At 55.4% G+C, this 57,671-nt stretch carries 49 protein-coding genes (2 of these 49 running past the window's edge); 25 read left to right on the top strand and 24 right to left on the bottom strand.

Going from position 1 to position 57,671, the window contains the following annotated elements; genetic code table 11:
* The 5 genes from ACOSDM_RS10925 to ACOSDM_RS10945 form a co-directional block, all read left to right on the top strand.
* Positions 1-555 carry the 3' portion of a branched-chain amino acid ABC transporter permease gene (locus tag ACOSDM_RS10925; protein WP_420724549.1) on the top strand. 423 nt of this gene lie to the left of the window's left edge, so 555 of the gene's 978 nt are visible here — the last part of the coding sequence; its start codon lies off the left edge, out of view; the stop codon is at positions 553-555.
* Positions 552-1,298 (top strand): ABC transporter ATP-binding protein, encoded by a 747-nt coding sequence (locus tag ACOSDM_RS10930; protein WP_420724550.1) that lies wholly within the window; start codon positions 552-554, stop codon positions 1,296-1,298. The genes ACOSDM_RS10925 and ACOSDM_RS10930 overlap by 4 nt, the downstream gene beginning before the upstream one ends.
* Positions 1,299-1,300: 2 nt before the next feature.
* Complete coding sequence (locus tag ACOSDM_RS10935; protein ID WP_420724551.1) at positions 1,301-2,002, top strand: ABC transporter ATP-binding protein; 702 nt, start codon at positions 1,301-1,303, stop codon at positions 2,000-2,002.
* 187 nt (positions 2,003-2,189) lie between these two features.
* A complete protein-coding gene (locus ACOSDM_RS10940) occupies positions 2,190-3,170 on the top strand; it encodes a TAXI family TRAP transporter solute-binding subunit (RefSeq protein ID WP_420724552.1) in 981 nt (326 codons plus the stop codon).
* A gap of 81 nt (positions 3,171-3,251) precedes the next feature.
* Positions 3,252-5,021, top strand: coding sequence for a TRAP transporter permease (locus tag ACOSDM_RS10945; RefSeq protein ID WP_420724553.1), 1,770 nt, complete (start codon positions 3,252-3,254; stop codon positions 5,019-5,021).
* A gap of 10 nt (positions 5,022-5,031) precedes the next feature.
* Here the strand turns inward: ACOSDM_RS10945 and ACOSDM_RS10950 are convergent, their stop codons facing one another.
* On the bottom strand, positions 5,032-6,162 hold the full coding sequence (locus ACOSDM_RS10950) for a DUF2336 domain-containing protein (protein WP_420724554.1): 1,131 nt from the start codon (positions 6,160-6,162) through the stop codon (positions 5,032-5,034).
* 209 nt (positions 6,163-6,371) lie between these two features.
* Between ACOSDM_RS10950 and ACOSDM_RS10955 the strand changes: the two genes are divergently transcribed.
* Positions 6,372-6,818, top strand: a complete 447-nt coding sequence (locus ACOSDM_RS10955; RefSeq protein WP_420724555.1) for a rhodanese-like domain-containing protein — start codon at positions 6,372-6,374, stop codon at positions 6,816-6,818.
* Here the strand turns inward: ACOSDM_RS10955 and ACOSDM_RS10960 are convergent.
* The gene (locus ACOSDM_RS10960; protein WP_420724556.1) at positions 6,815-7,747 is read right to left on the bottom strand and encodes a histone deacetylase family protein; all 933 of its coding nucleotides are present in this window, start codon (positions 7,745-7,747) and stop codon (positions 6,815-6,817) included. The two genes, ACOSDM_RS10955 and ACOSDM_RS10960, sit on opposite strands and share 4 nt — an antisense overlap.
* A gap of 215 nt (positions 7,748-7,962) precedes the next feature.
* On the opposite strand from ACOSDM_RS10960, the gene ACOSDM_RS10965 reads away from it, so the two are divergent.
* A complete protein-coding gene (locus tag ACOSDM_RS10965; protein ID WP_420724557.1) occupies positions 7,963-8,211 on the top strand; it encodes an exodeoxyribonuclease VII small subunit in 249 nt (82 codons plus the stop codon).
* A gap of 54 nt (positions 8,212-8,265) precedes the next feature.
* Positions 8,266-9,153, top strand: a complete 888-nt coding sequence (locus tag ACOSDM_RS10970; protein WP_420724558.1) for a polyprenyl synthetase family protein — start codon at positions 8,266-8,268, stop codon at positions 9,151-9,153.
* Positions 9,154-9,173: 20 nt separating this feature from the next.
* Here ACOSDM_RS10970 and ACOSDM_RS10975 read toward each other — a convergent pair whose 3' ends face one another.
* From ACOSDM_RS10975 to putA, 4 genes are all read right to left on the bottom strand, one after another.
* Positions 9,174-10,874 carry an ABC transporter permease gene (locus ACOSDM_RS10975; RefSeq protein ID WP_420724559.1) on the bottom strand — a complete coding sequence of 567 codons (1,701 nt, stop codon included), beginning with the start codon at positions 10,872-10,874 and terminating at the stop codon, positions 9,174-9,176.
* Positions 10,875-10,902: 28 nt separating this feature from the next.
* Positions 10,903-11,955, bottom strand: a complete 1,053-nt coding sequence (locus tag ACOSDM_RS10980) for a Fe(3+) ABC transporter substrate-binding protein (RefSeq protein WP_420724560.1) — start codon at positions 11,953-11,955, stop codon at positions 10,903-10,905.
* A gap of 180 nt (positions 11,956-12,135) precedes the next feature.
* The gene (locus ACOSDM_RS10985) at positions 12,136-13,239 is read right to left on the bottom strand and encodes a di-heme oxidoredictase family protein (protein ID WP_420724561.1); all 1,104 of its coding nucleotides are present in this window, start codon (positions 13,237-13,239) and stop codon (positions 12,136-12,138) included.
* A gap of 153 nt (positions 13,240-13,392) precedes the next feature.
* On the bottom strand, positions 13,393-16,560 hold the full coding sequence (putA, locus tag ACOSDM_RS10990) for a bifunctional proline dehydrogenase/L-glutamate gamma-semialdehyde dehydrogenase PutA (RefSeq protein ID WP_420724562.1): 3,168 nt from the start codon (positions 16,558-16,560) through the stop codon (positions 13,393-13,395).
* A 126-nt stretch (positions 16,561-16,686) separates the two neighbouring features.
* Between putA and ACOSDM_RS10995 the strand changes: the two genes are divergently transcribed.
* A complete protein-coding gene (locus ACOSDM_RS10995) occupies positions 16,687-17,160 on the top strand; it encodes an Lrp/AsnC ligand binding domain-containing protein (protein WP_420724563.1) in 474 nt (157 codons plus the stop codon).
* Here the strand turns inward: ACOSDM_RS10995 and ACOSDM_RS11000 are convergent.
* Together ACOSDM_RS11000 and ACOSDM_RS11005 are read right to left on the bottom strand one after the other, a co-directional pair.
* Positions 17,157-17,978 (bottom strand): FTR1 family iron permease, encoded by an 822-nt coding sequence (locus ACOSDM_RS11000; RefSeq protein ID WP_420724564.1) that lies wholly within the window; start codon positions 17,976-17,978, stop codon positions 17,157-17,159. The two genes, ACOSDM_RS10995 and ACOSDM_RS11000, sit on opposite strands and share 4 nt — an antisense overlap.
* Positions 17,979-17,998: 20 nt before the next feature.
* A complete protein-coding gene (locus ACOSDM_RS11005; protein WP_420724565.1) occupies positions 17,999-18,355 on the bottom strand; it encodes a cupredoxin domain-containing protein in 357 nt (118 codons plus the stop codon).
* A 302-nt stretch (positions 18,356-18,657) separates the two neighbouring features.
* Between ACOSDM_RS11005 and asnB the strand changes: the two genes are divergently transcribed.
* The 6 genes from asnB to ACOSDM_RS11035 are packed head-to-tail and all read left to right on the top strand — an operon-like array spanning position 18,658 to position 23,884.
* The gene (asnB, locus tag ACOSDM_RS11010) at positions 18,658-20,568 is read left to right on the top strand and encodes an asparagine synthase (glutamine-hydrolyzing) (RefSeq protein WP_420724566.1); all 1,911 of its coding nucleotides are present in this window, start codon (positions 18,658-18,660) and stop codon (positions 20,566-20,568) included.
* Complete coding sequence (locus ACOSDM_RS11015) at positions 20,565-21,737, top strand: glycosyltransferase family 4 protein (protein WP_420724567.1); 1,173 nt, start codon at positions 20,565-20,567, stop codon at positions 21,735-21,737. The genes asnB and ACOSDM_RS11015 overlap by 4 nt, the downstream gene beginning before the upstream one ends.
* The gene (locus ACOSDM_RS11020; RefSeq protein WP_420724568.1) at positions 21,727-22,503 is read left to right on the top strand and encodes an SDR family oxidoreductase; all 777 of its coding nucleotides are present in this window, start codon (positions 21,727-21,729) and stop codon (positions 22,501-22,503) included. The genes ACOSDM_RS11015 and ACOSDM_RS11020 overlap by 11 nt, the downstream gene beginning before the upstream one ends.
* A 12-nt stretch (positions 22,504-22,515) precedes the next feature.
* Positions 22,516-22,869, top strand: coding sequence for a cupin domain-containing protein (locus ACOSDM_RS11025; RefSeq protein WP_420724569.1), 354 nt, complete (start codon positions 22,516-22,518; stop codon positions 22,867-22,869).
* The gene (locus ACOSDM_RS11030) at positions 22,866-23,345 is read left to right on the top strand and encodes a GFA family protein (protein ID WP_420724570.1); all 480 of its coding nucleotides are present in this window, start codon (positions 22,866-22,868) and stop codon (positions 23,343-23,345) included. Before ACOSDM_RS11025 ends, ACOSDM_RS11030 begins: the two co-directional genes overlap by 4 nt.
* A complete protein-coding gene (locus tag ACOSDM_RS11035; RefSeq protein WP_420724571.1) occupies positions 23,342-23,884 on the top strand; it encodes a hypothetical protein in 543 nt (180 codons plus the stop codon). Before ACOSDM_RS11030 ends, ACOSDM_RS11035 begins: the two co-directional genes overlap by 4 nt.
* On the opposite strand, the gene ACOSDM_RS11040 is transcribed toward ACOSDM_RS11035, so the two are convergent.
* Positions 23,852-24,793 (bottom strand): AEC family transporter, encoded by a 942-nt coding sequence (locus tag ACOSDM_RS11040; RefSeq protein ID WP_420724572.1) that lies wholly within the window; start codon positions 24,791-24,793, stop codon positions 23,852-23,854. The genes ACOSDM_RS11035 and ACOSDM_RS11040 overlap by 33 nt on opposite strands.
* Before the next feature lie 75 nt (positions 24,794-24,868).
* Entirely contained in the window at positions 24,869-25,291 is a 423-nt protein-coding gene (locus tag ACOSDM_RS11045) for a carboxymuconolactone decarboxylase family protein (protein ID WP_420724573.1), read from the bottom strand.
* 127 nt (positions 25,292-25,418) lie between these two features.
* Here ACOSDM_RS11045 and ACOSDM_RS11050 point away from each other — a divergent pair, with 127 nt between their 5' ends.
* The 8 genes from ACOSDM_RS11050 (at position 25,419) to ACOSDM_RS11085 (ending at position 33,336) form a co-directional block, all read left to right on the top strand.
* The gene (locus ACOSDM_RS11050) at positions 25,419-26,588 is read left to right on the top strand and encodes a hypothetical protein (RefSeq protein ID WP_420724574.1); all 1,170 of its coding nucleotides are present in this window, start codon (positions 25,419-25,421) and stop codon (positions 26,586-26,588) included.
* A 44-nt stretch (positions 26,589-26,632) separates the two neighbouring features.
* The gene (locus ACOSDM_RS11055; RefSeq protein ID WP_420724575.1) at positions 26,633-27,310 is read left to right on the top strand and encodes an orotate phosphoribosyltransferase; all 678 of its coding nucleotides are present in this window, start codon (positions 26,633-26,635) and stop codon (positions 27,308-27,310) included.
* Positions 27,311-27,329: 19 nt separating this feature from the next.
* On the top strand, positions 27,330-28,997 hold the full coding sequence (locus ACOSDM_RS11060; protein WP_420724576.1) for a peptide ABC transporter substrate-binding protein: 1,668 nt from the start codon (positions 27,330-27,332) through the stop codon (positions 28,995-28,997).
* Positions 28,998-29,016: 19 nt separating this feature from the next.
* Positions 29,017-29,985, top strand: coding sequence for an ABC transporter permease (locus ACOSDM_RS11065; protein WP_420724577.1), 969 nt, complete (start codon positions 29,017-29,019; stop codon positions 29,983-29,985).
* Positions 29,982-30,884, top strand: a complete 903-nt coding sequence (locus ACOSDM_RS11070; RefSeq protein ID WP_420724578.1) for an ABC transporter permease — start codon at positions 29,982-29,984, stop codon at positions 30,882-30,884. Before ACOSDM_RS11065 ends, ACOSDM_RS11070 begins: the two co-directional genes overlap by 4 nt.
* A 179-nt stretch (positions 30,885-31,063) precedes the next feature.
* Positions 31,064-31,543, top strand: coding sequence for a hypothetical protein (locus ACOSDM_RS11075; protein WP_420724579.1), 480 nt, complete (start codon positions 31,064-31,066; stop codon positions 31,541-31,543).
* Positions 31,544-31,664: 121 nt separating this feature from the next.
* Positions 31,665-32,036, top strand: a complete 372-nt coding sequence (locus tag ACOSDM_RS11080; RefSeq protein ID WP_420724580.1) for a DUF423 domain-containing protein — start codon at positions 31,665-31,667, stop codon at positions 32,034-32,036.
* 88 nt (positions 32,037-32,124) lie between these two features.
* Entirely contained in the window at positions 32,125-33,336 is a 1,212-nt protein-coding gene (locus ACOSDM_RS11085) for a hypothetical protein (RefSeq protein WP_420724581.1), read from the top strand.
* A gap of 35 nt (positions 33,337-33,371) precedes the next feature.
* Here ACOSDM_RS11085 and ACOSDM_RS11090 read toward each other — a convergent pair whose 3' ends face one another.
* The 3 genes from ACOSDM_RS11090 to ACOSDM_RS11100 all read right to left on the bottom strand — a co-directional run bounded on the left by ACOSDM_RS11090 (position 33,372) and on the right by ACOSDM_RS11100 (position 37,749).
* Positions 33,372-33,803, bottom strand: a complete 432-nt coding sequence (locus ACOSDM_RS11090; RefSeq protein ID WP_420724582.1) for a universal stress protein — start codon at positions 33,801-33,803, stop codon at positions 33,372-33,374.
* 17 nt (positions 33,804-33,820) lie between these two features.
* Positions 33,821-36,658, bottom strand: coding sequence for a TRAP transporter permease (locus ACOSDM_RS11095; protein ID WP_420724583.1), 2,838 nt, complete (start codon positions 36,656-36,658; stop codon positions 33,821-33,823).
* A 125-nt stretch (positions 36,659-36,783) separates the two neighbouring features.
* Complete coding sequence (locus ACOSDM_RS11100) at positions 36,784-37,749, bottom strand: TAXI family TRAP transporter solute-binding subunit (protein WP_420724584.1); 966 nt, start codon at positions 37,747-37,749, stop codon at positions 36,784-36,786.
* A 140-nt stretch (positions 37,750-37,889) separates the two neighbouring features.
* Here ACOSDM_RS11100 and ACOSDM_RS11105 point away from each other — a divergent pair, with 140 nt between their 5' ends.
* Positions 37,890-38,216: a hypothetical protein gene (locus ACOSDM_RS11105; protein WP_420724585.1), complete on the top strand. Its 327-nt coding sequence runs from the start codon at positions 37,890-37,892 to the stop codon at positions 38,214-38,216.
* On the opposite strand, the gene ACOSDM_RS11110 is transcribed toward ACOSDM_RS11105, so the two are convergent.
* The 7 genes from ACOSDM_RS11110 to ACOSDM_RS11140 are packed head-to-tail and all read right to left on the bottom strand — an operon-like array spanning position 38,200 to position 45,449.
* Complete coding sequence (locus ACOSDM_RS11110; RefSeq protein WP_420724586.1) at positions 38,200-39,204, bottom strand: TAXI family TRAP transporter solute-binding subunit; 1,005 nt, start codon at positions 39,202-39,204, stop codon at positions 38,200-38,202. The genes ACOSDM_RS11105 and ACOSDM_RS11110 overlap by 17 nt on opposite strands.
* A gap of 8 nt (positions 39,205-39,212) precedes the next feature.
* Positions 39,213-40,055, bottom strand: a complete 843-nt coding sequence (locus ACOSDM_RS11115) for a 3-keto-5-aminohexanoate cleavage protein (RefSeq protein ID WP_420724587.1) — start codon at positions 40,053-40,055, stop codon at positions 39,213-39,215.
* Positions 40,056-40,058: 3 nt separating this feature from the next.
* A complete protein-coding gene (locus ACOSDM_RS11120) occupies positions 40,059-41,396 on the bottom strand; it encodes an aspartate aminotransferase family protein (RefSeq protein ID WP_420724588.1) in 1,338 nt (445 codons plus the stop codon).
* Between the two features lie 27 nt (positions 41,397-41,423).
* Complete coding sequence (locus ACOSDM_RS11125) at positions 41,424-42,146, bottom strand: ABC-type transport auxiliary lipoprotein family protein (protein ID WP_420724589.1); 723 nt, start codon at positions 42,144-42,146, stop codon at positions 41,424-41,426.
* On the bottom strand, positions 42,143-43,501 hold the full coding sequence (locus ACOSDM_RS11130) for an MlaD family protein (RefSeq protein ID WP_420724590.1): 1,359 nt from the start codon (positions 43,499-43,501) through the stop codon (positions 42,143-42,145). The genes ACOSDM_RS11125 and ACOSDM_RS11130 overlap by 4 nt, the downstream gene beginning before the upstream one ends.
* Positions 43,502-43,516: 15 nt before the next feature.
* Positions 43,517-44,317: an ABC transporter ATP-binding protein gene (locus ACOSDM_RS11135; RefSeq protein WP_420724591.1), complete on the bottom strand. Its 801-nt coding sequence runs from the start codon at positions 44,315-44,317 to the stop codon at positions 43,517-43,519.
* 1 nt (position 44,318) lies between these two features.
* Positions 44,319-45,449 carry an ABC transporter permease gene (locus ACOSDM_RS11140; RefSeq protein WP_420724592.1) on the bottom strand — a complete coding sequence of 377 codons (1,131 nt, stop codon included), beginning with the start codon at positions 45,447-45,449 and terminating at the stop codon, positions 44,319-44,321.
* Between the two features lie 86 nt (positions 45,450-45,535).
* Between ACOSDM_RS11140 and ACOSDM_RS11145 the strand changes: the two genes are divergently transcribed.
* Complete coding sequence (locus tag ACOSDM_RS11145) at positions 45,536-46,051, top strand: adenine phosphoribosyltransferase (protein WP_420724593.1); 516 nt, start codon at positions 45,536-45,538, stop codon at positions 46,049-46,051.
* 43 nt (positions 46,052-46,094) lie between these two features.
* Here ACOSDM_RS11145 and ACOSDM_RS11150 read toward each other — a convergent pair whose 3' ends face one another.
* The 4 genes from ACOSDM_RS11150 to ACOSDM_RS11165 form a co-directional block, all read right to left on the bottom strand.
* The gene (locus ACOSDM_RS11150; protein WP_420724594.1) at positions 46,095-47,303 is read right to left on the bottom strand and encodes an amidase; all 1,209 of its coding nucleotides are present in this window, start codon (positions 47,301-47,303) and stop codon (positions 46,095-46,097) included.
* Positions 47,303-48,619, bottom strand: coding sequence for an HlyD family type I secretion periplasmic adaptor subunit (locus tag ACOSDM_RS11155; protein ID WP_420724595.1), 1,317 nt, complete (start codon positions 48,617-48,619; stop codon positions 47,303-47,305). Before ACOSDM_RS11155 ends, ACOSDM_RS11150 begins: the two co-directional genes overlap by 1 nt.
* Positions 48,620-48,673: 54 nt before the next feature.
* The gene (locus ACOSDM_RS11160; RefSeq protein WP_420724596.1) at positions 48,674-51,319 is read right to left on the bottom strand and encodes a type I secretion system permease/ATPase; all 2,646 of its coding nucleotides are present in this window, start codon (positions 51,317-51,319) and stop codon (positions 48,674-48,676) included.
* 201 nt (positions 51,320-51,520) lie between these two features.
* Positions 51,521-57,671, bottom strand: partial view of an Ig-like domain-containing protein gene (locus ACOSDM_RS11165; protein WP_420724597.1) — the 3' portion only. 4,943 nt of this gene lie beyond the right edge of the window; only the last 6,151 of its 11,094 coding nucleotides appear in the window; its start codon lies off the right edge, out of view; its stop codon occupies positions 51,521-51,523.

Genomic DNA, 57,671 nt, shown 5'->3' on the forward strand with positions numbered 1-57,671 from the left:
GGGGATGACGGTTTGACGATTTGGTACGACAGTGAATTCGCCAGTGGAATCGATATCGATGATCCAACCATCTTTTATTACATCTGTTTCGTTTCCTTCCTGGCAGTGATGTACCTATATCACCGCATTGTTGGGTCCCGCTTTGGACGGGTCATTCGGGGCGCGAAATCCAATGAAAAGCGGATGCAGGCTTTAGGATACAACACCTATAACTATCGCCTGGTTGCCTATGTGATTTCTGGAGCGATCTGCGGTTATGCCGGGGCCCTGATGGGGAACTACACCAATTTCATCAGCCCGGATATGATGGGCTGGACCCGGTCGGGTGAATTGATTTTCATGGTCGTTCTGGGGGGAACCGCAACAGCATTCGGTCCGATCTTTGGCGTGCTTTCCTTCCTGGTGTTGGAAGAGATGATTCCCGATCTGATGGATATGGTACACAACGGCGCTGGATTCTATTGGCACCTGCCATTTGGCTTGATTCTGCTGTGTGTCGTCCTGTTCGTGCGGGGTGGAATTTCTGGATTTTTGGATCGGTTGGGCAAACGATGACTGTACTTTTAGAAGTCCGTGGGCTGTACAAGACCTTCGGCGGCGTCACCGCCACAAAGAACGTATCCCTGGATGTGATCGAGGGGGAAGTCCATGCCATTATCGGGCCCAATGGCGCGGGCAAGACAACCCTGATCTCTCAGCTATGCGGAGAACAATTCCCGGATGCGGGCAAGGTCCACTTTAATGGTCGCGATATCACCAAGGCATCTGGTCCGGCCCGCGCGAAAATGGGCATCGCACGCTCCTTCCAGATCACGACCGTATTTCAGGACATGACCCTGCTGGAGAATGTCGCCTTGGCGGCACAGGCCCATGATGGGCATTCCTTCCGGTTCTGGCGTAACGCCAATAGTGAGCCGGAAATCAACCGTCAGGCCATGGAGCGGCTAAAAGAGGTTGGCCTGGACGCGAAGGCGATGGTGCTGTCGCGTGAAGTCTCCCACGGCGAACACCGCCAGTTGGAAATCGCGATGGCCCTGGCGACAGCGCCTAAAATGCTGTTGCTGGACGAGCCCATGGCCGGGATGGGATCCGAGGAAAGCCAGCGCATGATTGAGATTCTGCAGCGTTTCCGGGGTCAAAAAACCATGCTTTTGGTGGAACATGATATGGATGCGGTATTTGCCCTGGCGGATCGGATTTCGGTGTTGGTATATGGCGAAATCATCGCCACAGATACACCAGACGCCATCCGCGATAATGATGCCGTGAAACGCGCTTATCTGGGTGAGGAGGCCTGATCATGCTGACTGTATCGGGCTTAAAAACATTTTACGGCAACAGCCAGGCTTTGTTTGGTATGACCCTGGAAGTGCGCGCCGGAGAAGTCGCCACTCTGATGGGCCGCAATGGCATGGGCAAAACGACAACTGTTCATTCCATCATGGGCATCATTCAATCCCGGGAAGGCGACATTCAGTATGAAGGTCAGTCCATTCGTGGCCTGTCATCCTATGCCGTTGCGCGTCGTGGAATTGGATTGGTTCCTGAGGGACGTCAGATTTTCCCAAACCTGACCGCGCATGAAAACCTTGTCGCCACAGCCGCCAATTGGGGTAATCAGAAGACCCCCTGGACTGCTGATCGTATCTATGACCTTTTCCCAGGCCTTGCCGCACGCCGCAGCAGTATGGGAAACCTGCTGTCAGGTGGGGAACAGCAAATGCTTGCCGTCGGTCGGGCGCTGATGACAAATCCAAATCTACTGATCCTGGATGAAGCCACAGAAGGCCTTGCGCCCCTAATCCGAAATGAGATTTGGAAAAGCCTGGAAGCATTGAAGGGCGAAGGCCTGTCAATTCTTGTGATTGACAAGAATGTCAAAGACCTGGCCCGCATTGGCGATCGTCATCACATCGTGGAAAAGGGCCGTGTCGTCTGGACCGGCAACAGCCAGGAGTTATTGGCGGACGAAGAACTGATGCATCGCTATCTGGGCGTTTAAAGCACTTCGTTATCTTACGATGCACGGTTTTGTATCCTTGCCCCACAGGCGTAAATGTAGGTTTATTCGCATCGATTCTGTCCGTACCACCTCACTCTTGCTTGATCCTGAATGGGCCGTGGGGTAGTGATACTGCGAAGGTCGCGCGGGCAACGGCGACCACCCTATAGGATGCTAGGAAACACCCATGACCTTATCACTGAAACATATTAAAAAGCTGGCCGCCATTGGCGCGATGGCGGTTCTTCCCGTTTTGGCAGCGGCCCCTGCGGCCCAGGCCGAAACCCGCGTGACCTATAAGTCCGCAAGTTCCAGTTCGTCCTATTATCAAATGGCCGTGCAATTGGCCGAGGCGATGAAGGCGGGCACCGATGGCGGCATCATTGTTACGGTTGAAGAAAGCCAGGGCTCTGTCCAAAACGTGATGGAAGTGATCGGGCGCACCGGTAATTATGTCTTCACCACGCCCCCGGCCCTTGTTGGCCTGGCGCAGGGCGGCAAGGCGATGTTTGAAGGCAAACAGAGCCCGCGTTTTGATGAAATCCGCGCGCTGTTCCCAATCCCCTCTCTGACCATGCATTTTGTCATGAATGCAGACAGTGGCGTCACCGATTTCGCCAGCCTGGATGGCAAGACGCTGCTGATTGGCAAAGGCAGTTTTGGTGCAAAAGAAGGGGCAAAGTATCTGGAATTGTTTGGCCTGGACGGTAAAGTGACCCTGGCGGATGTGGAGCTTTCCAATGCCGTGTCGGCCCTTAAAAATGGTCAGATCGATGGCTTTGTCACCGCAGGCTCTTACCCTGCCCCCAATGTGATTGAGGCCGCTGCCAGCACCAAAGTTACCATCCTGTCACTCAGCGATGATCAGATCACCCAGACCAAACGTCTGAAGGTGACCATCCCGGCGGGGACCTATGCCGATCAGACCACCGATATCACGACGACCGGCCTGCCCGTGGTTGCCTATACGACAACAGACATGGATGAAGACACCGCCTATCAATTGACCAAGACCTATTGGGAAGGCAAATCCAAGCTGGGGGCAGATGCCGCCTGGTGGAATGGTGTTTCCCCGGAAATGCTGTCGAATGTCACCGGCAAACTGCATCCAGGCGCCTTGAAATATTACATGGAAGTCGGCTTCCCTGTGACCGACGCACAGATGTAAAACACTTCAGATCAATTAAGAAGTGGGACAGCCCCGGTGGGAAACCGGGGCTGTCTTGTTTACTATATCAGAGGTTGGGAAATGCTGACGGCAGGCGCATCACGATGGATCTGGATTGCACTCGGGGCGACATCCATCACATTTCATTTGTGGCTGATTTTTTCAGGACTGGTGCCCAACCTTCTGTCCCGCCCCTTGCATATGGCGCTGGCCCTGCCCTGGGCGATGATCTTTATCGCCCGCAACAGTATTGAGCGGATCTCCGGCGCTGTTCTGGGCAGCCTGGGCCTTGCCGCCTGTTTGTGGATCGCCTGGAACCATGCCCCCCTGTCGGACCAATACGGATTCTTGGATGGCACATTCCAGGTCGGGATCGCGGTCATCCTGTTGGTCACAGTGCTGGAAATGGCCCGGCGCGCCATTGGCTGGCCGCTGCCTTTGGTCGCTTCCACAACCCTGCTGTATGGACTCTTCGGACAATACATTCCTGGTGAATTCGGCCATCCGGGAACGCCGTTGAACAGCTTTCTGGGCACGCTGACGATTGCTGAAGGCGGCATTTGGGGCAGCTTGACCGGGGTTTCAGTCTCCATCGTCGCCATTTTCGTCATATTCGGGTCCGTCCTGAATGCGGGAGAGGCCGGGCAAGGCTTCATGAATGTCGCTGCAGCCGTCGCAGGGCGTCTGCGTGGGGGCGCGGCCAAGGTATCAGTTCTGTCTTCCGCGCTGTTTGGATCCATCTCTGGCTCAGCCAGTGCGAATGTTGCATCGACAGGGGCGATTACGCTGCCCGCCATGACGCGGTTGGGGTATCCCAGATCGCTGGCAGGCGCAGTGGAGGCTGTGGCCTCCTCTGGCGGTCAGATCATGCCGCCCTTAATGGGGGCCGGGGCCTTTGTCATGGTGGAATTGACCGGAACCCCCTATACCGAAATCATGGCAGCCGCCCTGTTGCCAGCCTTTCTGTATTTTGCGGCATGCTGGGTCGGCATAGATGCCTTTTCCATGCGCTATAAACTGGAAGGGCTGCCGAAAGATCAACAGCCCGGCCTGCGCCCTGTGCTAATTACAGCAGCCTTCTTCATGGTGCCGTTTTCCGTACTGCTGTGGTTTATGTTCTATACCGGTTTCACACCACAATACGCCGCTTGTCTGGCAATTCTGGCCGGGGCCGTCCTGTTGCTATTGGATGCGAAACTGACCTTCAACGGACCGCGCACCCTGGATCGGATTATCAGTGTCTGTCTGAACGCGGGTCAGCAAATAGCCACCATCGCCTCAATTATCCTGTGCGCCTCCATCATCATCGGGGTGTTGGGCATTACCGGGCTGGGCGTCAAGATCACATCCCTAATCCTGTCAGGGTCAGGCGGGATGCTATGGCCGGCACTGTTGCTGACAGCGGCAGCATGCCTTGTTCTGGGAATGGAGGTTCCGACAACCGCAGCCTATGTCATTTGTATCTCCGTCGCAGGGCCCGCCTTAACAGAATTGGGATTACAGCCGCTACAGGCCCACCTGTTCGTCTTCTGGTTTGCGCTTTTAAGCACCATAACCCCGCCTGTCTGTGGCGCAGTGTTCATCGCAGCAGGCATGGTTGGTGAAAATTGGCTGAAAGTCGCTGGCAAGGCGATGGCGCTTGGTATCGGATTGTATCTGATCCCATTGGGCATGATCGCCAATCCGGATTTGATCCATCTCTCAACCGTTCCAATTCATGCCGTGCTGGCAGCGGCGAAAGTGGGGGTCGGTCTGGGCTGTATTTCCTTTGGGATCATCGCCCCGATACGATGGATGATACGCATCGCCCTTGTCCTGGGCGGCGCATTGGTCCTGTTCTATCCGCTATAGGAAATATCCGTCAGGCTGCTTTTGAGGCCTGACCCAATCGATTGAGCTTGGTCAGCAGATAGTCCACGGTGTCTGCACCAAACTCATCGATGATTTCTTCATGCTCTGTCAGCACCCGCTCCAGCAAGCGTCGCATACGATGCTGGGGGTCTTCATCACTCTGTTCCATCTCTGCCTTAACGACCATATCCAGGGCCGTTCGGTAAGCAGGCAACAGGGCGACAGGCATTCCCGCCTTCTGATACAAGGACCGCAAGCCAAGCTCTCCCTCGTCATGGATCAGGATGCGGGCATTGTTGATCGGCACCCCGGACAGGACAGACAGGGACTGTTCAAAGAAATCCAAATCACCGACACACAGGGCCCGCAAGACGATGGAGGGGGTCAACCGCCGGTTTTCCTTCAATTGGCGAACCAGTTCTTCTGCGCTGCCAGAAGAACCGGCCCTGTTTAGAGTAAGCGTCGCGCGCTCCCGGCTTTGCAAAATAAGGTCGGTGGCCATTTCATCAGACAGTTCATGATGCTGAACCAGATAGTCCTTCAAATGATCCGCCACCCGGGCAACCAGCTTTTCCGCAATGCCGACAGGCAGAGTCGGGCGCTGAACCAGCGGCTCCTGAATTCGGGGCACATCGCCATATTTATCGACAACCTTGTTCAGCGATGTCTCGCTGATCTCCGCCCCGGTATTGGATACAAGGGCGACGACAGAGTCCTCATCCCCATGAGTGACAATCGCATCCGATACCTGCCTGGACACCGCTGGACGCTCCGCCACCGCCTTGGTTCTGGATGCATTCTGGCTGCGTACGATCTCAACCAGATCGGCGTCCGTCAGAGCATTTGAATACTGTAGCATTGGCAAGGCGACCTCGTCAGAGAGGTCAGACGCCAATGTTTTCGCCAGGTCGTTTGACAGGCCAGGCACATCCTTCAGATTGGAAGACAGTGCAGCCCGGACCTGCATTTCAACGTCCTTCACCATTAAACTGAAGATATCTTCCGCGATCGACCGTTCCTTATCCGTCAACCCGCCCTCACCAAATTGTCGCGCGATCTTATGGGCGGCACTGGCGCGATTTTCCCCCGATGGGTCGGCCAGCAGCTTTTGCACATCTGAACCGGTCAGTTTTTCCGCCATTGATATACATCCCCTCCCCCAGATCAGGGCGTTAAATACTCATGCTTACATAGCATTTTCGTAGAATACGCAGCAATCCGCACAGCGCCAAGCATCACGATACCAGACAGCCCTCACAAGACGTCACACAGGATTTACCAGCCGCTGGATTGTCGCAACATCCGCATGACGCTATGAATGATCCATCTGCTGTATCAGGAGTGTTCGGAATGCCAAAATTCATCGCCGGATCGGTCATCGCCCTACTTTGCCTAATGCTGCACGTTTCCACCGGTCTGGCTGAAACAACCATCATTGATGCCCCCACCGCCCATCAGATGCAGCAGGATGGATCTGTAACCCTGATCGATATCCGCCGCCCGTCAGAATGGCGCGATACGGGCATCGCCCAAGGGGCCAGAACCATCACCATGCATGACCCCGAAGGACAAACCGGGTTTCTGACGGCCATGATCGCGGGGGTTAACGGCGACAAGACGGCACCAATCGCCCTGATCTGTGCCTCGGGTGTTCGATCCACCTGGGCCAGCGCCTTTCTGACCCAGAATGGCTTCACCCATGTGATGAATGTGAAGGAAGGCATGTTGGGGCGCGGGTCCCTGCGCGGCTGGATGAAACAGAACCTGCCGCTGGACCCCGCCCCCGCTGAAAATTAAGCCATCAATACCCGCACATGGGCGGCCGCAGACCGCCCCAGCGCGTCCAGATCATACCCCCCTTCCAGGGCGGAAACGACGCGGCCTTCTGAATGCTTATCGGCGATTTTGATCAATTCCTGCGTGACCCAGACAAAATCATCCTCGTCCAGATTCTCCTGGGCCAGGGGATCATCACGATGCGCATCAAACCCAGCGGAAATCATCAACAGTTCCGGCCCAAACGCATCCAGTCTGGGCAACACGACATCCTGAAATGCCTTCCGGAATTCCTGTGAGCCGCCCATCGGCGGCAATGCAACATTCACGATATTGTCCGCAATACCTGTTTCCGACGGCCGACCAGTGCCCGGATACAGCGGCATCTGATGGGTTGAGCCATAGAAGAACATAGGCTCATTTTCAAACATCGCCTGGGTGCCATTGCCATGATGCACATCAAAATCAATCACAGCGACACGTTGTAGATGGTAGACATCCCGCGCATGGGCGGCCCCGATTGCGATATTATTGAACAGGCAAAAGCCCATGGTCTGGTCAGGTTCCGCGTGATGACCAGGCGGGCGTACGGCACAAAAGGCGTGCTTTGCCTCCCCCTTCATAACTGCATCCACAGCAGCAACCACGCCACCAACAGCACGGAATGCAGCTTCCCGGGACCCGGCACTGACTGCGGTGTCCGCATCAATCTGCACACGGCCTTCGGTGGGAAAAGCCGCTATCAGCCCATCAACATAGGCAGGGGGATGCATCAGCAGGATACGGTCGCGGGTCGTTTCCGGCGCTTCCCTGCGTTCCAATTCCTGAAAATCAGGTCCTTCCAGAGCCGACAGTACGGCAGCCAGACGCGCGGGCTGCTCTGGATGCCCTTCCCCCATATCATGACCGGCACAGGCCGGATGGGTGAAAAGCAGTGTTTTCGTCGCCATGGATGTCTCCCTAACCCAGATCGTTTGGTATCCTTAGGCGATAAACCATTCATAAGGGCACTTCAAGGCGATGCCAGTTTCAGATAGGGGTTTTTGCAACATTGCGCCGGATTTTATGGTAATGGGTTGGGCGATGGTTGCGCCAATGGGTCGGCGCACCCTACACTGACCGCAAGATTGGTTCGATCAAACTTGCAAATAGATTTAGGTGGTGCATGACGACGACGGCGAAATCAACGATAGATGACCTGAGTTTTGAACAGGCCATGGCAGAATTGGAATCCATCGTACGTGGCCTGGAATCCGGCGATATTGAGCTAGAGGCCAGTATTGAGGCCTATGAACGGGGTGCCGCGTTAAAGAAGCATTGCGAAAAGAAGCTTGCGGGCGCAAAGGCACGCATCGAGAAGATTACCGTCGGATCCAATGGGACGATCAAGGCGGAGTCTGCGGAAATAGATTAACAATATTGCCGAAATCACGCCGACCCTCTTTCACATATTAAGGAATTTGATCGAATGACCGATCTCGCGCGGGCCATGAGCGACTTCGCAGGACATCTTGAAGATGTTCTCAACAAGCTACTGCCCCTGGACAATGCCCCTGAGCGCGACCTGCTGGAGGCCATGCGCTATGCCACATTGGATGGGGGTAAGCGCGTCCGCCCCTTTCTGGTGAACGAAACCGCAGGCTTGTTCGGGGTATCAGAAAACTCGGCCCTGCGGGTGGGTGCAGCGCTGGAAATGGTGCATTGCTATTCCCTGGTGCATGATGATTTGCCAGCCATGGATGATGATGCGCTGCGCCGGGGCAAGCCAACCGTCCACAAACGCTTTAACGAGGCAACGGCGATTCTGGCCGGAGATGCCTTGCTGACCCGCGCCTTCAACATATTGGCGTCGGACTCCACTCATTCAAACCCTGCGGTTCGCTGTGAACTGGTGCTGGAATTGTCCCTGGCCGCCGGGGCCCATGGCATGGTCGGAGGCCAGATGATCGATTTGAAGGCCGAAAGTGCGGATCTGGATATCGGCGCGATCACACGGCTGCAACGCCTGAAAACCGGTCGTCTGATTGATTTTGGCTGTCAGGCCGGGGCCATTCTGGGCCGTGCGCCCACCTCTGCCAGGGAAGCATTGCGCGGCTATACCCACGATATGGGCCTGGCCTTCCAAATTGCCGATGACCTGTTGGATATCACAGGCGATGCCGCCACTGTCGGCAAAGCGGTTGGCAAGGATGCGACAAAGGGTAAGGCGACCTTCGTCTCTGTATTGGGTGTGGAGCGGGCACGGGATCAGGCCAATCATCTGGCAGATCAGGCCATCAATCACCTTAAGCTGTTTGACAGCAAAGCCGATCACCTGCGCGCCCTGGCCCGCTTTGTCGTTGAACGCAAACACTGAAAGCGATGCTTACACCATCCTTACCCGTTCGCATGGCCCGGGCGGGCGCTGCGGATCGCGCGGGACAGCAGGACGACCGGGATAATGCCTGCAATCACGATGGTAATCGCCCCCAGAGATGCCCGTTCAAATTGCTCGTCAGAGGCATACTGAAAGACAAAGGTCGCCAGCGTATCGAAATTAAACGGCGGTCGCAGGATCAGTGTGGCGGGAAGTTCTTTCATACAATCCACAAACACCAGGATCGCCCCAGCCAAAATCCCGCCGCGGATCATTGGCAGATGAATTCGACGTAGGGTTTCCAGTGGCCCCTTGCCCAGGGTGCGCGCCGCATCATCCATATGGGGCGTCACCTTTTCCAGGGCCGAATCCACAGCGCCAAAGCCAATCGCCATGAAGCGCGCGACATAGGCAAAGACCACGGCAAATGCGGTGCCAAACAATATCGGTCCCATCGGAACCCCAAAAGTCTGTTCAATGAACCGGCCGACCACTGCATCGAAAGAGGTGAAGGGTACGATGACCCCTACCGCCAACACTGCGCCAGGCACAGCATATCCGACCGATGCCAGGCGGGTTAGCATGCGCAGGAGCTTTCCGCCGCTTAGACGCACGCCATAGGCCATGAAAAGGCCGATCACCACAGCACAGACCGCCGCCGTGCCAGACAGAATCAGGGAATTGCTGGTGAAGGCGAAATATTCCGGGGTCAATTGCTGGTCCAGCCGCCGCAGCGCATTGACCGCCAGGACAATAAACGGAACCGCAAAGCCAAAGATCAAAGGTGCCCCGCACACCGTCATCGCCGCCACACGCCGCCAGCCACGCAATTCAAAACCCGGCAGCGCCTGTATCTTGGAACTGGTTTGACCATAGCGTTGGCGATGGCGCGATGATCGCTCCAGCCATAGCAGCCCGACCACAAACAGCAACATCACCAGGGCAATTTGGGCCGCACCACCAGTATTGCCCATGACCCGCCAGACCTCAAACACGCCAGCGGTCAACGTATGAACCCCAAAGAAATCGATCGTCCCGAAATCGTTCAGGGTTTCCATCATGGCCAGGGATACACCAATCACCAGTGCCGGGCGCGCCATAGGCAGCGCCACCGTCCAGAAACAGCGCCAGGGTGTTCGACCCAGAGTTCGCGCAGCCTCTAAGGCACAGACGGATTGTTGTAGAAATGCCGCCCGCGCCATCATGTAAACATAGGGGTATAGCACCAGGCTAAGGACAATAATCGCGCCGCCATGGCTGCGGATTTCTGGAAACCAGTAATCGCTTTTAACCTGCCATCCGAACAGATCGCGCAGCGCGCCTTGCACAGGGCCGCCATATTCCAGAATGTCGGTATAAACGAAGGCGACCAGATAGGCAGGCACGGCCAGGGGTAATAACAATGCCCATTCAAACATGCGGCGGCCCGGGAAACGACAGACAGTCACCAGCCAGGCAGTTGAAACCCCACCAGTAATCGTACCAATCCCAACGCCGACCATCAGGATCAGGGTATTGCTGATATAAGTAGGAAGGCTGGTTCGAACAATATCGAACCAGCCTTCATCTTTTGGAAACAAGGCAAGCCAGACGATTGATGCAAGGGGAATGATCACGATCAGGGCAGCCCCCACAGCGCCCGTCGTCCAAATCCAGGATCTATCCTTCTGCATCAGCGACCGGGTCACCGGCCCGGTCGCATCCGATGTGGTTACCGCCATGCCTTACCTTGTTTCACGCACCAACCCTTTATTCATTATAGCCAACTTCTGCGACCAATTGCAGTGCATCCCGCAGATTGGCGGCAATCTGATCCAAGGTCAGGCTGTCTGGGGTCAAATCCCCAATCCCAGCCAACGCATCGGAGGGTTTCACATTGGGATTAACCGGATATTCAAAATTCACATCCGCATAAATCCTCTGTGCAGCCTCGCCCGTCAAGTATTCCATCAGCAAAACGGCATTTTCATGGTTTGGCGCATGAGGAGCCATGACCATGGCAGACACATTCACATGCGTGCCACCGCCGTCAAACTTCGGGAATACCGGATTGACCGCTTCGGCCCAGCCACGCTGTTCGTCATTATCCAGCATCTTGAAGAAGTAGTAGGAGTTACCGACAGCGATATCACATTCACCCTCGGACACGGCCTTGACCTGGGCACGATCATTGCCCTGCGGCTTGCGTGCCAGATTGGCCTTCACACCTTCCAGCCATGTCTTGGTTTCTGCTTTGCCCTTATGGGCAATCATGGCTGCAATCATCTGCACATTGTATGGGTGGGTACCGCTGCGAGTGCAGACCTTGCCCTTCCACTTCGGATCCGCCAAACCTTCATAAGTCACCAGATCACCCTCTTTCATACGCTCTTTGGAGGTATAAAACAGGCGTGCGCGCAGGGTCAGCGCAAACCAGCGATTATCCGCCGCACGAAACTGTTCTGGAACACGTGCTGCGAGCGTTTCGCTGTCAACCGGTTGGGTCAGCCCTTCATCAACCAGACGCGCTGTATTACCAAAGCTGGATGTCAGCACAACATCCGCAGGACTGTTTGGGCCCTCTTGCGCCAGACGCTCAATCAAGCCGTCATCAGCAAACAGAACATTGACTTTAACGCCTGTTTCTTTGGTGAATTCGTCCAGAATCGGTTCGATCAAATAGGCTTGGCGCATGGAGTAGATATTTACTTCTCCCTCTGCGGCCTGTGCGACTGGCATTGCCATGCTCATGCCCAGTACCAGGCCGACCAGACCAACCTTTCGGGTCACATGTTGACGAAGAGTATCCAATCCAAATGTCATTGAAGGCATTCCTTTCCCTAGCGTTGTGTCACACCCAAGCTTGCTCGGGTCACGACTGGGACGCATCCTCTCAGTTGCTGGGCGCCAAACTGAGATTGCGTCGCATATTCATATGCGGCTTATAAAGATTATCATAATATTCTGCAAGTCATTCTTAATATCATCTTTGTGAATTTGATACTAAAGGCCCTTCAAGAATTCCAGCAGATGGTTCCGGTCTTCCTGTGACAGGGCCCTGAAATCATTTCTGGATTTCAGGGCTTCCCCGCCATGCCACAGGATTGCTTCTTCGGGCCCCCGCGCGCGACCATCATGCAATAAGGGGGCTGCTCGATCCTTTGCCAGAGTTTCTGCCAATCCCCACAGAGGCGGCGTCCGCCATTCAAAGCTTTTCGCATCCCCTTCTGGCAGCCCGTCATCCAGGCCTGGCCCCATATCATGCAGGGATAAATCGGTATAAGCGCGCACGGGGATTGGACCAGCACGCGACGGTAATTCAGGAATATGGCAGGCCGCGCACCCTACAAGGTGGAACAAGTACTCCCCTTTCGTGTCTTTCACATCGGTGCTGTCAGGCGGCGGCAGCAGCTTTGTGAACAGGGTCAGTTCCGCCAAGGATATGCCGGATATCTCCCCAGATCCGCCCCCACAATCCGTCTGCCCTTTTGGACAGATCGGCATTTGATGGAAAACATTGGTGATCCCCATATCCTGTGCCAGGGCTGCGGCGTTCTGCATAACGATTGTGGGTTCGGACGCCTTCCAGCCGAATCGTCCGGTGCTATCCTTGGGTAAAATCATCGGTTCCAACAATCCTATCCCCCGAATAGGTTGCGCAATGCGGATGGACCAATGTGCCAAAGCGCCCGGATCAGGCTGAATATCCAATGATGGCTTTCTAAGCTCATAGGCCTGACCGTCTGGATATTTACCTGGCTGTATCTCCCAGTTTAAAGATAGCTTCGCCTCAGGGTCCACGCCGGGGACGGCGCGATCCTGAATCTGGGTTCCGAATAAGGGATGCGGCGTGACACCCCCCACCGCATCCACAACGCCGATCCGAACCAATGCAGTCAGAAAGTTGTCACCCGGCCCATCAGGCGGAAAACCGCGCCCCCCCGCGCTATGGCAGGACGCACAGGATATCCGATTGTACAAGGGGCCCAGGCCGACCAAATCATCAGGCCCCTGTGTGCCCGAGGGTCGGAAATGACCATTGAAGATCAGGCGTCCACGCTCATACGCCGCGCGGGTATCTTCAGATAATCCTGCCGGGGGGGCCATTGGATCCGCTGGTATAGCCCCCCCGGAAGGGGAGTCATTTGCAGGCAAAAGGGACTGCGCCACGGCAGTCCCAGTTCCCAGACACAGCAAAACCGCAACAACCAAAGCCCTGAACACGAATCCCGCCCATCCATTTTACACAAATCGACTGGCTCAGGCCTCCAAGGTCATCAAGGACGCATTGCCACCGGCCGCCGTGGTATCAACAGACACCGTGCGTTCGCAAGCAAAACGATGCAAGTATCTTGGGCCCCCTGCCTTGGGTCCTGTTCCGCTTAAACCTTCACCCCCGAATGGCTGAACCCCTACAATAGCGCCAATCTGATTGCGATTCACATAAGCATTGCCAACTTTCAAACGTTTAAGGACCCGACCGATCGTCTCGTCAATCCGGCTGTGAATGGCGCAGGTCAGGCCAAAGCCTGTGCCATTGATTGCATCCACCACAGCATCCAACTGCGACGCCTTATAGCGCACGATATGCAAAATGGGGCCAAAATGCTCTTGTTCCAGCATCTCTATTCCTGGAATTTCAAAGGCAATCGGGGCGACGAATGTGCCCTTGTCACACTGTGTTCCCATCGGCGTTTCACCAACCTTCTTCGCCTTTTTGGATTTACTCAATTCGGCGATATGGGCATTCAGATTAGACCGCGCTTCTGCATCAATCACAGGGCCCAGATCGGTAGACAGCCAGGCAGGGTCGCCCACCCGTAATTCCTTCATGGCCCCGGCGATCATGGCGATCTGCTTATCGGCCACATCTTCCTGAATATACAAGACCCGCAGGGCCGAACACCGCTGGCCAGCACTTTGGAAGGACGAGATAACGACATCGCGCGTCACTTGCTCCGGCAGCGCGGAACTGTCGACGATCATCGCATTCTGCCCACCGGTTTCCGCAATCAGCGGAATGATCGGGCCATCTCGTTCTGCCAGCGTCCGATTGATCAGCCGAGCTGTCGCCGTAGACCCAGTGAAAGCAACTCCGCCCAAACGCAGATCGGACAATATGGCATTCCCAATCGTCGGCCCATCACCGGGCAGCAGATGCAACGCATCAACAGGAACCCCCGCCGCATGCAAAAGCTTTACAGCCTCATAGGCGATCAACGGCGTCTGTTCTGCCGGTTTGGCCAGCACCGCATTTCCTGCTGCCAAGGCCGCAGATACCTGACCGGTGAAGATTGCCAGCGGGAAGTTCCAGGGAGAGATACACAGAAAGACACCACGACCGTGCAGCGAAATCTCGTCAATCTCTCCGGTTGGTCCAGGCAGGGCCTCTGGCTGAGCAAACTCCATGCGGGAGCGCACCGCATAATAGCGCAGGAAGTCGACCGCCTCGCGCAGCTCTGCAATCGCATCATTCAGGGTTTTACCCGCCTCGCGCATGACAATCGCCATCAGTCGGGAGCCATGCTGCTCATACAAATCAGCGGCCTTTTCCAGGACATCTGCCCGCGCACCTGCAGGTGTGTCGTCCCATAATGTTTGTGCCCGCAACGCCCGTTCAAACGCATCGCGCGCTATATCGGCTGTGGTATCAATCACTTCTCCGATGCGCTGGCTGCTGTCAGCGGGATTATAGACCGCGTGAGCTTTCCCTTTCACCGGAACCCCGCCTACCAGGGGCGCGGCAGACCAGGGTTCCCGCTCTGCCAGGGACATCCCGTCGCGCAGGTTCATCAGGGTTGGAATATCGGTGATATCAAAGCCTTGAGAATTGCGACGACCGGGCCCAAAGAGGTTTTCAGGCATTGGAATTTGTGCATGGCGCACGGGACTTAACCGTTCCGCCTCCCGCAAGGGGTCGGCAACAATTTCTGCAATCGGCATCTGCTCATCGACAATGCGATTGACGAAGCTGGTATTCGCCCCGTTTTCCAAAAGGCGACGCACCAGATAGGCCAGCAGGTCTTCATGACTGCCTACCGGCGCATAAATGCGTACTGGATAGCCCCCCTTGCCTGCCTTGCTGACCACCTGATCATACAGGGCATCGCCCATGCCATGCAGGCGCTGATATTCAAAATCACTGCGGTTCCCCGCCATTTCCGCGATGGCCGACAGCGTATGGGCATTATGGGTCGCAAAGCAGGGATAAAAGGCTTCCTGTTCGGTCAGCAACAACCGGGCGCAGGCAAGATAGGACACGTCGGTGGATACCTTGCGGGTGAAGACCGGATAATCGCTCATCCCCAATTCCTGGGCGCGTTTGACTTCCGTATCCCAATAGGCCCCTTTGACAAGGCGTACCATCATACGGCGCTTCCCTTTTTTGGCGACAGAGGCCAGCCATTTGATAAAAGGATAGGCGCGCTTCTGATAGGCCTGAACGGCAAGCCCCAGACCATTCCAACCCGCCAGGGACGGGTCTGTTGCCGCCGCCTCAATCGCTTCCATCGACAGGTCCAGACGATCACATTCTTCCGCGTCGATACACAGGCCGATATCATATTCCTTCGCCTTGCGACACAGCTCCAGCAAACGGGGGATCAATTCATCCAGGGTGCGGTCTTCCTGACCGAATTCATAGCGCGGATGCAACGCTGACAGCTTTACGGAAATGCCCGGTGCCTCAATGACACCTCGCCCTTTCGCGGCCTTGCCGATTTTCTCAATCGCCGTGCTATAGGCCTTAAAATAGCGGTCGGCATCTGCCATCGTGCGGGCCGCCTCACCCAGCATGTCATAGGAATAGCGATAGCCTTTGCTTTCATTTCCCTTGGCACGATCCAGGGCTTCTTCAATCTTACGGCCCATCACGAATTGCCGTCCCATGACGCGCATCGCTTGATTGACTGCCTTGCGGATGACGGGTTCACCCGACCGCTGGACCAATTTGCGCATTGTACCGCGCCAGTCCTGTTCCGCCGTTTTGCCATCATCCCCAACAATGCGCCCGGTCAGCATCAGGGCCCAGGTTGACGCATTCACGAACCAGCTTTCAGAATGACCCAGATGGGATTCCCAATTCGCGCCCCCGATCTTATCCTTGATCAGGGCATCAGCGGTTTCATCATCGGGGATGCGCAACAGGGCTTCGGCCATGCACATCAAAACAACGCCTTCCCGGGACGACAGTTCATATTCATGCATGAAGGCGTCAATGCCAGATGACTTAACCCGGTCCTTGCGCACTTCGACAACCAATTGGCGCGCGCGCTCTTCGATCCGATCACGGGCGGCAGCTTCCAGTCTCGCCTGACCCAAACGCTCCGTCAGACAAGCCTCCTCATCCATGCGATAGGCGTCTCGCACCGCTTGGCGCAGAGCGCCGTGAGAAAGATACCGGTCGGCTTGTTTGTCGGTCAGCAGCATGTTCGGCTCCCTTAATCGAATGGAGCCGAAACAGTAAAACAAACCCAGCCAAATGTGCTTCTGTTTTAGGGGTTTTAACGATATATCTTATAGCCAAACCCAGATTTCATAGTGAAAGATTCTGCAATGACAGAGACAACGCGCAGCCTTGATAAAATTGATCGCAATATCTTGCGGCAGTTACAGGCCAATGGGCGGCTGAGCAATGTTGATCTGGCCCGATTGGTGAACCTGTCCCCCACGCCGTGCCTGGAGCGGGTGCGGCGGCTGGAAAAAAGCGGATACATCACCGGATATGCAGCACGCCTGTCCCCGTCAAAACTGGAGGCTGGCCTGACCGTATTCGTTCAGGTCACGCTGGACCGCACGACCAGTGACATATTTGAACATTTCAAACACGCCGTACAGCAAGAACCAGGTATTGCAGAATGTCACATGGTCGCCGGTGGCTTTGATTATCTATTGAAGGTTCGCACCAGGGATATGGAGAGCTTTCGTCACTTTCTGGGCGACGTGATCAACCCCCTGCCCGGCGTGATTTCCACCGCAACCTATGTCGCAATGGAAACCGTAAAGGAAGGCGATGCGGTTCCGGTTTAACCTGAAACCGGCTTCTTCTGTTGGCTGTTCGATACCAGCCGCGTTGCCCCGGTGATCAGCCCGATCGTGCCGATATAGACGATAAGATGCAGCACGGTCGGGCGTTCAATATACCCGATCAGCGTATGCAGTATTTTCCCCAGAATACTGCTCTCACTCAGCAGGAATGAACTGTCCCACAGGGTCGGACCCAGGGTGACAAAACCAGCTGCAGCCAGAAAATTCATCACCTGCGCCGCCATGCCAGCGGCCAGCAGAATAATCATCCAGTTCGTGACACTGAATATCTTGCCAGTCGGGATCCGCAGCAGGCCCAGATACAGGACTGCACCAACAGCAACGCCCAGCGCCAATCCAGCCGACCCGCCCAGGATTGCGGGCCGAAAACCCCCATCAGATGCCGCCAGACCATACAGGAACAGCACGACTTCGGACCCTTCCCGCAAAACCGCCAACCCCACAACAAGCGCCAGCGCATAGAGCGGTCGCCCGCCGCTGCGCACAGTATCCCCAACAGAGCGCAATTCAGTGACCATCTGGCGGCCATGGGTCGACATCCAGATCGTGTGCCAGGCCAGCATGGCAACCGCCAGCAACAGAACACAGGCATTAAAGATTTCCTGACCATAGCCATTCAACGTGTCGGAAATCACCCCCGCGAATTGAGCGACGATTGCAGCCCCAACCACCCCTGCGGCAATGCCTGCACTGACCCAACGCCCCACACCGGGCAGGCCACGGGTCGATGACAGAACAATGCTGATGACCAGGGCCGCTTCCAGAACTTCCCGAAAGACGATGATCAGGGCTGCTATCATGTCATATCTCCAACATGCTGTTATTTAACGACGATTACACCATTCGCCTGGTCGGCATGGAATTCCCCGATAAAGGCGTATTCACCTGCTTCCAGGCCGTTGATGCGAATCTTCCCGTCGGTATGACCGGCAATGACCTTTTCGATATGCAAGGCCATGCTTTCAAACTCTTCGGGCAAAGGGTCCCTGTTGGATACTTCCAGAACGAAAGTCTCACCGGCTGCGACCTCAATGCGGTCGGGTGTGAATTTATGATCCTGGATCTCCACCTTGATAATCCGCGCGTCATCAGCCAAGGCGTCGGTTGATCCACTGGCGACGGAGAAAATGGAGCCCAGAACCAGCGTTGCGGCAATCAGGCCTGATTGAATTTTCATTTGCTAGAATCCTTTGTTTTTCTTGCGAGGGGTCAGTTCCAAAAGCCAACGCCTCGCTGCCCATGATCGTGACAAGCATGAAACTGCGAATTATTCGCAGAAAATTCGTAGCGCTGACCAATATTTCTGTAAAGGACGGCACCGTTAGCGTGCTGAAAAATACATTCAGAATCCCATTTCAATACATTGTTTTAAAACAATAATATTGTGTTCATGACATAAAGTCGCATCTGAAATTTTAGTCGCTCGCCCAGCATCGCTCTGGACGTGACGAATGCTGCGCAGCGCTCTATCTTGCCCTTATGTGCGGTATATCTGGTCTGATTGATCTTAGGAACGAAACCTCCCATGCCCGACTGTCCGAAAGCGGACAGGCGATGGCTCAGGCTATGTGGCATCGCGGGCCGGATATGGGCGAGGTCTGGGCCGATGCGGATGCCGGTATTGCCATGGCCTTTCGCCGATTGGCGATCATCGATCTCTCCCCTTTAGGGGCACAGCCCATGCGGTCCTCTGATGGTCGCTATGTCATGACCTATAATGGGGAGATTTATAACTATCGCGACCTGGCAAAGGACCTGGCAGGCCGCAGCTATAAATTTCGCGGCGCGTCGGACAGTGAGGTTATTCTGGAACTGTTCGCCCGGGACGGCATCGCCGCCACGCTGCCCCGCATGGTCGGCATGTTCGCCATTGCCTTATGGGATACGCAAACCCGGAAATTGGTATTGGTGCGGGATCGACTGGGCATAAAGCCGCTGTATTTCGGACGCCAAGGAAACCATGTCTATTGGGCATCTGAATTAAAGGCGATGCGCGCGACATCAACGTTTGCAGCAAAACTGTCGCCCATCGCCCTGGATGGCTATCTGAAGGGCAATGTTGTTCCTGCCCCGGCATGCATTTATCAGGATCTGGAAATGCTGTCGCCCGGCCATTATGCCGAAATAGATACTGCGGGAGAGATTTCACGGCACTGCTATTGGTCCATGGCGCAGTTTGCCAATCAACCCATCGCAACCCTGTCTGAAGAAGAGGTCATAGACCAGACCGAGTCTCTGATCGCCGATGCTGTGAAGCTGCGCATGGTGGCCGATGTTCCACTGGGGGCCTTGTTGTCCGGTGGGGTGGATTCATCGACCGTGGTCGCCCTGATGCAGCAAGCATCAGACAGACCGATCAAGACCTTCACAATCGGGTTCGGGGCCTCTGACTATGACGAGGCGCATCACGCCGCCGCGGTCGCCCGGCATCTGGGCACCGATCACACCAGCCTGGACCTGTCGCCACAGGATGCCCTGGATCTGATCCCCAATCTGCCGGACTGGTATGATGAGCCCTTTGCGGATTCATCTGCCCTGCCCACCTATCTGGTCAGCAAACTGGCGCGCGATCAGGTGACTGTGGCCCTGAGCGGCGATGGCGGGGACGAAGTTTTCTTTGGCTATAACCGTCATAAAGCCCTGGGCCAGATTGAACGCAGGATCAGTGCCGTCCCAGCACCAATGCGCCGCATGGGGGCCGCGGCCCTGGCGGCACCGGGGCCTGCAATATGGGATACTTTGGCCCAGTTTATGCCGGAATCGAAGCGCCCGCGCATGCTTGGCACCAAAGTTCAAAAACTGTTGCGGGCGCTTGCCGCAGGCACCCCTGATGCACGCTATCTGGATCTGGTGACCCATTGGCCCGAAGATCTGACAGGCCTGAACATTCCAGGTCAATTACCCGATGGTCCGGTACTGGACCCCTCAGCCCGCGCTGCCTATGCCGATACGCTTGGCTATCTACCCAATGACATCCTAACCAAGGTCGATCGTGCCAGCATGGCCGTCAGCCTGGAAGCCCGTGTACCCCTGTTGGATCACCGGTTGGTCGAATTTGCCTGGACCCTGCCCACGGAACTGAAAATCCGCAACGGAATCAGCAAATGGCCACTGCGGCAGGTTCTGTATCGCCATGTGCCCCAGACTTTAGTGGATCGTCCAAAAAGCGGCTTTGCCATTCCATTGGGCGATTGGTTGCGCGGCCCGCTGCGCGATTGGGCTGAAACCTTGCTATCACAGGACCGTCTGAAATCCCGGGGCTGGATTGATCCCGCACCTGTGCGCCAGGCCTGGAAGGACCATCTGAACGGGCGCGGGGCACGGGCGGAAGCCCTATGGGGCATTTGCATGCTGGAGGCCTGGGCAGAGCGTTGGATGGGCAAGCCATGACACGGGCGGCATCGTTGGACCTGAGTGGTAAAACGATCCTGTATCTGGTGACGGAAGACTGGTATTTCTGGTCTCATCGCCTGCCCTTCGCCCGGGCGGCACGGGATGCCGGGGCGAAAGTCATTGTCGCCTGTCGCATGGCCGATCATCGCGACCGCATCATTGAAGAGGGATTTGTCGCCCGCGACATTCCTTTTGACCGGTCAGGCCTGAACCCTGTCCGGGACCTGAAGACCTTCCGCGCAATAACACGTCTGTATCGCCAGGAGCAGCCGGATCTGGTGCATCATGTAGCGATGAAACCGGTCCTGTATGGCGGGTTGGCGGCAGCGAAAACAGGAACCCCGGCCGTTGTAAATGCCATGGCGGGGCTGGGATTCCTTTTTATCGCCACGGGCTGGAAAATCACCCTGTTAAGACCAGTCGTTGAGCGGGCTTTTGGTTGGCTGAATAACCGCCGGAACACCCATCTGATCGTGCAAAATTCGGATGATGCCGCCCTGTTTGAAAATCGCATGCATGTGAAGCCTGCACGGATCGTGGTGATTCGAGGCTCTGGTGTGGACATCGATCGGTTTTACCCGATGCCAGAACCGCCAGGAACGCCCGTCGCTGTTTGTGTCAGCCGGATGCTGTGGGACAAGGGGATCGGCGAATTGGTGGAGGCCGCGCGTCTTCTGAAACAGCGAGGGGTCGACATCACAATCCGGCTGGTCGGCCCAACCGATGCCAATCCAGCCAGCATCCCGGTCGCCACCCTAAAGGCCTGGCAAGACGAACGTGTGGTCGAAATCGCAGGTCCTTCATCAGATATACCCGGCACGTATGGCTCTGCCCATATCGCGGTGCTGCCATCCTATCGCGAGGGCTTACCTAAATCACTGCTGGAAGGGGCAGCCTGTGCACGCCCGGTGATCGCGACCGATGTGCCGGGCTGTCGGGAAATTTGTCGGGACGGGGAAACCGGTTTGCGGATCCCCCTGAAATCCGTGGAACCCCTGGCCAACGCTCTACAAAAATTGGCTGAAAACCCAGCGTTGCGCCGCCAATTGGGTAAAGGGGCAAGGCTGGCTGTGGAAAAGGACTTTGCCGAAGGTATCATCGTTGCCGAAACGATGGCACTGTACAAAAAAGCCCTTGATCCGGGAGGATACCAGAATGACACATGAATTGACAGGAAAGCGCATTCTTATCACCGCCGGCGCAGCGGGAATCGGGCGCATTATGGCCGAAAAGATGAATGCGGCGGGCGCGAGAGTCTTTGTTTGCGATATTGATCAGACGGCTTTAGCAGACCTGTCCACTACACACCCTGATATCGGTCAGATGCAGGCGGATATCTCAGATCGCGCGGCTGTCGAGGCTTTCTTTGAACAGGGATTGGCCGCTTTGGGCGGCCTGGATGTCCTGGTCAACAATGCCGGCATTGCAGGGCCGACCGGCCCGGTTGAAGATATCAATCCTGATGATTTTGAAAGAACGCTGGCGGTCAACATCACCGGACAGTTTTTATGCACCCGGCTGGCGGTGCCCCATCTAAAAGCAGCGGGCGGTGGAGCAATCATCAATCTCTCCTCCGCAGCGGGGAAATTCGCCTTCCCCCTGCGCACGCCCTATTCCGCGTCCAAATGGGCGGTCGTCGGGTTTACAAAGTCGCTGGCGGCAGAGTTGGGCCCCTTCAACATTCGGGTCAATGCCATCCTGCCCGGCGCCGTGGAAGGCCCCAGGATTGAACGGGTGATCGCCGCCAAAGCCGATGCGCGCGGCGTCCCTTTTGAAGAGATGTTGGCCAATTACACCAATCTGGCCTCAATGGGGCGATTGATCCCGCCGGAAGATATTGCCGCCATGGCTTTGTTCCTTGCATCCGATGACTGTGGAACCTTGTCTGGACAAGCGCTGAGCATCGATGGCGACACGCAAATGCTGAAATAAGGAGTCTGACGGATGACTGACACAAGGCCATGGGAAAATCAATTTTCCGTCGCGCGCATTGATATTGTTGAGGAAACACCAACCCTGCGCGTTCTGGAAATGACATTGCAGGCGGGGGAGAAGGTTCCCTGGCATTGGCATACCAACGTCCATGATCGATTTTACTGTCTTGCCGGATCGGTTGAAATTGAATGTCGCGCCCCGAAAGCGATGCACCACCTGAAATCCGGTGACAGTTGCGCCGTCGCTCCCAAGGTCGCCCATGAGGTTCGCAATATTGGCAGCGATACAGTCCGAATGATGTTGGTCCAGGGCGTTGGCCCCTATGACTATCATCCCGTTGGAATTGAGGAGAAAGAAGCATGAGGCTGGAGGGAAGCTGTCATTGCGGGTCTGTCCGGTTTTCCCTGGAAAGCGCACATCCCTATCCCTTTAACCGCTGTTACTGTTCAATCTGTCGCAAGACTCAGGGGGGCGGTGGCTATACGATCAATCTGGGGGGCGATTATGCCAGCCTGTCGATTGAGGGAGAAGAGCATCTGAGCGTCTATCATGCCAGGGATACGCGCGCACCTGACGGCATCAGCCCGCTGGGCCGCCATTTCTGTAAGCTTTGCGGGTCCTGCCTGTGGTGCTATGACAGCCGCTGGCCTGAACTTGTGCATCCCTTTGCATCGGCAATAAATACCGCCCTTCCCGTGCCGCCAGAACATGTAAATCTAATGACGGCGTATAAGGCCCCCTGGTGCGAGATTGAAGCCGGTCCACAAGATAAGACGTTTGACGAATATCCGAACGAATCCCTGGCCCAATGGCATCAGCGGTTGGGTCTGACCCGATGACGCGTCTGCTGTTCCTGTTGTTTCTGATAGGAACACACCTGTTCGGGACCGGATCGGTCCGGGCGCAAGACACGGAGTACAGCCTTCGCGGTCTTTCCCTGGGTATGACGCGGAATGCCGCCCTGAAAGCCTTGTCGCAATATCGGTTCTTTTGCGAACCCTCCATACAGGAAGGGTATCACCGCTATCATGGAACCCTGTGTCGGTATCGGGAATACCATTTCGGCATCTTCTTTTCCGTTCGACCGGATGATGACACCCTGTATCGCATTGAAGTAGAGGATAAATACCCTGATGGTTTTGATCTGGAAAAGGTTGATTCGGACCTGATCACGCGCTTTGGAACACCGGACGTGTCAAAGCGCAATGCGATGTTTTCCGGCTCTTACCTGCGGCAATGGGGGGACTTTCTGACAGTTCGCCTGGAAGATTACGAACAGGACGCCATTCGCCTGGTCCTGGCCGACCCAAAGGTCACACAGGACGTGTTACGCGCCTGGTATGATTTAAAAAGTCAGTCCAAAGACGTGTCCCAATAGCGTGATCGCGATGGGAAGGGAAACGAAAGACACCAGGGTCTGCACCGTCACAATCGATGCGGCCAGCGGGGCGTCCCCCCCCATTTGGCGGGCCAGGGTGAAGGAGGATGCCGCCGTTGGGACACAGGCAAAAATCAGCGGGATCATTGCCATATTTCCTTCCAATCCAACCATCAGCACCAAGCCAAAGACGACCGCCGGGAAGACGATGAACTTTCCAGCCATAGACAGATAGGTCGATAACAGACCTGCCCGCATCTCAGAAAAATGCAGATTGGCCCCAATGCATAACAGCATGATCGGCAAGGCCGCTGCCCCCAGAATTCCGGCCGTCTGATGCAATACCGGAATCTCCCCGACGCCCAACAGGTTCAGTGACATCCCGATCACAATGGAAACCAGCAGCGGGTTGCGGGTCAGATCCCGCAGGATCGCTGCGGGCAGGCTGCGCCCCGGTGTTTTTGGCAACATGCCGACCATGGATGTCACAACAACGATGTTTGTCACCGGTATCAGGACCGCTGTTACCATTGCCGCTAAGGCCAGACCATCAGCGCCGAACAGACGCTCTGCTACGGCCAGTGCAATAAAGGTATTATGGCGCGCGGCCCCCTGCAAAACCGACGTGCCGCTAGGGGCGGAAATCTTGAACACTTTGATTGTGATCAGGCTGTATAGAACCGCTGCAAAAAATCCCCCCAGAATGACGATGGCGTAATTCCCGATCACCGCCCCTGACAGAGTTAAGCTCGATGTCGTTTTGAACAGCAGGACCGGGAACAAGACCCAATAGACCAGCTTGTCATTAATATTCCAGAAATCGACAGACGGAATGCCAATCCGGCGCAGGATATTGCCCAGCACGATCAACAGGAAAATCGGCGCAATCGTTAAGACAATTTCCAGCACAGCCAATCCTTTCAGCGATATTTGGGCGCACTATAGAACGCAAACCCGCAAAGAAAACCATTCCGTTACAATCTTTTACGTCTCGCCATTCTCGCTGGCTGCCATGTCAAATGCGGCATCGACCGGGACCTGCAAACCATTGACCAGATGATTGGTTCGCGCCGCCAGCCCAATCACACGCAACAGATCCGCATGTTCTGATGACGTCATCCCCTTCGCCTTTGCCGCAGCGGTATGGGAATGGATGCAATACTGACAGGCATTGGCGACAGAAACCGCGATATAGATCATTTCCTTGGTTTTTTGATCCAGGGCCGACGGGGCGATCATCGTGTCACGCACGCTGTGCCAGACATCCTCCAGCAGGGCCGGGTCGAAGGCCAGATAGAGCCAGAAGTTATTGATAAAATCACTGCCGCGCACCGCCCTTATATCGTCAAACACCGCCTTGACGCGGGGATCTGTCTCAGTGGCTGCAAGGGGTTGGACCGTGGACATGTTGCAAATCCTTTCAAAAGTGTGACAAGGGACAATAAAACCGCACTGCCGCCTAACTCTTTCCAAAATGGGTTAGACAAGGCTACAACAGTGGAACCTGTTATACACCATCAATGGATTGTGCCGCATGGCAGTACCCCCCGACTCTCCCGATACGACCGTTACGGCGCAACCTGTCGCAGCAGGTCAGAAAAAAGCCAGGCGCAAAAAAGCGACGGCAAAAAAGTCCGTTGCGAAGAAAAGCAGCCCCGTCAAACCCGCGGCAAAGGGGCCATCGGCACAAAAAGCAGGCGCGACCAGTACCGCAACCACCAGCGATGATCCCATCCCCGCCAGCCTGCAACATATGCCCGTCAGCCTGTTCAGCGCAGGGCTGGGCCTGGCAGGGTTTGCCATTGCCTGGCGCGAAACAGGAATAGCCTATGGAATAGGTCCCATTCCCGGTATCATTTTCATTGGAATCGCGATTGGTATATTTCTGATTTTGTTGGGCCTGTATGGCCTGAAAACAGTCCGGCATCGTCAGGCCGTGCTGGACGAGTTAAATCACCCGATCCAGGGAAATTTATTCGCCACGGCAACCATGACAATGATGATACTGTCTTCCAGTCTTATCGGTCTGTCCCATGGCTTGGCGACCCTGATCTGGGGCGTTGCCGCAATCGCCAATATGGCGATCACGGTTCGTGTCGTCACTAAATGGATATCACGGGATAATCATATCTCGCACGCAACGCCCATATGGTTCATCCCGGTTGTTGGCAATCTGGTGACCCCGATTGTGGGGGCGCCATTGGGCTATACGGATATCAGTTGGATGGTCTTTGCCGTGGGGCTGTTATTCTGGATCATCCTGTTCACGGTCGTCTTTTATCGATTGTTGTTTGAACGCGCGATGGAAAAACCGCTGCGACCGACGCTGACAATCCTGCTGGCACCACCATCGCTGTGCTTTACTGCCTATGCCGTATTGAACGGGGGGCATATTGATGGCACGGCCCAGATGTTCTTCGGCATTGCCGTTTTCATGCTGTTGATCTTGATCCCACAGGTCAAAGCGATGCTGCAAATGCCGTTTGGATTAAGCGCCTGGTCCTGCACCTTCCCAATGGCCGCCTTCAGTGTCGCGGCCATTCTATATGCGGATGCGATTGACAGTGGTTTTGCGCATGGACTGGCGATTGCGGCGATCCTGATCACGACGCTGATCATTGCCATCGTCGGAACCAAGACCATCGGATACATTTTGGCCGGAAAAGTATTTCGCCCAGTTGAGACGCCCCTGCCGACACCCTAATGTGTCACATTCATTATTAGAGCCTTGAAAAGGACCCATTGCGTATGACCACCACCGCTTCAACCCCGATCTCTCGCGTTGCCGCCCGGATTTTGATTGAAACCCAATCTGTGCTGTTCAAGCCGGACGACCCTTTCACCCTGACCAGTGGCCGAAAAAGTCCGGTCTATGTGGATTGCCGTCGGCTGATCGCCTTTCCGCGCGCGCGCCGTCGCCTGATGAAAATGGGGGCCGCCACGATTGAGGAAAAGGTCGGTTTTGAAAGCCTGGACGTGGTTGCAGGGGGGGAGACCGCCGGTATTCCCTTCGCGGCCTGGATCTCAGACCACCTGATGCTGCCGATGTGTTATATCCGTAAAAAACCCAAAGGCTTTGGGCGCAATGCCCGCATCGAAGGGGCCCTGGCAGAAGGGCAACGGGTAATCCTGGTTGAGGACATGGCGACCGATGGCGGCTCTAAACTGTCCTTCGTCGACGGTATACGTGACGCGGGCGCGGTGTGTCACCACACATTTGTGATCTTCCATTACGGCATTTTCCCGGAAGGGGAGAAAGCCCTGGCCGACCATGGCGTCGCGCTGCATTCCCTGGCAACGTGGTGGGATGTTCTGGAATGCGCCAAGGAAGATGGCTATTTCAAAGCAGGCCAAGCGGACCAGGTGGAAGCGTTTCTGCATGATCCGATCGGATGGTCAAAAGCCATGGGTGGTTCGGAAGAATAGGAATGGGAGGACGGTCTGAATGATCCGCCTGATCCAAGTTGTCATTCTGGCGCTCGTCGGTGTGTCTTCCCTGACCTTCGAAGCGCAGGCGATTAGCAAGGAACGGCTGACCATCGGGATCAGTCAGTATCCCTCTACCCTGCATCCGGCCTTCGATTCCATGCTGGCAAAAACCTATGTCATTGCCATGGCACGACGCCCGATCACGGCCTATGACCCGGATTGGAAGCGGGTCTGCCTGCTGTGCACGCGCCTTCCCAGCCTGGAGCAAGGGACGGCCGCATTGGAAATGACACAGGATGGCCAGGAAGGCATGGCAGTCCAATACGAACTGCCGCCCGATGCCGTTTGGGGGGATGGCACGCCGATCACAACCCAGGATGTCTTGTTTTCCGTAGAAATAGGCAAAAACCCTGAATCCGGTATTGATAATGCGGAACAATACCGCCGCATCGACCGGGTAGAGATTGATGGGGAAAAGCGATTCACCCTGCATCTGAACAAGCGCTCTTGTGATTATCAGGGCTTGTCCGGCTTAACGCTGCTGCCCCGCCATATTGAAAAGCCGATATTCGATGAAGGCGCGGCTGACTATCGCCGTCGTACCGCCTATGATACGGATTCGACCAATCCGGGCCTATGGTATGGCCCCTATCGCATCGCCCGGGTCACACCTGGCCAAAGCATCCTGCTGCAGCGGAACCCGGAATGGTGGGGAAAGCCCCCGTACTTTGATGAAATCGAAATACGGGCGATTGAAAACACCGCCGCCCTGACAGCCAATCTGCTGGCGGGCGATATTGACATGATCGCTGGGGAGTTAGGCCTGTCTGTAGATCAGGCGCTGGCCTTCCAGGAACGCTATGGCGATGACTACCAGATCATCTACAAGCCCAGCCTAGTCTATGAGCATATTGATTTGAACTTGGACAATCCAATCCTGAAGGACGTACGCGTACGCCAGGCATTGCTGTATGGTATTGACCGATCCCTGATCACCAAACGCTTGTTCAAGGGCAAGCAGCCTGTCGCACAAAGCAACGTCAATCCGTTGGATATCCGGTATGATCCTGACATTCCACACTATGCCTATGACCCGGATAAGGCTGCGGATCTCTTGGAGCAGGCGGGCTGGACACTGGGCGCTGATGGCATTCGGTACAAGGGGGACGATGCCCTGACACTGACCCTGCAAACCACCGCCGGGAACAAATCGCGCGAATTGGTACAGCAGGTTCTGCAAAATCAATGGAAGCAGATCGGTATCGATATCCGTATCGAAAACGAGCCCCCACGCGTGCTGTTTGGGGACACGATTTCAAAGCGTAAATATCCTGCCATGGCGATGTATGCCTGGATGAGCGCACCGGAATCCGTCCCCCGCACGACATTGCATTCCCAGGAGATCCCGCGGGAGGCCAATGCCTGGGCTGGTCAGAATTACCCAGGCTATGACAGTCCTGAAATGGATGAGATCATCAATGGCCTGGAATTTGACTGCGAAGAAGCCAGACAGGAGCAGTTGTGGAGACGGATGCAACAGCTGTATGTCACCGATCTTCCCGTTCTGCCGCTGTATTTCCGGTCCGACACCTATATCCTGCCAAAAAGCCTGTCGGGTCTGACACCGACGGGCCATCAGTTCCCCTCCCCGTTATGGGTTGAAGATTGGCATCTGTCACCGTGACCCAAGCCACCCGACACCGATGATCCACTACCTCACCCATCGTTTGATCCACAGTTTTCTTGTGCTGCTGGTCGTGTCCTTTGCCAGCTACGGGTTGATCGGTTTGATGCCAGGTGACCCCATCGATCTGATGTTTTCCGCCAATCCAGAAATGACGGCGGCGGACGCCGAAAGATTGCGGGCGCGCTATGATCTGGATCGCCCGGTCCTGGCACGATATGCCAGTTGGCTGGCAGGTGCATTGCAGGGGGATTTCGGATATTCCAGACTGTATCAGCAACCGGTCGGTGACGTGCTGATGCCGCGCCTTTGGGCAACATTTCAATTGCTGGGGATCAGCACCCTTGTGGCCCTGGCTTTGGCGATCCCATTGGGCGTATGGGCGGCGGCCCGACATAATCGCCTGACAGATTATGCCATCAATCTGGTCTGCTTTGCCGGGATTTCAGTCCCCCCCTTCTGGCTGGCCCTGTTGCTGATCGCCTATATCGCTGTGCCGGTCGCCTGGATTCCCGCTGGCGGAATGGCAGAAAGCGGCGATAGCGGTTTGGACCATCTGCGCCACATGCTTTTGCCCGTCGCCGCGCTCAGCCTGGCATCCATTGGCGGCTTCACCCGCTTCATGCGCGGTGCGATGCTGCAATCCCTTGGTCAGGATTATATGCGCACTGCCAGGGCAAAAGGGGCCAATCCGGCGCGCCAGCTATTTGATCACGCCCTGCGCAATGCGCTGCTGCCCCTGATCACCGTGATTGCGCTTAGTTTTGGTACATTATTTTCCGGTGCGCTGATCACCGAAACGATTTTCGGGTGGTCTGGCATGGGTCGTATGATTTACGAGGCCGTGATGGGCAATGACTTCAATCTGGCACTGGTCGGTTTGATGGTCGCGACCGCTTTCACATTGGCGGGCAGTATTCTGGCAGATATCGCATACGCCGCGCTGGATCCGCGTATCGCGCTGCAGGACCGGGGGAATGGCAGATGACGCACCCTCCCCCCCTGCGTCGTGCGCAAAGGATCCGGGGAAACTTCCTGCGCAACCGGATGGCTGTTCTATCCCTTATTGTCCTGATCCTGCTGGTTCTGACCGCTCTGGCGGGTCCGCATCTTCTGGCGTTGCTGGACCTGGATGGATTTGAAACGGACCTCTTCAATCTGAAAGGACCACCAGGTCCCGGCCATCCCCTGGGCACAGACGAGCTCGGACGCGACGTGTTGGCCCGTTTAATCCTGGGCAGCCAGGCCTCCCTGACTGTTGGCCTAATCACCGCCCTGACCGCCGCCATACTGGGCAGCATCATTGGCATTTGTGCTGGCTACTTTGGCGGATGGCTGGACAGCCTATTGATGCGCTTGACCGATGGGGTGATCGCCCTGCCACTTCTGCCGCTGCTGATCGTCCTGTCCGCACTGGATTTCAATAAGATCGGGTTGGGCGCGTTTACCGACGGGTCCGGGTTGATGCGCCTTGTTATGATTATCTCTCTGGTCGCCTGGCCAACCGTGGCACGGCTGGTCCGGGCGGAGACTCTAAGCCTGAAGCAACGGGAATTTGTCGTCGCCGCCCGAGCACAAGGGGCAACCCCATTTACCATCATGCGACGGCATATCTTTCCCAATGTCCAGGCATCCATCGTTATCGCAACGACTTTGTCGATCGGGAATATCATCCTGCTGGAAAGCGTCCTCAGCTTTCTTGGCCTTGGCATTCGCCCGCCGACACCCAGTTGGGGGACGATGCTGACCAACGCACAGGATTACATCTGGGACAGCCCAAATCTGGCGCTTTGGCCTGGATTAGCGATCTTTGTAACCGTCATCGCCTTCAATTTTCTGGGCGATGGATTACAAGACGCCCTGGACCCGAAACAACATCGCCGATAAAGCCTACCCTCCTATAAGACCAAAATTAGATCAAATGTCATCCATATGTTGCGGAACCTGGCGAAACTGACTATATTAAGGCAGATAAGTATCTATTCGACCGAAGAACCGGCGAATTTATATGGGTGCAGAATACGGGGGCGTCTTTCCCCAGCATCGAGAAAAGAAAGGATGACGGTATGGCCGACATCGGTGGTATTGGCGGATTTAACCCCGCAGTTACGCGCAGCACGTTCGACCCGGAGGCCGCAGCCCAGCGCCGCGCCGACGAACGGGCACGTCAGGAAGAGCTTCAACAGCAACCCGCCGTTGATGATGTCGAAGCTGAAGACCAGTTGCGCGCTGCGGAAACAGACACGCAACAGCAAGCATCCCAGCAGTCTCAGCAAGAAGATGATACCGACACAGTAACGCTGAGCAATGCCGCGCAGGATTACCTGACACAGGCTCAGGACGCGGCCCAGGCGGCCAATGACGACGCCACAGTGGATGCCGCGACGGACACAGAGGCTGTGACACAGATCGCGTCGGCAACCGGTGTTGGGGCAACGAACCAGACGACACGAAACGAAGAGTCCACAGCAACGGTGAACGGCAACCAGAACACCCAGTCGGAGCAGACACGCGCGCTTGGGCAGGTTGTTGACCAATACGCCTGATCGTAATTCCCCAGTATTCCCTGGACCCAGGGATACTCCTTTTTATACTGTCTTGAGCCCGCCTTGGCGGGCTCAATGCTTTTCTACGTAATACGCGCAGCCTTTTCAAAGGAAGTACCTTATGCGTCTATTTTTAATTTTCGCGGGCGTGTTTGGCGCATTGGCTGTTGGTTTGGGTGCCTGGGCCGCCCATGGCCTGGATACTATGGTGACGGATAAAGCCGTCGATTGGGTGGAAACCGCCAGCCGGTATATGCTGATCCATGCCGTTGCAATTTTCGGCTGCGCGATTGCCCTGAGACACCAAACCACGCGCACGCTGGCACTGGCGGCGGGCCTGTTCACATTTGGCACGCTGGTTTTTTGCGGCAGTCTTTTGGCTCTGGCTTTTCTGGATTTTCGGGCCGCAGGTGCCGCCGCCCCGATCGGGGGATTAAGCTTGATTATTGGATGGCTGACCATCGCCTTAGCCGGGCTAAAAAGAAAGCTGTGACGATTGTCCGAAAATGCTTCCGAAACTGGATAGAATCGGCCTAAAAACAGTCGCAGGATTGTGTGAGATGGGAAAAGGAATCAATAGCGTGGCATTAAAATCATGTCATACACTGGCGATTGCGGCGCTGGCATCTGTGATTAGCCTTTCGGCTACAACGGCAATGGCCGATGAGGTGGCTGGCGAAAACACCCCTCCCCCCTGCAGTGTAGCGCCCACCAAGGCAGAAGATGGCAGCCCGGCGGCCACCCCTGGAAAAGAGCAATTGGAAGCGGCCTATGACTGCTTTGAAGAGCGCTTGCTGGCAGGCTATGCCCAGTCCAAACATATTATTGCCAAGACCTTTGGAAACTGGGAACGCGCCAGCGATTATCCCTTCATCTATGATCAGGTAGGCGATCAGTATCTTGTCGTTTATGGCAATGACCGCGCTGTGGGTGAGGAAAAAACTGTATGGATGGACCGCAACATGCCAATTGGCGCGACCGTTGTCGCCGCCGGATTCAAGATTGATGATCAAGGTGTCCTATCCCCCGCCCCGGCCATGATCTATGAGAAAATGATCAACGGCTATACGATTGCACGCGGCAACTGGCGCCAGACCATGATAGCCCCTGATGGGGACATTATTGGCGTCACAAATGGTCCAGGGGCCGATAATCTGACCGTATGCCAGGATTGCGCCGCCGGTTCAGCGGATCGCCTGTATCTGGCGATGTTGAATGATGGCGTTATGCCCGCAGACGCACCGGAAGCATCCGCCCCCATTACAGACAATGAATTGGGTGGTTCTTCAACAGGGGAAACATTGGATCCTGGGGCAATTTTGGATCCTTTGACCCCGCCGTCACAGGATAATGGTATTCCAGAGTCTCAGACCTTTGATCCTAATGCTACACTGAACCCTTCCACACCGCTGGAGCCATTGGCGCCACTGGACTCTCCCTCGCCCTTGGACCCATTGGCACCGCTAGAGCCGTTGTCCCCGCTTGATCCGGCGCCAACATCTTCCCTGGAGCCATCGCAAGACACAGCGTCACTGGAACCCCTACCAGAGCTAGAGCAGCCGATGCAGGACACAAATGCCGCCATGACGACAGAAGACCCTGACGCCATTGGGGAAGATACCTCCCAAGACAATTCCGACATTGCCTCTACTGGATTGGACACTGGAAATCAGGGGGTTTTAACAGGGCTGTCTCTGGAATTATCCGATGCCAATGACCCGCTGTTGAATATTCCAAGCGTCGATTTTACCGACCCACCGCCCTTTCTGGAACCTGCGGGCGGTAATCTTTAGGTCCATAGACCGGCCTGGGATGATCAGAACGCGCTCTAGCTTCCGCGCACGACCAGAACAGAACATTCTGCGTGGGAAACCACACGCGACGCGACAGACCCCAGGATAGCGTGTTCCAGCCCGGGTCTATGAGACCCGATTACGATCACATCTGTTGGGACTTTCTTCGCAGCCGCTAATATTTCCTCGGCCGGTCCGCCATGGGCGATAATGTGCTGAACCTTGATATCCTGTGGCACATGCTCTTTCACAAAAGCATGCAATTTTTCCTGTGCCGACGCGATGGCCTTGGATTCAAAACCGGACGGGAAGAAGGATCCAACGACCGTCATGCCGAAATCAGGTACGACGGTCATGATATGCAGCACGCCCCCTGACGCCTTGATCAAAGCAATGGCCTCTGGCAGGGCCCTTTTCCAAGACGCATCTTCACCCAAATCCACAGCCAGCAAGACATTCTTATACATGGTCTTCTCCCCCTATCCTAAGCCGTTGCATGGCCCAGGTTAATGCGCTTTTGACGGCGGGATTGAACCCAACCAATCAAGAAGAACAGAACTAGCGCCGGTATCCACAACAACTCTTTAGGGGGCTGATTGGATGGAACCTGGACATCCATAATCACCTGATCCCAATCAAACACGCCCTGCTTATCGGCCGGTGAGTCATAGACAACATTGTCGATTGTTACTTTCTCGCCATCGATGATCAGTTCCAGACCGAAGTTTTCCAAACGATCCTGACCCGTCGCCCCCTCAGGAACTTCGACAATTGCGGTAAACTCAATGGGTGATCCTGCCTTATCCAAACCATCAACCAGCAGGACCATATCCTTCCCTGGCTCCAATGCGCCGATCTGTTCAACAATCGAATTAGGCGGCATGGATTGGGTGGGGGAAATGATCATATCCATCCAGAACCCCGGGCGGAACAATGTAAACGCCACCAGGATCAGCAGAACCGATTCATAGAACCGCGACCGCGCCAGGAAAAAGCCCTGCATCCCGGCTGTGAAGATCAGCATCGCCGCCGTCGCCACTATAAAGACTATCACCGCCTGCAGGGGCCCTACATCGATCAGCAGCAGATCGGTGTTGAAGATGAACAGGAAGGGCAACAGGGCCGTGCGCATGGAATAGAAAAACGCGACAAAACCAGTCTTAATCGGATCACCACCCGACACCGCCGCCGCAGCGAAGGATGCCAGCCCGACCGGCGGCGTGACATCGGCCATGATGCCAAAATAGAAGACGAACAGATGGACCGCGATTAATGGCACGACGAGGCCATTCTGCTGACCCAGCGCCACCACAACAGGTGCCAGCAGGGATGACACGACGATATAGTTTGCCGTTGTCGGCAGGCCCATACCCAGCACAAGGCTAAGAACCGCCGTCCAGATCAAAATCAGGATCAACTGGCCAAAGGACATAAGTTCAACCAGATCGGCCAGCGCGCTGCCAATCCCGGTTTGAGATACGGCCCCAACGATGATCCCCGCCGCAGCGGTGGCAATCCCGATCCCGATCATATTGCGCGCGCCTGAAATCAGGCCTGCAACCAAATCGCGGATACTTTCCCCAATCATCCCATTGCCGGTCTCCCCCCGGAAAAAGGCGAACAGCGACCGCTGGGTAATCAGGATGAAAATCATCAGCATCACTGCCCAGAATGCGGACAGGCTGGGCGACTTGCGCTCTACCATCAGCATCCAGATCAAAACCAGGACCGGCAGCAGGAAATGCAACCCAGACATGATCGTCGGGCGCGGCATTGGCAGCGTGACGATGGGGGAGTTCGGATCGTCAACTTCCAGATCCGGATAGCGGGCACAGATGCTGACCAGAAAGACATAGACCAGGATCAACAGAGCCGAAACGATGTACAGCATCAGGAAATCCAGGCCATTGGCACTGAGGATTTCAGAGATCGTCTGCAGCAGATACATCGTGAAGAAGCCGCCGACGATGCAATAGCCAACCACCATGGTGAAGGTGGAGAAAATCGCTGCCTTTGTCCCCTCAGAAGCGCCCCGCGAAATGCCCTTGGACAGAATGATGATTGCCCCCAATGCAATGGCAGAGGCCAACAGCAGTGCCGGTGAACTGGTCAGCATGAAATATGCTTCTGACAGATAGGCAACCGCACCACCAATCGCGATGAACATCGCAGCCGACATCAGGAAAGACAGAAACTGCAGCTTCAACGGTTTGGGCGTCGTAACCCGTTCCAGGGCCGGCATGTCCTGTTTCATGGCTTCCAGATGGACGATATAGACCAGGGCGATATAGCTGATAATCGCTGGCAGGAAGGCATGCTTTACGACATCGAAATAGGGGATGTTGACATATTCCACCATCAGGAAGGCCGCAGCCCCCATCACCGGTGGCATGATCTGACCATTCACGGAAGACGCAACCTCTACCGCGCCCGCCTTCTCATTACTGAACCCGACGCGCTTCATCATCGGAATGGTAAAGGTCCCCGTCGTCACCACATTGGCGATGGAAGAACCAGAGATCAGACCGGTCATACCGGACGCGACAACTGCCGCCTTTGCAGGCCCTCCCCGCAAGTGGCCCATCAGGGCGAACGCAACCTTAATGAAATAACTTCCCGCCCCGGCCTTATCCAACAAGGCCCCAAACAAAACAAACAGGAAAACAAGGTCCGTTGACACCCCCAGCGCGATGCCGAACACACCGCTTTGAGAAAGCCACTGGTGATAGGCCAAGCCTTCAAAACTGACCCCTTTCCATTGTAACAATCCCGGGAAGTAAGGCCCGAAATAAGTATAGGCCAGGAAGAAAATGCCCAGGATAGCCAACGGCGGGCCCAGGCTGCGGCGGGTGGCTTCTAACAGGGCGACGATACCGACGCAGAAGACAATGACATCAGTGGTATTGGCGTTCGCCGGGCGGTCGCTCAGCAATTCCCCCCCCAGGCTGGCGACAATCGGCAAATCTGCCGCAAAATAATAAAATGCGCAGGACGCCCCCAGAATCATGATGATCCAATCCGTGATTGGAATATAAGACCGTGGGCTGCTTTTGAACGCCGGATAGGCCATGAAGGCCAATACCAGAGCGAAGGTCAGGTGAATGGCGCGAGCATCCTTACTGGAAAAGGCACCAAAGCCAATTTCATATGGGATAGGTGACGCGATCCAGACCTGAAACAGGGACCACAGCAACGCGATCGTCGCCATGGCAAGAACCAAGGTCTGATTGGTTGGTGCGCGCCCCCCGGTGTCATTGGAAGCAACGAGATCGTCCAATTCAGACTGGCTTAGACCACCGGCCCCGTCATTCTTATCGCTCATCACCACATCCCCCTACGCATGACCTGTTGTAACACTAAGAGTGTATGCAAATTTAAGTATCAGGCAAATTGACGAAAAAAATGGGGGGCCGGCACCCAAACAGTCGCCCGCCCCCCAAACCGGACTTACATCCAGCCACGTTCCTTATAATACTTCACCGCGCCGTCATGCAGCGGGGCAGACAGATTGTTTTTGATCATCTTGGCTTCTTCCAGATTGGCGAAAGCCGGATGCATCTTCTTAAAGCGGTCGAAGTTATCAAACACCGCCTTTACAACCTGATACACAACGTCCGGGCTGGTTTTAGACGAGGATACGAAGGTCGCGCCGACACCGAATGTTGTCGTGTCGGTATCCGTACCCTTGTACATGCCGCCCGGAATGGATGTCATAGCATAATAGGCATTGTCAGCCGCCAGCTTTTGGATCACGTCGTTATCAACCGGCACCAGGACGGAATCACAGGTGGTGGTTGCTTCCGAAATCGTGCCTGCGGGGTGACCCACGGTAAATACGATGGCATCAACCTTGTCATCACACAATGCAGCAGCCTGTTCCTTGGAATTCAAATCCGACGCCAGGGAAAAGCTGTCCATGGTCCAGCCCATCTTTTCCATCACGACTTCCATCGTTGCGCGGGCCCCTGACCCTGGATCGCCAACATTCACACGCTTGCCGACAAGGTCTTCAAATTTCGTGATGCCGGAACCGGCGCGGGCAACCACAGTGAAAGGCTCTGGATGCACAGAGAAAACAGCGCGCAATTCCTTAAAGGCCCCTTCAGGGAACTTGTCAGGAGCCGTGCCATTATAGGCATGGTACTGCCAGTCAGACTGGGCCACACCCAAATCCAGGTCTCCGTTGCGAATACCGTTGATATTAGCGACGGAACCACCCGTTGTATGGGTGCATTTGATATCATGTTCGGACGTACCGCGGTTCACCAAACGGCAAATTGCGCCACCAACCTGATAATAAACACCAGTTTCACCACCGGTCCCGATCACAATATTGGTTTCCGCCACAGCAGCCGTGGAATAAAGGGCTGCCCCTAAAAAGGCGGCCGTAAGACCCATTTTCTTAATCATCATTTGATACTCTCCCTTCTGTTTACACCTTCTTCGTCACGAAACAGTGTTGACGCAACGGAAGCTCTAAAAAAGCCTGCAATCTTGTTAATCTCAGGCATCTTTCATTCTAACTTTTGTAACTTTGCCTATATGAAATGCCCATGGCGCGTGCCGACATTTCGCAAAGACACAATACCCTGTCATCAGCACAAACGGTGTGCGATGCGCCTCATACCCTCAAATTCAATTTTGTCGGACCTGAATTTTCATACGGGATTCCAGTGCAGGACACCGCCCGGCACATCTTTGCTGCAAGAAACACTTTTCCCGCGAAACCCGTCACCCTGTTCCTAACCTGCCTGTTTGTGTCCACTATACGTGAAGCGTGTTTTCAGCAGTTTCATTCTTTGTTGGCTTGTATCATGCCCACCCCATACGAAGGCGTCAATGCACAGAAAGTGTGCAGCACACTCATTGCTGTGCCGTGATCCCCAAGGCCCTGGCCGCGGCGGGATTCATCGGGGCAAACAGGGACGCGCTTGTCAGGTCTTCAATCCGTATCGTGGAAAAGGCAGGATGCGCCTCGTTCAGCCGGGTCAGGCCGCGGGCAATTGCCGTGGTCAATGCGCCTACGACGGCATCATCCGCATCCACAGTGGTCACCAGGACAGGGCGCAACCCAACGGTCTTAACCGGCACAGCCTGGCCGGGATAGGTCCTGGCCGGGATGACGACGGATGCATACCCCGGCAAATCCCCCAACAGATCAGCAACTTCTGAATCACTGAAGGATAGTGGGGTTATGCCGCATCGGCGGCCTGCTGCGGTCAGATACTCCGCAGGATGCACCGCCATTACGACGACGGCATCCGTCTGACCATCGCACAAACGCTCAATCGCGGTGACGACGGGCTCTGCACTGGCTTCCGCCAGATCATCCCGCTCCAGCCCCGCCGTTGCCAGCGCGACATTGGCCAGAATCCCGCGATAGCTGGTATCTGCCCCGACGCTGACGCGTTTTCCCTTCAAATCACTGATTTTAGAGATTGGGCCAGTTGCCTTGGCAAAAACCGTGAAAGCCTCAGTATAAAAGGCCGCGACGGCGCGCAATCCCTCTGCTGGGCCGGTTTCCTGATATCGGCTGCTGCCGCGCACCGCATGATACAGCCAGTCACTTTGCACCAGGGCAAAAGGCAATGATCCATCCTGCAGCGCGGCAATAGCTGCATCGCTGTCAGCCAGGGTTGCAACGGCACACAGGGCAGGCTCATCCGCCGTTTCAACCAGACGGCACAGCGTTCCAGCCAACGGAAAATACAATCCGAAAGGCAATCCGCCCCCAATCAACAGACGCTCTTGAGAGCCTGGCAATGACAATTCAATGCTGCTGGTATTGGCTGTTTGGGCACTTGCCGTGCCGCCCGTCAGCACCAAGCCCAGAAAAAGCGCCGCAGCCATCGATTTCAAATTAATCATTCCATCCCTCATTTCATACCAAGTGCCAGTCTAGCGCTGTTTTCGGTGGCCAGAACCCGTCCCGCCAACACAGCATTATCCGCAATCTGCGCGATCAGATGTGCATTGTCGGGTGCGATCTCTCCATTCGCAAGCCTAAGGTTATTTTCAAACCCTAAACGACAATGCCCGCCCAGCCCCGCAGCGGTCAATCCACAGGCGGCTTCTTTTGGACCAAAGGCACAAATCGCCCATGGATTGGTCAGCGCCTGTGTCTGCGCCATGGTCAGAAAAGGCAGCAGATCTGTCGGGTCGGATGTCAGGGTTTTACTGTATCGCCCCAACACGTACAGAATGAAACTTCCCTGGGTCGAAAGGATGCCCCGCCGCTGCAGATCAGCAAACCGGGCTACATCATCCGCGTCATAAAGGATATACTGGGGATGCACCGATTCCCGCGCCATCCAAGCCGTGAAGGCCGCAAAGTCCGTTTCATCTTCAGCGGTCGCACAGAGTTCGCGAATGGCCAGTGATACAGCCTCCGGCCGAACGGATTGCACCATAGCACGCTGTTGGTCGGGGGTGTAGAGGCCGACCGCCTCGGACGTGACTTGAACGATAAAGTCTGGACCCACCTCTCGCCGCACCGCCGCGATGGCCGCGCGATACAGATCCGCATCCAGCGTGTGGGTGCCTTGCGATGTGCGGACATGCAAATGGATCATCACCGCACCCGCCTCCCGACAGGCAGCCGCAGCCAGACCAATTTCATCCGCCTGCATGGGTAAGGCCGGGTGGTCCGCCTTTGTCTTGCGGGCGCCATTGGGCGCCACGGCCAATATCAAAGGAACAGCCCCAGCGCCAATAGTCATCGATCAGGCCAACCCGGCATCAGCAAGGGCAGCATCAATGGAAGCACCCAGTTTCTCAACGATTTCATCAACATGGCTGTCATCGATGATAAAGGGGGGGGCCAACAGCACGTGATTGCCACGCTTTCCATCAATTGTCCCACCCCCTGGATAGCACATTAACCCGCGCGCCATAGCATGCTTCTTAATCGCCAGATGGATTTTCAATGCGGGATCCAACGGTTCCTTAGTACTGCGATCCGCAACCAGTTCCAGCGCCATGAACAGACCGCGCCCGCGAATATCTCCGATCAGGGGATGATTGCCAAAGCGGGCCTGTAATCGCCCCATCAATTGCGCCCCCCGCTTGGTCACATTGTCCAGCAGGTCTTCATCCTCAATCGTCTTCTGCACGGCCAGCGCAGCCGCAGCAGCAATGGGATGTCCCAGATAGGTATGTCCGTGCTGAAAGAAACCTGACCCATCGCGTATCGTATTGTAAATCTCCGCTGAACACAGGGTCGCGCCAATGGGTTGATAGCCCGCGCCCAGCCCCTTGGCGATGGCCAGAATGTCCGGTGTCACATCATCCTGGGAACAGGCAAACAAGGCACCCGTGCGCCCCATGCCGCACATAACCTCATCCAATATCAGCAGGATACCATATTGCGTGCAGATTTCACGGATGCGCCGCAGATAGCCAGGGGCTGGCACCAAAGCCCCAGAGGTTGCACCGCCCACAGGTTCCGCCACAAAGGCAATCACATTTTCTGGCCCCACTTCCAACAACCGAGCTTCCAGATCATTGGCCGCGCGCAGTCCATAGTCTTCCAGGCTTTCATCTGCGCGCTGATCCCGGTAGGCATAACAAGGGGAGATATGCTCCACATCGATCAGGATCGGGGCGAATTGCTCCCGCCGCCACATATTGCCCCCAACGGCCAGGGCCCCCATCGTATTGCCATGATAGCTTTGGCGGCGTGCGATATAGCGGTGGCGGTGCCCCTCCCCCTTCTCCCAGAAATACTGATAGGCCAGTTTCAGCGCCGTCTCTATCGCTTCCGAACCGCCGGATACGAAATAGGCATAGTCCAATCCGTCCGGTGCCCGAGATATCAGGAAATCAGCCAGGTCTTCCAATGGCTTATTGGTGAAAAACCCCGTATGCGCAAAGGATAGGGCATCCATCTGATCCTTCATCGCCTGAATAACACGGGGATGGGAATGTCCCAGGCAGCTGACTGCCGCCCCGCCAGATGCATCCAAATAGCGCTTGCCTTCAGAATCGATAATGTAACACCCATCGCCCTGAACAGCGGTCGGAGGGGGCGCGCCGCAGTTGCGGTGAAAAACATGGGTCATGATCGTATCCTGTGTCAGATGGTTGGCTTAAGAGGCCATATCACCCTTTTCGTACAACCGTTGGCCTTCTTCAAGAGACCATACGACCATCCGCTTGAGAATCTTGCCCAGAACCTCATCAAAGCCCCGAACAATTTCCACCATGGAAGAGCCGGGAGCGGGCACGACATATTCAAATGTTTTAGAGCCGGCAATAACCCGCTTTGGCATCTTCACCAGTTTGGCATTCATCCGAATGCGAATATTGGGCGGTGTGCCTTCCGGCAAGGGAACGCCATGTTCATCGACATATTCCGCCTGAAATTCACGCAGATCCGTTTTCAGTATGAAATCAGACCGCAACCCGATTGCCTGGCGTCCAACAGAAATGATCTTGCCACTGTTTTCATAGCTTTCGATCAGAAGCGTCTGGATCATCTTTGGCGCACTATCGGTCCAGGCAGCCCGCGCGAAATACTCGATTTCAATAGGCGAACGGCGCAATGCAATTCGGGCGCTGGAAATCCCGGCGGCCGCCTGTGGCGCTTCAACCAGCAACTGCCACGACACTTCGGGAAGGTCATCGTTAAACGTGCTCTTGGGCGTTAAAACATAAATCCGGGCCGGATCCCCGCTGCCAGGTAGTTTCAGGGCACACCCGGCCAATACCGTTGTTGCCATCAGTCCAAATGTCAGGTGCCCCACATGGCGCATGGCCTGCCGGCGTGTTGCGCCCTTGTCGATCAACGCTTCCTTTTCGAAACCGGTCATTGTACCTCATACCCCTGCTGGGAATCGCCGAAGAAGAATTGTGCGGGATCCCGTTCAATCTGATTTGTGATGCGGCTGAGCGATGAAACAAGGACCCGCATTTCTGACAGTAATTGTGTGAATTCGAACAATCCATTGCTGGTGAAATTCGTCACCGGATCGCGGTTTTCCTTGATCAGCAAGCGCGCTTCATCCGCGGCCGCTGCAATGTTAACCGCTGCAGATCGCAATTCTCCTGAAATCGCGCTGAAATCCTTCACGGCCTTGGTTGCGTCGGACGCGACACTATCGACCATGGGCGCAATTGTCTGGGCCAGCCCCTGATATTCCCCAAAGGTGTCTTCTGCGGAATCTGCTACGGAATCGATCCGTCCTGTCGCCGTCGACATCATGATGTCAGCATTTTTCAGAGAGGATTGCGCCTGTTCCATCAACTGGGCGATCCGGGCGTCAGTCTGGCCGATCGTCCCATCCAATCGGTCAATCGTTCCGGACAATTGTTCGGAAACCTTGCCAATCTGCCCGCGAATATCGTCTCCAACGGCAGAGAAATTAATCACCGTCTTATTGGCATTTTCCAGTATCGGGCTGGTTTGGGCGGCAAGATCATTCAGTTTCTTGGCAAATCCACTCAAGTCCTGAATGGTTTCCTCCGCTGCGCCGGCTATGCCATCAGATCGATCGGCAAAGGCCGCAACCAGGCGTTCCCCTTCCACCGCGACGCGTTTGAATTGTTCCATCGCGCCCGCCCCTTGCTGCAGTAGAAGCGCGATGTCTTCAGAACTGTCCGCAAGCGCGCCAGAGAACTTTTCAATATTCTCAATAGTTCCCTGCAAATGGGCGATATTTTCGTCATTCAACAGCTTGGTGGCCTGTTCCGACACTTCCTTAAGGTTACCCATGATTTCAGGCGCACTTTCAAAGACCTGCTGAAGCGCTGATTTATCCGATTTTATCTCAGGTCGTTCCTGCCCTGGTTTTGCCGTCAAGGCCGGTGCGGATTCCGTTCCACCGCTGATTTCAATAAATCCAACACCTGTAATACCCTGGGTTTCCAAACGGGCAACGGCATCTTCACGGATCGGAGTATCTTTTGGCACATCGATCACAACCTGCACTTCCCCGAAACGATCCGGTGAAATGCGCAGGCTGGTAACGTTGCCAATAGGAATGCCGCTGTAGCGTACAGGACTGCCAACCGACAGGCCCGTGACAGATCCCTTAAAATAAACATCATAGCGTGTCGTGTCCGACCCAATCTCAAGCCCTGCCAGCCAAACCACCGCAGCAATCACGGCGATAAAAAATGACAACACAAAAGTACCGACAAGGACGAAACTGGCCCGAGTTTCCATAATCTAACCGTCCCCTTATTCCGCAGCCATTCCAGAGACCGCCCGCGCGCGCGGCCCATGAAAATATTCCTGAAGCCACGGATGATCCGCTTTCATTAGCTGTTCCATCGTACCGACCATCACCTTTTTGTCCACAAGTGCCGCGATCCGATCACAGATCGCCGCCAGACTGTCCAGATCATGGGTCACCATAAAGACGGTCAGCCCCAGGCTGCCCTGAAGCGACCGGATCAATTCATCGAACGCCGCCGCGCCAATCGGATCCAGGCCCGCTGTCGGTTCGTCCAGAAACACCACATCAGGATCCAGCGCCAGGGCCCTTGCCAATCCAGCACGTTTGCGCATCCCGCCCGATAATTGCGAGGGCAGCTTGCCACCCGCCTCCGGGGCCAGGCCGACCATCTTGATCTTCAAGGCGGCTAATTCATCCATCAACGCCTGGGGCATATTCAGGTGTTCCCGCATCGGAACCTGGATGTTTTCCGCCACGGTCAGAGAAGAAAACAAGGCACCATCCTGAAACAGAACCCCGATTCGGGTGCGCAACTGATTGCGCGCTTCTAATCCTGCCCCCCATACATCGGTTCCCAGCAATTCTATCGTGCCGCCACTGGGGCGCTGCAGGCCGACAATTTCCCGCAACAGCACTGATTTTCCGGTGCCTGACCCCCCGACAATGCCGATCACTTCCCCCCGATTGACGTCCAGATCGACCCCATCATGAATGACCTGTGCCCCAAACTGAGTTTTGATACCACGCACCCGAATGGCGATGGGATCTGTATCGGCTTCTGATTTCCTGTGTTCCTGGGTCATATCAAATTCCCAGAATTGAAAAGAAAATGGAGAATAGCGATGTTGCAACGATCACCAGGAAAATCGATTCAACGACAGAGGTTGTTGTCTGGCGCCCAACGCTTTCTGCCGTGCGTTCAACCTTTAACCCCTCATAACAGCCAACAATTGCAATGATATAGGCATGGACCGGGGCCTTGACCATCCCGACCAAGAAGTCATTCAAATCCACCGCCTTTTTCAGGGCCGTCACAAATTGTTCCGGTGATAGTCCCAAAGACACAACCGTCATGACGCCCCCGCCCAGAATCCCCATCACATCGGCAAAGAATGTCAGGAATGGCAGGGTGATCATCAATGCCAGGACCCGGGGTTGCACCAGAACCTCAATTGGATCCAGGCCCAGGGTGCCCATGGCGTCGATTTCCTCATTCACCTTCATCGTACCGATTTGCGCCGTAAAGGCCGACCCGGATCGCCCGGCGATCATGATGGCAGTAATCAATACCGCAACTTCCCGCAGCATGGACAGGCCCACCAGATTGACCGTAAAGACTTCTGCCCCGAACTGACGCAATTGATCCGACATCAGATAGGCCAGCACGACGCCGATCAGGAAAGACAGCAGACCAACGATCGGTAAGGCGTTCAACCCGGTCTGTTCAATCTGTGTCACCAGGGCCTTGGGTCGCAAGCGACGGGGGGAAAGAATAGTTCTCCCCATTGTAATCGTAACCAGACCGACAAAGTTCAGCAGCTCGACGCCCTTCATCATTGCCGCAACAAAACCCCGCCCGATACGCTCCAAAAACTTAACCAGGCCATTTCTTGTGTCTGAAGGAACGACTTCTTCTGTCGCCTGACTGGAGACCAGATCCAACATCGGTCGATGGTTTCGGGAAACACCAATGAAATCCACAGTAATTCCATCATTGCGCAGCTGGGATGCACAGCGAAACAGCAGCCATGCACCCGCACTGTCCAAACGTTCCAGATCCGATAGATCGAAAACAATCCGATCCGCATCGCCCGTCCGCAGCGACGAAACCAGCTTGTCCAATGCCGTTGCGCTGGCGATTGTCCAGGCCCCGCCTGCACTGACGGTCAGGAACGCCCCGTCACTATTTGTGCGCATCCATCCTTCAGTATTCATGCGCCAACTGTCCTATCCCGCATTGCGGCATCCCATATCGATCATTACACTGCACCCCCTGTCACCCCCAGACCTTAGAGGCACATATGGACCTAGCGCAACATATCCGAACAGTTCCTGATTTTCCAAAGCCGGGAATTCTATTCTATGACATTTCTACACTGCTGGCGCATCCCCAAGCGTGGAAGCATTGTGTGTTGCAACTGGCCGATATCTGCAGGGCGTGGCAGGCTGACATTCTGGTGGGGATTGAAAGCCGGGGATTTCTGACCGCCGCCCCTTTGGCGCTGGAACTGGAACTGGGTTTCGTGATGGTGCGCAAGCAAGGAAAGCTGCCAGGCGAGACAGTCCGTCATGTTTACGAATTGGAATATGGCACCGATACCGTCGAAATTCAGGCCGACGCGATTAAACCCGGTCAGCGGGTTGTCGTCCTGGATGATCTAATGGCAACGGGTGGCACGATGACCGCAGCGATAGAGCTGATCCGTAAGGTTGGCGGCACCGTGGCAGGCGTTGCCTGCATTATTGAACTGGAAGGTCTTGGCGGGCGCGATGAAATCGACGTTCCCTTCAAATCCCTGGTTCAATTCGAGATTTAGGTCCCTAAAGAGTACGATGTTTCAAGGTCGATACAGGGATGGCTTAACGAAGGGAGGCAACGCCATCAACGGCGGTGTCACATAAAGTGCCTGCCATTTCCAGTAATGCCTCATCCGCCCCATAGGCGCCCATCAGGGACAGCGCCACGGGTAGCCCAGCAACCCGCCCAACCGGCAGGGATAATTGCGGAAGACCTGTCAAGGGGGCGATGCCGGACAATCGAATGATCTGGGCCCTGATTTCATTTGAGGCAACGGCGCTGCGACCGGCCTCTAGAGCAGGACCAGGGGCGGCCGGCAATACCAGCACCGATCCATCCTGAGTGATTTGCTTTAGTCGGTCGGTAATTTCCGCGCGTTGAGTCAGGGCTTCCTGTTGCGCCGCCTTTGTCAGGGACTTGCACCATTCCAATCGCTCCCGAATTCCCGGACCGATGCTTGGTTGCGTTTCCTCAATCCAAGGTCCCAATGTCTGCCATATCTCAGCCCCCTGCGCGATACGGAAGGTTTCGAACCAATCTGCCAAACTGCTATCTTGGGCCAGCGTCATACGCTCAACCGGACCATACAGTGCTTCCAAACGCGCAACAGCAGGGTCCAGTGCCAGGACTGTATCCGTAGAAACTTCCTGCCAGGCATCAACGGGGTAGAGCAAGCGCGTGGGACGCTTGGGCTGCAAGACGGGTTCATGGAGCAAAACCCGGCCAATTGTCTGCATCAGAGCAGGATCGCGCGCGAACCAGCCTACCGTATCAAAGGTGGCTGCAAGGGGAAACACGCCCTTTAACGACACCCGACCATGACTGGGGCGCAGACCAAAAATCCCACAGAAACTGGCAGGGATGCGCACTGATCCACCTGTGTCTGTGCCCAAGGCGAAATCAACCAGCCCTCCAGCAACCGCGGCGGCTGATCCACTGGACGACCCGCCACAGACATGCCCCGGCGCATTTGGATTGATGGGGGTTCCGAAGTGATGGTTTTCGCCAATAATGGAAAAAGCGAATTCATCGGTGATTGTCTTGCCCCGTACAGAAGCGCCCGCCGCCAGAAGAGTTGACACCGCCTTGGCATGTTCCGTGGCGACGGAATGGGTCCGTCCCCAATCAGGATTACCGCATGCAGCGACCGTACCTGCGATATCATACAGGTCTTTTACGGCAAAGGTTGTCCCAACCAAAGGCCCTGATTCTGCCCCATCCAGGGACAGGTCTTCATCGGTGAAAGCATTAAACCTACCAGCTGCGCGCATTACCGTTCCGTCATTGAATTGTTGATGCCTTTTTCAATTGGCTTCAGCAGATATTGCAGAACGGTTTTATGGCCCGTGATAATATCAACCGTGGCTGTCATACCCGGAATGATGGGCATATCCTTGCCCAGGCTGGTATCCGTCGTCGACAGGCGTACGCGGTAATAGGGTTTTCCATCCTCATCCAGGATCGTATCAGGGGAGATATCCACCAGCTGCGCATCCAGCCCACCATGAATGGAGAAATCATAGGCTGAGACCTTCACGACCGCCGACAGGCCCGGATACAGCTGTGCGCGATCCGCTGGGCGAATACGAGCTTCGACCAAAAGAGAATCCTCCAACGGCACGATCTCCGCCACGGGGTCCCCTGGTTTCACGACACCGCCAATTGTGTTGATCAGGATCTTGTTGACGGTTCCACGCACCGGCGACCTGATATCCGTCCGCTTTTCACGATCCTGACCAGCGGTCAAGTCTTCGCGCAAGCGCTCCGCCTCTGTCCGCACCTTACTTAAATCCTGCTGCGCCTTTGCGCGGAAAGCAGACAATTCCTGTTCAATCGTGCTGGTGGATTCCTGAATTTGTGACCGGATGCGCGGAATCGACAATTTGGTGTCTTCCAATTGTGATTCCAATTCAACGACCGACCTGCGCAGGGTTAATAATTCCTGTTGCGATGCCGCACCACTGGCGACCAAAGGCTGCACCAGATTCAATTCCTGGCGTGCCAACTCCAACTGACTTTGGATCTGCGAGACCTGGGCTGTCTTCTGCCGCAATTCCTGCAATGCCTGGGTACGTTGGGTTTCACGAATGCGAATTTTTCCCTGCAATTCCTTCAGATTGGTATCAAACACGTCGCGCTGATCATTCGCGCGATCCGGCGCATTGGTCAGAATATCCTGAGAGAAGTTAATTTCATTCGCCCCGGTGGCTTCCGCCTGTAACCGTGCGCCCTCGGCCAAAAGACTGCGATACTTCGTGGTCTTCTCCGCCAGTTCGGCATCCGCCAGACGATTCTCAATGCGCATGATCACCTGGCCGGCATCAACAATATCGCCTTCTCGAACCGTAATCTCTGAAACAATGCCGCCTTCAAAATGCTGCACGATCTTGGTTTGGCCGGATGGAATAATTTTTCCTTCGCCCCGGGTGATTTCATCCAGATCCGCACTATGCGCCCAGACCAGGAAAACGACGAAGAATGCCGCGATCAGGAACAGCAGGACATGCGCCCATAACCGCGCACTGCGCCCGACACCCGAATTGCTTTCGGCATCGTATATTTCGTCACCCCAATTGCCTGCAGACATCTAAGTCATTCCAATCTTAATGCGTGCCCGGCTGAAAGACGGGCCGCAATCGGGTTAAACCTTTGCCGCCTGAATACGCCCGGATGCCAGCGCTTCCATCACGATTTCTTTTGGACCATCGGCCACGATACGCCCACCATCCATAACGATTAAACGATCCACCAGCGTCAACAATGATCCACGATGGGTCACCAGGATGAGTGTTTTATTTGTCAAAACTGTACCCAACCGCGCCTTGAACCGTCCTTCTGTAGTGTTATCCATGGCGCTGGTCGGTTCATCCAATAAAAGGATTGGCGGGTCCAATAACAAGGCCCGCGCCACAGCAATCGCCTGGCGCTGCCCGCCGGACAGGGACAATCCGCGCTCTCCCACCGGTAAATCAAGACCAAGCGGGTGTTTAGAGATAAATTCATCCACCCCGGAAATGCGCGCTGCCCGTAAAATTGCGGAATCGTCGGCATAAGGGGCACCCAGGGCGATGTTTTCCTTCACTGTGCCAAAGAACAGGTAAACATCCTGGGGCACAACTCCAACAGAACGGCGCAAATCCGCAGGGTCAATCTGTCGAACATCCGTGCCATCGACCAGGACTGATCCTTCATCCGGGTCATACAGGCCCAGCAACAGCCGCTCTATTGTGGACTTACCCGATCCGATCCGCCCAATAATTCCAACCTTTTCACCCGCTTCAATCTTAAAGGACACATCGCTTAACGCAGTGGTCTTTGCCTCTGGATAGGTGAATTTCACATTCTTGAATTCCAACATCCCGTTGAATTCAGGGCGGTGCACAAAAGAGCGACCTTCGGGACGTTCCACCGGGGTCTGCATCATCTTGTCCAGCGCATTCAGGGATTCCCGCGCCTGATTAAAGCGTGTGGCGATCCCGGCGATCTGGGACAGGGGTGCCATTGCCCGCCCGGCCAGTATGGTACAGGCAACCAGGGCACCCGTCGTCATATTGCCTTCATGGATTTCATAAACCCCGACCAGCACCACGGTGACCGTCACGAATTGCGTGAAAAATCCGCTAAGATTCAGCGCAAACTGGGACCACCGCGTTGCCTTCATAGACGAGGATGCAGTTTTGGACACAAAGGTTTCCCAGGCGCGCTGCATGCGCCCTTCCGATGCGGTTGCCTTAATGGTTTCCGCCCCGGAGATCGCCTCAATCAGGATCGCATGCTTTTGCATCGCTTCGCGCGTGGTTTCCTGAACAATCTTGCGCATTTGTATCTGAACGATAAAGCCACAGATAATAGCAAGGAAAACCATGAAGGCGGGAATAGCGACAATCGCCGGGCTGCCGATAATGGCGATCACCCCCAGGAACAGGAAGATGAATGGGAAATCGACCAGGGCGGTCACGGTAGAAGACGTAAAGAATTCCCGCAGGCTTTCAAATTCCCGCATCGAATTGGCTAGCCCGCCGGCCGAGGGCGGACGGTTGGCCATTTTCATGCCCATCACCTGTTGGAACAGGCGCGCCGCAATCTTGGTATCGGCCGTCTTACCGGCAACATCAACCAGATAGCCCCGGATCAATTTCAACATGAAATCAAAGCCATAGACGATGGAAATCCCGATCACCAGAACCCACAATGTCTCTTCGGCAAAGTTGGGCACAACACGGTCATAGACATTCATGGTAAACAACGGGCTTGCGATCGCAAAACAGTTGACCATGATCGCGGCCACCCCGACTTCGATATACAGCTTCCAGGAATTCAGCAGCGTCCCCCAGAACCAGCCTTTGGGATCGGCGATGCGGTCATCCTGTGCCCGCTTGTCATATTGAAATTCAGGCCGCGCAAATAGGGCATAGCCAACATATTCCTGAACCAGTTCATCATAGGCCACGTCACGGGTCCCAGCACCCATTTCCGGCAGGATAATGGTCGCACGCCCCTCGTCCCTGCGAATATCTGTCAGAACACAAGCCCTTTGGCGGCTGAGCAACAGCACGCAGGGCAGAGACAATTTCGATACACCGTCCAGATTGCGGCGCTGCAGACGCGACGAGATCCCCGCCCTTTCCGCTGCACGCACGAACAGTTCCGGCGTCAACATACCATCTACTAACGGAAGGGCAGATGTCAGCGCCTCAGAGGAAATATTGCGTTCCAGCAAGGTGCACAAAATGGTCAAGCAGCCCAGCAGAGGATCGTCCTTGGTGCCCGGCGTCGGACGAATTTGCCATCCTGTTGAGGCACTTCGTCGATCCTTGCTATCACGCGGTCCTTCCCGCCGGTTCCGATTGGCACGGCGTTCAGCAGCAGCATTGCGTGCATCATCAGACTCTTGGGGGCCGGCATCAGGGGAGTTTGAAGCATCGGCATCTGATTTTTCAGCCGGGCGACGGGGAGATTTTGCAGCCCCGGCAGTTTTTGCCACGTCGTCTGCCACTTCATTCAATGCTGCGGCCGTATCATTCGCGGCGCTGGCGCGCTCAAAATGTCGATGCAAGGCCTCAGGAGATAACAGATCCCGTTCCGCACGCCCCGCATTCGGATCATTGCGACCGCTATCCAGGGGATTCAACAATCCAGCCGACCCTGAATCCCGGCCCTGATCCACAGAATCCGGCGGTTGTGTTTCGGTGCCTCTAGCGGCCTCACCGGGCGCATAGGGGCGTGGCGGATCAGTCCGCTTTGCCGACACGGCGGCTTTTTGGTCTAGATCTGATTCACGCGCCATGGAGTAATTCCAACGCTCCCGCTAAAGCCTACCGTCACACTATTTAAGACATACACGCCCGATTAGCCAATAGTTCTAACATTTAAGCACGATTCATACCAAACACCATCGTGACAAAAGGTTAACATAATGAAAAAGCGGAGGACCATTCAGTCCTCCGCTTCGTCATTTTCGCACATGCGCCCTAATGGCTAGAACGCGTTACCCATTCTGCGGGTCTTCGTTGCTGTTGTTATCGGTCAGCCCCGGTATCACCGGCGCGATCATAACGATTCCAGCGTCATGAGCGGATGGAGGAGGTGTCGCTCCGCCCGTGTCTCCGCCGCTGTCACCCAGCACGTCATCCTTCATTTGCATCAGTTCATCGATGTTCAACGATCCATCCTGATCCGTATCGGCGTCGTAAGAGGCAATATTGTCTTCTGCCCCGAAGACAGAGGCGTCAACACCAACCAGTTTGATCGCACCACCATCACCCAGGCTGATGATTGTATCATCCCCATCCTGCAGGATTGTCATATCATCCTGTTCATAGCCGCTGATGAACAACTGATCCGTGCCAACCTCGAAGTCGTTGATGGTGTCGACCCCATCGCCGCGTGCATAGAAGAACGCATCGTGTTCTCCATCGCCCGTGCCGCCGACATCGCCGCCCCATAACTGATCGCCCTGTTGGAAGTCAGCCGCAGACGGAACAGGTTTCACCGACAGGATCGCGTCGTTGTAATCCTGATCCCCGCCATTGATCAGGTCTTCGAACCCGATCAGGGTTTCACCGGAACCACCCACAATCACTTCCGGATCGCCAGACGGGGCGAAGCCGGAAACGGTCTGATAGGTCAGATGATTGCCGTTGCCGGAAACATCCTCAACCGTTTGATTGCCAGCATTATAGCTGCCGAAGTGATAATCCGCTGTGACATGGTCGGTATCGTCGGGCAAAGGTTCACCGGCATTCTGAGCAATCTCAACCGGGTCACGAACCTCGTCAAAGATGCGTGCCTGGGTCAGGGTGCCAGAGAATACCTGATCCTGATCAAAACCGCCGCCATCGCTGTCCTGTTCCTGTCCGAAGACCAGAGTGCCGCCGCTATTGAGGCTTTGACCCGTCGCGACATTGTTCGCGGCAAAGCCCTGAACCCCATCGACATAGACCTTCAGATCACCAGAGGCGCCATCCCATGTTGCAGAAATCATATGTTCCTGCCCATCGAACAGACCGGACGCCAGGATCGTGGTGACCACCGCAACCCCCGCAATCATAACCTGGATGGTTCCATTCTGCGCACCAATGGTGAATTCGTTACCATTGTTACGACCCGCAGAATAGGACACCAGCGGTGTGAAGTTAGAGGCCTGCTCTGTCGCCTTGAACCCAACTTCGACCGTGACCTGCTGGCCGGAAATCACATCACCGCCGCCTTGCAGGTATCCATCCTTGCCATCTGAGTTGATGGTCAAACCAACACCATCGGTAATTTCGGTCACCTGGGTATGGTCTTGTCCATCGGAATTCAGGCTGGACGGGTTGGAGAAGTAAGCCTTCGCATCCTGGCCTTGCAGTTCCTGACCATCCGCGAAGATCGTGATCTCACCCGTTGCACTTTCACCAAAGGTGACGACGGTGCCATCTGCCAGACCCTGGTTGATGTCGGCACCATCCGGGATCAGGAAGAAGCCGATATCTTCCTTATCAAAACCATCCAGCAGGATCGTGTGAGTCGATCCAACATCGGTCTGATGCAGATTGGCCCAGATCACCTGTCCGGTTTCCGGTGTGCCTTCATCATCCAGGACATAGTACCCGACGGAGTTGGAATAAGACGCATCCGTCCCCTGGAAGGTGACTGTCAGGGATTGAGGCCCAACATCAACCGACCCGGCATCTGATCCGCCCATGATCCAATCGCGGCCCGCCCCGCCAGAGACGATGTCGTTACCCGACCCGCCCTGCAGGAAGTCATTGCCGTATTGGCCAAAGACCTGATCGTCCCCGCTGCCGCCATGGATGGTGTCATTGTTGTCACTATCAATCGAAGGCGCTTCATAAGGCTGGGCGGAAACGGCCTTCAACAGGAAGTCAGAGTTGTGACCGCTGTTGCCCGCCCCATCGTTCATTGGCGTCAATTCAATCGATGTAATCGGGAAACCTGCTGTGATTGTGGCACTCGCCAAACCATTAACGGTACCGTCGATTACGCCGGTCGCCTGCTGACCATCCGGACCAAAGGCGGTCCAGCGAGCCTGTTCCAGATAACCCGGATCGTAAGGTCCATGATCCGCCGTAATCTGGGTTTCCCCATCAAACAGGGCAGAGACCGTGACGGAGACTTCACCCATCGGCTCATCAAACGTCATCCGCATGACCTCGGTTCCGGTCGTGGTTTGACCATCGATTGTATCGATTTCGCCACCATCGATGCCGCCACCGACTGAAATCCCAGCATAGTTGTAGCTGCCATGCAGACTGGTGTCGCTGGTATTGCTGCCATTGATGGTGAAACTGATATCCTTGGTGGAGAAGTTCCGATCACTGTAGCTATCGGTCGACGGATCGTACCGCAAGGCCTGCAGCGTCACACCAGCATCATGCCAGGTTGCGACAACATCAGAGGTATCGATATCCGTGCCTGTGATATCAAGCGACAGGGATTCTGCCGGATCAACGGGTTCGACACCGCCAACCATGCCCGATACTTCCAGATTATCGAAGCGGATTTCAACGCTTTCACTTTCTGTCGTCTTGGCGTTGTTATAGCCGCCCAGTGTGATCTGGTGATCACCCGCAGGCAGATCGCCGACATTCACCGTGACCGTCTGCCAACCCGTGTCGCTGTCGCCACCGCCATTGCCGTTGCCAAATACCCGCGTCACAAAGTCGTCACCGTTGATGTCGATACGTTGACCATCAATCGCGACCCAGACTTCCCCGAATTCGTTCGATTCAAAGTCATCATCAACAATCATGCGATAGCTGAAGGTGATCGTGGTTTCTGTCGCCGCCGCATCCACAGAGAAGTTGGATGTAAAGCCGCCGGACATATCAGTGATGTCACAATCATCCTTACCGCCCAGCTTCACAACCATCTGGTCATCGTCCATATAGCCCTTGGCATACTGGTCGCCGCTGCTGCTGTACTGGTTCAGCGGATCATCCGAATAGCTGGGGGTGGAAAGGTCGAATTCCACTTCAACCGGCTGTGATACAGGCGGATCAACGGGTTCGACACCGCCAACCGTGCCCGATACTTCCAAATCATCGAAGCGGATTTCAATGCTTTCGCTTTCTGTCGTCTTGGCATTGTTATAGCCGCCCAATGTGATCTGGTGATCACCCGCAGGCAGATCGCCGACATCCAGGGTGACCGTCTGCCAACCCGTGTCGCTGTCGCCGCCGCCATTGCCGTTGCCAAAGACCCGCGTCACAAAGTCGTTGCCGTTGATGTCGATACGCTGACCATCAATCGCGACCCAGACTTCCCCGAATTCGTCGGATTCATAGTCCTGGTCGACAATCATGCGATAGCTGAAGGTAATCGTGGTGCCTGAAGCCGCCGCATCCACAGAGAAGTTGGATGTGAAGCCACCGGCCATATCGCAGACACCACAGTCATCCTTGCCACCCAGCTTCACGACCATCTGATCGTCGTCCATATAGCCCTTGGCATAATGGTCACCGCTGCTGCCATACTGGTTCAGCGGATCATCCGAATAGCTGGGGGTGGACAGATCAAATTCAACTTCAACCGGTTGGTTGCCCGTACCAGTATCATCAGGACCGCCATCCCCATACAACACGTCATTGCCTTGCTGACCGGAAATCGTATCGCTTCCAGCGCCGCCATAAATCGTATCGTCATATGTGGCATTGCCATCCGATGTAACCGGCTCTGGAATATCAATTGCCAGGGTCGTGCTGCGCGTACCGGTATCTGTTCCGCCCTGATCCGGGTCGGTATCCAGCACCGTGACTTCAACAGACAGAGAGAAATCACCGGTTCCATTGGGGACTTCGATCTGCAATCCAGCCAATTGGTCTGGTGTCAGCACATGGACCTGCGATCCCGTGAAGGTATCGCCTGCCGCATTGGTCAGGGTCGCCCCGTCCGGGATATTGCCGATTTCAATGGTCAGAACTTCTTCCGAACCATCGGTATCGGTTGCCGCAGCGGTGATCTCAATGGGGGCAACAAAGCAACCTTCCGCCAATGTGCCAGCGGCATTATCGCCGAAGATCAGATCATCGCCCTGCTGACCGTAGATCGTATCATCACCGGCATTACCGTAGATCGTGTCATTGAAGCTTTCGCCCTCAAGACCGGCAACTTCCATCGTCCCGGTATCTACCAGGGTGATGTCATCCAGGGACATGCCGCGACCATCATGCTGGTCATTGGTCGAGTTTTCCGCGAACACGATCCGCATCGGCTCACCCGTCCCGACGAAGCGAACCGTAACGGTCTGCCAGTCGTGCTGGGTCTGGTTGGACATATCCTGGCTATAGCTGCCCAATTGTTCCCCATCGACCGTAATTTCCATGGCGTTGACTGTTTCGTCATAGCCCGGTCGACCGGAGTAGCTGAAGGTCAACTCATACACTTCACCAGCAACCGTTTGAACATCCCGATAGATACCATCGGCATCTGCAAAAGTGTTTCCGGGCACATTATTCAGTTCAACAAAGTTATCGCCATCGGCCGCCTGGTTCGTGCCATCCGGTTGATTGCCCAAATCGCGAACATCTTCATCCGTCCAGATTTCCACCTTATCGGCCGTAGAACGCCAACCATCTATGGAGTCAGCGAATGTGGAGGGATTGCTCTGTTCGGCGTTGTCAGGAATGTCTTCAAAGGACGAAGAGAACACAACCGACGGATCTCCAACTGTGACGATCGTGGTTGTCCCATCATTTTCGCCGTCACCATAGATCGTGTCGTTTCCGGTTCCGCCGGTGATCGTATCATCACCGCCCAGGCCCGTGATCGTGTCGTCGCCGGCACCACCATCCAGAACATCGTCCTGTGGCGTTCCAACCAGTACTTCATTTTCACCTGTACCGGCCGGGATTTCATACCGTTCAACGTTCATGTTGACGTCGTTGAAGTCCATATCGCCACCATTTGCGATATCTTCCCAATTCTGATTGCCGACAACCTGATTGTCCGTCGTGTAATCATAATTGTTCTCGTTCAGCGCCGGGTTGGAGAAGATTACCGGATCCCCCTGGCCAGACAGCGGTCCATTGGCAGTCGAGGCTACCCAATTGCCCTGTGCGTTTTGAGAGAAGGTGACTTCCGTGCCGCTGGTCAGGCCCGGATTCAGACTTGCCCCGTTCGAGATGACGAAGAATTCGACCGAGTCTGGATCAACGCCTTCGATTTCCTTCGTGACGTTGATTTCCTGCTTGGTATTGCTGAACAGGATTTCACCGACCGTGGGCACGCCCGCAACCATGATGACATAGCCAAACGTGTTGTTATAGCTGGCGCTTTCATGACCCATATTGGTCACGCGAATGCCTTCACCCGGCTCCGGTTCGCCCCCACCATTCTTCGGCACGAAGGTGGCGGTTTCGGACTCTGCCGTCAGTTCAATTTCGTCCACGACTGGCGCAACATAGACCGTGAAGTCCTGGCTGTCGGTGGCTACATCGCCATCAACATCCGTCACACTGGCCGTCAGGGTCAGGTCGATATCGCCAGAGAAATCATGTGGCGGGTTCAGTCCGGCCGTTTCCAGTTCCGCAGCCGTCAAGGACCATACACCAGGCGACGTTTGTGTCCCCACGGTCAGGCTGGCCCCTTCCGGTACGCCGGAAATTGTGAAACTGCTGCTGGCAACATCTTCACCGGTGACGTCATAGCTGAGGTCCAGCGGGATCACCTGATCTTCAACACCGGTACCGGAGGCCGCAACCTCAAGCGTCGGGTCTGTATCGGTGATATCGATGGTCGCTGTTGCCATGGAGGTATCGCCATCCCCATCGGTGATGGTGTAGGTGAAGACTTCCTGCTCCGTCTCGCCATCCGTGCTGTGAACCACACTGTCATTGGCGGTAAAGCTGTAGCTGCCATCCGCATTGACGGTCAGAGACCCGGTCTGCGTCACCACCGTTTGATTGGCCGCAGAAGTCTGCTGTGCGCCGTTTGCATCGGTATAGGTGAAGCTGGTCAGGCTGGAGCCATCGGCACCAAGATCGTCATTGGTAAGCAGATTGCCGGTTACCGCATCGCCGCCTTCGACGGTGCTGTTAGCGTCATCCTGAGCCACTGGCACTGTGTCGGTAACATTCAGCGTGATGCTGGCTGTATCGCTGCCATATTCATTTTCCAGCGTATAGGTAACCGTCTCG

The organism is Hwanghaeella sp. LZ110 (genome assembly GCF_048892525.1).
Taxonomy (GTDB): Bacteria; Pseudomonadota; Alphaproteobacteria; order UBA8366; family Aestuariispiraceae; genus Pacificispira.

Excerpts from the sequence above, each read along its gene's own strand:
- ACOSDM_RS10930 (WP_420724550.1), top strand. The coding sequence starts at position 552 with ATGACTGTACTTTTAGAAGTCCGTGGGCTGTACAAGACCTTCGGCGGC.
- ACOSDM_RS10935 (WP_420724551.1), top strand. The coding sequence starts at position 1,301 with ATGCTGACTGTATCGGGCTTAAAAACATTTTACGGCAACAGCCAGGCT.
- ACOSDM_RS10940 (WP_420724552.1), top strand. The coding sequence starts at position 2,190 with ATGACCTTATCACTGAAACATATTAAAAAGCTGGCCGCCATTGGCGCG.
- ACOSDM_RS10945 (WP_420724553.1), top strand. The coding sequence starts at position 3,252 with ATGCTGACGGCAGGCGCATCACGATGGATCTGGATTGCACTCGGGGCG.
- ACOSDM_RS10950 (WP_420724554.1), bottom strand. The coding sequence starts at position 6,162 with ATGGCGGAAAAACTGACCGGTTCAGATGTGCAAAAGCTGCTGGCCGAC.
- ACOSDM_RS10955 (WP_420724555.1), top strand. The coding sequence starts at position 6,372 with ATGCCAAAATTCATCGCCGGATCGGTCATCGCCCTACTTTGCCTAATG.
- ACOSDM_RS10960 (WP_420724556.1), bottom strand. The coding sequence starts at position 7,747 with ATGGCGACGAAAACACTGCTTTTCACCCATCCGGCCTGTGCCGGTCAT.
- ACOSDM_RS10965 (WP_420724557.1), top strand. The coding sequence starts at position 7,963 with ATGACGACGACGGCGAAATCAACGATAGATGACCTGAGTTTTGAACAG.
- ACOSDM_RS10970 (WP_420724558.1), top strand. The coding sequence starts at position 8,266 with ATGACCGATCTCGCGCGGGCCATGAGCGACTTCGCAGGACATCTTGAA.
- ACOSDM_RS10975 (WP_420724559.1), bottom strand. The coding sequence starts at position 10,874 with ATGGCGGTAACCACATCGGATGCGACCGGGCCGGTGACCCGGTCGCTG.
- ACOSDM_RS10980 (WP_420724560.1), bottom strand. The coding sequence starts at position 11,955 with ATGACATTTGGATTGGATACTCTTCGTCAACATGTGACCCGAAAGGTT.
- ACOSDM_RS10985 (WP_420724561.1), bottom strand. The coding sequence starts at position 13,239 with ATGGCCCCCCCGGCAGGATTATCTGAAGATACCCGCGCGGCGTATGAG.
- putA (WP_420724562.1), bottom strand. The coding sequence starts at position 16,560 with ATGCTGCTGACCGACAAACAAGCCGACCGGTATCTTTCTCACGGCGCT.
- ACOSDM_RS10995 (WP_420724563.1), top strand. The coding sequence starts at position 16,687 with ATGACAGAGACAACGCGCAGCCTTGATAAAATTGATCGCAATATCTTG.
- ACOSDM_RS11000 (WP_420724564.1), bottom strand. The coding sequence starts at position 17,978 with ATGATAGCAGCCCTGATCATCGTCTTTCGGGAAGTTCTGGAAGCGGCC.
- ACOSDM_RS11005 (WP_420724565.1), bottom strand. The coding sequence starts at position 18,355 with ATGAAAATTCAATCAGGCCTGATTGCCGCAACGCTGGTTCTGGGCTCC.
- asnB (WP_420724566.1), top strand. The coding sequence starts at position 18,658 with ATGTGCGGTATATCTGGTCTGATTGATCTTAGGAACGAAACCTCCCAT.
- ACOSDM_RS11015 (WP_420724567.1), top strand. The coding sequence starts at position 20,565 with ATGACACGGGCGGCATCGTTGGACCTGAGTGGTAAAACGATCCTGTAT.
- ACOSDM_RS11020 (WP_420724568.1), top strand. The coding sequence starts at position 21,727 with ATGACACATGAATTGACAGGAAAGCGCATTCTTATCACCGCCGGCGCA.
- ACOSDM_RS11025 (WP_420724569.1), top strand. The coding sequence starts at position 22,516 with ATGACTGACACAAGGCCATGGGAAAATCAATTTTCCGTCGCGCGCATT.
- ACOSDM_RS11030 (WP_420724570.1), top strand. The coding sequence starts at position 22,866 with ATGAGGCTGGAGGGAAGCTGTCATTGCGGGTCTGTCCGGTTTTCCCTG.
- ACOSDM_RS11035 (WP_420724571.1), top strand. The coding sequence starts at position 23,342 with ATGACGCGTCTGCTGTTCCTGTTGTTTCTGATAGGAACACACCTGTTC.
- ACOSDM_RS11045 (WP_420724573.1), bottom strand. The coding sequence starts at position 25,291 with ATGTCCACGGTCCAACCCCTTGCAGCCACTGAGACAGATCCCCGCGTC.
- ACOSDM_RS11050 (WP_420724574.1), top strand. The coding sequence starts at position 25,419 with ATGGCAGTACCCCCCGACTCTCCCGATACGACCGTTACGGCGCAACCT.
- ACOSDM_RS11055 (WP_420724575.1), top strand. The coding sequence starts at position 26,633 with ATGACCACCACCGCTTCAACCCCGATCTCTCGCGTTGCCGCCCGGATT.
- ACOSDM_RS11060 (WP_420724576.1), top strand. The coding sequence starts at position 27,330 with ATGATCCGCCTGATCCAAGTTGTCATTCTGGCGCTCGTCGGTGTGTCT.
- ACOSDM_RS11065 (WP_420724577.1), top strand. The coding sequence starts at position 29,017 with ATGATCCACTACCTCACCCATCGTTTGATCCACAGTTTTCTTGTGCTG.
- ACOSDM_RS11070 (WP_420724578.1), top strand. The coding sequence starts at position 29,982 with ATGACGCACCCTCCCCCCCTGCGTCGTGCGCAAAGGATCCGGGGAAAC.
- ACOSDM_RS11075 (WP_420724579.1), top strand. The coding sequence starts at position 31,064 with ATGGCCGACATCGGTGGTATTGGCGGATTTAACCCCGCAGTTACGCGC.
- ACOSDM_RS11080 (WP_420724580.1), top strand. The coding sequence starts at position 31,665 with ATGCGTCTATTTTTAATTTTCGCGGGCGTGTTTGGCGCATTGGCTGTT.
- ACOSDM_RS11090 (WP_420724582.1), bottom strand. The coding sequence starts at position 33,803 with ATGTATAAGAATGTCTTGCTGGCTGTGGATTTGGGTGAAGATGCGTCT.
- ACOSDM_RS11095 (WP_420724583.1), bottom strand. The coding sequence starts at position 36,658 with ATGAGCGATAAGAATGACGGGGCCGGTGGTCTAAGCCAGTCTGAATTG.
- ACOSDM_RS11100 (WP_420724584.1), bottom strand. The coding sequence starts at position 37,749 with ATGATGATTAAGAAAATGGGTCTTACGGCCGCCTTTTTAGGGGCAGCC.
- ACOSDM_RS11105 (WP_420724585.1), top strand. The coding sequence starts at position 37,890 with ATGGCGCGTGCCGACATTTCGCAAAGACACAATACCCTGTCATCAGCA.
- ACOSDM_RS11110 (WP_420724586.1), bottom strand. The coding sequence starts at position 39,204 with ATGATTAATTTGAAATCGATGGCTGCGGCGCTTTTTCTGGGCTTGGTG.
- ACOSDM_RS11115 (WP_420724587.1), bottom strand. The coding sequence starts at position 40,055 with ATGACTATTGGCGCTGGGGCTGTTCCTTTGATATTGGCCGTGGCGCCC.
- ACOSDM_RS11120 (WP_420724588.1), bottom strand. The coding sequence starts at position 41,396 with ATGACCCATGTTTTTCACCGCAACTGCGGCGCGCCCCCTCCGACCGCT.
- ACOSDM_RS11125 (WP_420724589.1), bottom strand. The coding sequence starts at position 42,146 with ATGACCGGTTTCGAAAAGGAAGCGTTGATCGACAAGGGCGCAACACGC.
- ACOSDM_RS11130 (WP_420724590.1), bottom strand. The coding sequence starts at position 43,501 with ATGGAAACTCGGGCCAGTTTCGTCCTTGTCGGTACTTTTGTGTTGTCA.
- ACOSDM_RS11135 (WP_420724591.1), bottom strand. The coding sequence starts at position 44,317 with ATGACCCAGGAACACAGGAAATCAGAAGCCGATACAGATCCCATCGCC.
- ACOSDM_RS11140 (WP_420724592.1), bottom strand. The coding sequence starts at position 45,449 with ATGAATACTGAAGGATGGATGCGCACAAATAGTGACGGGGCGTTCCTG.
- ACOSDM_RS11145 (WP_420724593.1), top strand. The coding sequence starts at position 45,536 with ATGGACCTAGCGCAACATATCCGAACAGTTCCTGATTTTCCAAAGCCG.
- ACOSDM_RS11150 (WP_420724594.1), bottom strand. The coding sequence starts at position 47,303 with ATGCGCGCAGCTGGTAGGTTTAATGCTTTCACCGATGAAGACCTGTCC.
- ACOSDM_RS11155 (WP_420724595.1), bottom strand. The coding sequence starts at position 48,619 with ATGTCTGCAGGCAATTGGGGTGACGAAATATACGATGCCGAAAGCAAT.
- ACOSDM_RS11160 (WP_420724596.1), bottom strand. The coding sequence starts at position 51,319 with ATGGCGCGTGAATCAGATCTAGACCAAAAAGCCGCCGTGTCGGCAAAG.